Here is a 57,671-nt window from a genome sequence, read left to right as displayed (position 1 = left end):
ACCAGTTTCTCAACGAATTCAGGCCGTTCAGGACGAGGGCCGATGAAAGCCATCTCACCTTTGAAAACATTAAACAGCTGGGGTAATTCATCGACCCGGTACTTACGGATAAAATGACCGATGCGGGTCACACGATCATCATTTTTACTGGCCCATTTTGCACCGTCTTTTTCAGCGTCAGGCCGCATACTTCTGAACTTAATGATCTTAAACAGCTTTCCGTTCAGACCTACACGCTCCTGTTTATAAAATACAGAGGCGCCAGTCCGTCGGCCGTCATCCAACCAAATGATGATGGCGGTGATCAGCATGAATGGCCAGGCGAAGAAGAATACAAATGATGCAAGAAATGCATTAAGAAAGTAATCCATAGCATCACGCAGGTAGTTCTGACTATGAAAACCATTGGAGTAAATAACCCAGCTTGGATACATGAGATTGACTACGATTTGCCCGGTTTCACGTTCCATGAAGTCGAGTAAGTCTGTCACTTCAATACCGCGTAGTCTGCATTCAAATAACACATCTATGGGTAACGTGCCTCGACGCTGGTCACAGGCAATGACAATTTCTTCGATTTCATTGTCGGCAATAAACTGCTGAAAATTCTCATCGACTTTAACGTGAATGATTTTTTCGTTTTTGATGCCGTCTTCCCGGTTGTCACCAGGTATGGGAATAAATCCCAATAGATCAAATCCGATACGGTCAACGTCGCGGCGCATACGCTTTTCTATAATAGATGCACGCTCACCGGCACCCAGCACGACAATGCGCACTTTACCGAGGCCAAGTAGGCCCAAGCGGTTGGTGAAGTAGCGGAATATCACCAGCGTGATAATAATGCTAGATACAGCCGCTGGCAGGAAATAGGAATGCATCGTCAGTTCATCGAACAGCGCGCGACTAACCACTTCCACTAGAAAGTAACTCAGACCCACACTCACGAAGATTCGACGGATAATACCGCGGAATGTTTCTCTGAGCTTGGCTTCGTAAAGCCCCACAGACAGTGAGCAAAGCAGGATACTAACGGTGAGCATGCCTACATTTACCACTAATTTCTCAATACTTACCGGTTCACTAATACCGATCTGAACCAAAATGAACTGCGTAATGTATCCCATGTACGCAACGAGCAGAGCTTCGGTTAGAACAAGAATGTTTGAACGCTTGCTTTGATTGTGCTTATTTATCGCCACCCTTGGCCCCCTGATACTGCAACATCTTTGTACATGATAAAGGTTATTATTGTAATAGACTACATAAGATGATGGCATTATAGTGGTATTTGCCGTAGGGTAAATTACATTAAGGCAAAAAAATTAATTAAACCGAGTGTAGGATGAACTCTCATGTATTGGTCTAAACAAGTTTTAAGTTTGACGGTTGTCGGCGCCATGACAGCCCTTTCTGGATGCACAAGCCACTCTACGTTGCCAACTGCAACAGCACACCCATCAAAGACAACAAATGTTAATGATTATCAATACCTTATCGGTCCTGGTGATTCGTTAACTATCTTTGTTTGGCGAAACCCTGAAATTTCTGGTCAGTTTATCGTTCGTCCGGACGGCAAAGTGACAACTTCATTAGTAGAAGACGTTGATGTTGCAGGAAAAACCCCTTCAACACTAGCCCGAGAGCTTGAAGAAAAGCTGTCTACTTTCATTAATAACCCTCGCGTTACGGTTAGCCTGAATAATTTTTCTGGTCCTCTCAGCGAACAGGTTCGCGTTATTGGTGAAGCCACTAACCCACGTGCTATTAGCTACACCGAAAACATGACCTTACTGGATCTCATGATTGCAGTAGGTGGATTGACCGAGTTCGCTAACGGTAATGACGCCAAACTGGTTCGAGTCGTAAACGGCGAGCAAGCGACCTACGATGTGAATATTGATGATCTGATCCGTGACGGCGATATTTCTAAGAATATTGATATCCTGCCTGGCGATATCGTAATTATTCCAGAAGCCTGGTTCTAGAAGTAAAAAGTAGTTAGGACATTCAATGCAGGATTTACAGCGCGCCCTCGGTCACTTTAGCGACTATGTAAAGGGAATTTGGGTCAAAAAGCGTCTTATCATGGTGTGTACCTGGATACTCTGCCCGATAGGTTTCGCCTACGTGGCGATGCTTCCAGACGTTTACCGATCGCAGGCCGTGGTTTTCGTTGATACCCGCTCCGTGTTACAGCCATTGTTGAAGGGTTTGGCCATACAGACAAACCCTGACCAAGAAATACAGACAATGGCAAAAACACTGCTTAGCCGGTCAAACGTAGAAACCATTGCTCGAGAAAGCGATTTAGACTTAACCACTACCAGCGACAAAGAATTTGATAACCTGGTAAATGGCTTGTCTACCGATATTCAATTAAGAGCTACCGGTCGCGACAACATTTTCACCATTTCCTACGAAAACAGAAGCCCGGCTATGGCGCAAACTGTGGTTCAGGAAACGCTGAATTTATTCGTAGAAGGTGCCCTCGGCAACAACCGTCGAGACACCGATACCGCAAACCGTTTCCTTGATGAGCAGATTGCTGAGTACGAGTCACGACTTTCTGAAGCAGAGCAACGCCTTGCCAACTTCAAACGTCAGTACAATAATATTCTACCGCTTCAAGGTACTTTCTATTCAACATTGCAAACGCTGAATAACGAGCTCGAAGCCACACGCTTGTTGATAAAGCAAACAACGCAGCAGGTAGAATCGTTAACCAATCAGCTTTCACGTTCTAAAGGCACTGGCGATAGCTTTGGTGTGAGTAATCAGTCTGATTCGGTGCTTCGTACTCGCTACGATGAACGAATCAAAACCCTGGAAGAGCGTCTCGACGATCTTCAATTGCGTTTCACTGATCAACACCCCGACGTCATAGAAGCGAAAGCCTTGCTTGCGAATCTGGAAGAAGCCCGTCAGAAAGAAATCGATGATTTTCGAAATGCAGATGAAGGTGATTCTGATGGCGTGCCGATGAGCGATTTAAACCAGGAACTCAAACTGGAAATCAGTCGCCATGAGAGCTCCGTTGCGGCACTCTCCGTTAAAGAACAGGATTTACAACGCCGTATTGCTGCTCTCGAATCTAAGATAGATTTAGTTCCGCAAATCGAGGCCGAGTCAGCTGCGCTTAACCGTGACTACTTTATCACTAAAGACAAGTATGAAGACTTACTGGCTCGACGTGAGTCGGCAGACCTGTCTCGTCGTGCTGATGTTTCAGCAGAAGAGCTGCAGTTCCGAATCATTGAGCCTCCGCTTCAGCCAAACGAGCCTTCCGGCCCTTATCGCATCATCTACTACACAGTTGTGCTGCTTTTAAGCTTCGGTATTGGTATTGGTCTTGCGTTCCTGTTTAGCCAATTGTCTCCACTGTTGGTCAGAGCGTCGCAGCTCAATCAAATTACAGACTATCCAGTCTGGGGCACGGTAACTCACCTGAACATTAATGAAATCAGGAAGACAAACCGGGTGCGCATGGCTGTTTTCCTTGTATCTTCAGGGATCCTAGTGATGGCGTATGGCCTATTAGTTGGAGCAGAATTGCTTAATATCGATCTACTGCAGGGTATCTTGTAATGAGCAGTACAATTGAAAAAGCGCTGCAACGGCAGCGTGAAGCCCAGAAAAAGAAAGCTGAACTTGAAGCTCAACAAGCAGCTTCTGCCTCTTCTGAATCGCCGGCAGTGTCTGAAGAGGAAGTTATTTCCGCTACTCAGCCTGCAGCGAAATCGAAACCTGCACCTTCAGGTAAGTCGTCGACTCTTGAACCGTTTGAACTTGATATTCAACGTTTAGAAGAGAACGGTCATATTTCTATTAATGGTGTACGAAAGCAAATTAACGAAGAGTACCGTGAAATCAAGCGGAAGCTCATCAATAACGCCTTTGGTAAACTGTCTTCAACACTGAAAAACAGTAATATCATTATGGTTACCAGTGGACGCCCGTCAGAGGGTAAAACGTTCACGGCTTGTAACCTGGCAATGAGTATTGCAGCCGAGCAGGACAAAACCGTTCTGTTGGTTGATGCTGACGTGTTAAAGCCTAATGTATTAAATACATTAGGCTTACAACGTCGTGAAGGACTAATGGAATATCTTACAGGTGAAGTGGACGATATATCTGACGTACTCTACCCCACCAACCTTGATAAGTTGAAAATCATTCCTGCTGGTCGTTCTCACCATTTGACCACTGAGCTTCTGGCCAGTGAGAAAATGGCCGAAACAGTGAATGAGTTTGCCAACCGCTATCCAGATCGTATCGTTATTTTTGATACACCTCCCCTTATCGGGATTACAGAAACGGCTATACTGGCAAACTTAGCCGGCCAAGCTGTGGTAGTGGTTGAAGAAGGTAAGTCAAAACTAAATGATGTTCGTCATGCAGTCGAACGTTTAAACCCAGACATGGCAATCGGCTTCGTTGTTAACAAATCGGTGAATAATGATCCGGAAGGAACCGGCTACTATGGATATTACTACGCAGAAAGGGAAAACCCTTAGTATGCGAGCATCTCAGCGTAATAAAAAAAATTGGTTACCTGTGCTGTCGCCGTTAGCTTTAGTGCTAACGGCTCACTTCGCACATGCTGAAGGCCTTAATGTATCAGCTTCGGTAGAAGCTAAATCACTTTTGCAGAATCGCCATTCCGATGTGCGCAATGAAGAACTGTTGACACTTGCCGTTACGCCCGAAGGTCGTATTGGTTATACATCACGCACATTTCGCGGCTATGTAACCGGTAGTGTTACGCAGATGGAGCGGGATTCCGACGATGTTGTCCGTAAAGATACCTACGCGGAATATGGCTACGGAGCGAGTTGGGAAGCAATCGATAATCTGCTGACTCTCGAAACGCGGGGCAGCCAGCGCTTCCTCGACAATACAGGTGCTAACTTTCTAATTTCAGATTACTTTCTCTACGCTGAAGAGTTGGTGAAAGTAGAAACGCAAAGCTATAGCGCCAAGCTCACTTTACCCCAGGGTGATTACATCGCTGGTGGCGGTTCAGTTAACTACTCAACCGGTGACTCAAGCGAGTCAGAATTTCGACCGACGACAACGTTCAACAACGACTCAATGACCTCAGATTTTTATCTGATGAACGGCAATGACGCACAAAATTACTTTTGGACTGCCACAGGCATGTACCGTGATCTTGAGCGCGACGAACAAACCAGCAACGGGGACTACTCAGGTACCTACCTGACCGGTTCACTCGATTCAATGGTTTACGGCCCCATTGGCATTCGTCTTAACGCCAGCTATGACGCCAACGAACTTACCGACCGAACTGATGAGTTCAGTAACAAGCGACAGTTCAGAAGTTATGGTGTGGGGTTAACTTACCGCCAGGATGCTGGCCACTATGTGGCAATTACAGCTAACAAAGTTAATTCAGACGTAGAAAGAGACGATGGCGACATATTTGTTGGTATCGACACCCGTTGGGCGATCACCCCTCGTACCAGCTTCCAGGCTACCTACGGACGACGTTTCTACGGTAAATCAGGCAGTGCAGCACTGACCTATAATTCCCGTAAAATTCGCGGTGCCTTGCGATATAACGAACAAGTTACGTCATATAGCCAGCTTGTTGCCAACCCTCAGTCACTTGGCATCTTTGTCTGCCCTATTGGTCAGTTCACTGCCGCAGACTGTTTCCAGCCACCTTCCCTGAACTACACGCCAGGTGAAGGCGAGCAATTTCTTCAGTTTATTGATTCTGGCATTGAATTATCAAACGCTGTCATACTGAGAAAGTCGGCGGCTGCAGAAATGGGTCTTCAAGGGCGCCGAGCAACAGTGTTGCTGAACTTACAGTATGCCGATGATAACTTCCTCGAGTTTAACCGACAGCGCACTATTTACTCTGCAACAGTCAGTGGGACTTATGAGTTAGGGAGAAACACCACCCTGCTTGGAAGTCTGCGATATGGTACGACTGAGCAAGACAACGGCTCAACTGCGTCAGATAACGAGCAGTGGCTGGTATCAACCGGCCTGCGTCGTAAGTTTGGTAAGAGCCTCAGTGGCGACATTGAGGCGGGCTACATTAAACGATCGGGCACCCTAGCCACTTCGGTTTATGGTCCAAACTACGACGAGCGAAGAATCACGTTGACGGTTCGTTACGAATACGAATAAGTTTAACGTTCAATAAAAAACGCCGCTTTATGCGGCGTTTTTTGTTGGCTGACGGTTATTGAGATTAACCCAATGCCATCATTCCTCGTCTTTCATGCGGACGTACGTCTGATACTTCTTCTTAAGCATTTTATCGATGTATTGCGTGAGCTTAACCTTATGCGCAATCGCATCGTCCAATGCATCCACCAGCTCAGCAAGCATTGCCTTATAGTATTCGGCGTCCTGCACTTCTTTACCTTTTGGCGTAATCAATTTTGAATGAGGGCCTTTTTGCTTCAGGCTCGCCATAACCTCTGACAAATCCATTTCTTCGTCGTCATCGTCTTCATCCATCTCAGCTAACGGTGAGTCAGGTACAAACATCTCGTCTTTGACTTCGCTGATCACCGCATTGACTGCTTCTTCATCCAGGGTTTCCAACTCTTCAAGAAATCCGTACAGAAGGATGCGGTCCATGAGCGTATTAATTTTTCTTGGTACGCCCCGGGTGAATTCGTGAATACGAGAATACGCTTCCTGAGAGAACAACGCGCCACGATTCCAACCTGCATGCTCCATACGATATTCAATGTAGCGAACTACTTCCTCGGCTACCAATGGGGCCAAATGACACGATGCAACGATACGCTGACGGAACTGCTCCATGTTCGGCGCACGCAAAATAGGCTGAAGTTCTTCCTGACCTAACAGAAAGCTCTGCAACAAGGGTTTACCATTCTGCTGGAAGTTAGACAACATTCGCAATTCTTCGATGGTTTCCAGCGGCAGGTTCTGCGCTTCATCTACCAGTAAAAGCGCGCGACGGCCTTGTTGGCTTAAGGCATAAAGGAAAGACTCAAGTTCTTTTAGAATATCGGCTTTAGTCAAACCCGCTGTATTGATCCCGAACTTTGATGCCACCATTTTCACCAGTTCGTCTGGCGTGAGTTTGGGTGTTACGATTTGAGCAGCAACAATATCATCTTCAATTTCAGCCAGCAGGCTGTTAGCGATGGTGGTTTTACCGGTACCGATATCACCGGTGATAACGATAAATCCTTCTGCTTGCGACAGACCATACTGTAAGTATGACATCGCCCGTTTGTGCCACTTACTGGCAAAGAAAAACGCCGGATCCGGGGTCAACTGGAATGGCTTGGAATCGAGTCCATAAAAACTTTCGTACATGAATATACCGCTATGCTTAAACCACGTCTTGTGAAGATTTAAGGGTATCGTAAAGCCGTGAGTATCGCTATGCCTGAAGCCGCTTTATTGACGAATAAAGCGGGATTTCTGCCTACTGCTGTTTACTAACGATTTGGCTGATTATTCCCGTTGTCGACACACCCTCTTCAAAGTGCAACACCCGCACTTCACCGCCATTCTCCATGACTTCCTGGCCGCCGGCGATTTCCTCTACCTTGTAGTCTCCCCCTTTCACCAGAATGTCTGGTAGCAGCCCGGCGATCAAACGTTGCGGCGTGTCTTCGCTGAATGGAACGACCCAATCTACGGCAGCTAAACCTGCCAGCACTGCCATTCTTCGACTGACATTATTGATGGGTCGACCCGGCCCTTTTAGCCGCGATACCGATGCGTCGTCATTCACGGCAACAATCAAGCGGTCACCAAGTTTAGCGGCAGCTTCCAGATAGCTCACGTGACCCGCATGCAGAATATCAAAGCACCCATTGGTCATCACAATGCGTTCGCCACGATGTCGGGCCTGGGCCATAGCAGACAAGAGCTGCTCTTCGGTCATCACGCCACCATCCAGATGGCTGGATTGTTCACCCAACGCAACAGCGAGTTCCGTAGTAGTTACTGTAGAGGTACCTAACTTGCCAACGACAATACTTGCAGCAATGTTTGCCAACACGCAGGCGTCAGGCATGCTCACGCCAGCAGCGATGGCAGATGCCAGCACCGACACGACGGTATCACCGGCACCGGTCACATCGTAAACTTCTTTCGCTTTCGCCGGTAAATGGAACGGGGCTTCATCAGCACAAAACAGCGTCATGCCCTGCTCAGACCGGGTAAGTAAAATTGCGTCCAGTTCAAGTTCATCTCTTAATGACTCTGCTTGGGCAACCAGGGTGGTCTCATCATCGGCAGGGCCTTTCACTAACTCAAGTTCTGCCCGGTTAGGTGTGATGAGTGTAGCACCCGCATAGCGCGAGAAGTCTTGCCCTTTAGGATCGATAACGACAGGTTTACCCGCCGCTTTCGCAGCTTTAATAAACACCTGGGCATCCGACAGACAGCCTTTTGCATAGTCGGAAAGCACCACTAAATCGTGATCTGCCAGCGCTTTTTCGTAAGCAGCGACAAGTGCGCTTTTATCCACATCGGCGAAGCTCTTTTCGAAATCCAGGCGCAACAGTTGCTGATTTCGACTCATAATACGCAATTTGGTAATCGTATCGTGTCCATGACAACGGACTAACTCATGCTGAATATCAAACGATGTGAGCCTTTCTGCAAGAATAGCGGCATTTTCATCGTCACCGCAAAGCCCCAGCAAAGTGACATTTGCACCTAATGATGCAGCATTAATTGCCACGTTGGCAGCGCCACCGGGACGGTCTTCGGTACTGTTCACATTGACCACAGGAACCGGTGCTTCAGGGGAAATTCTGCCGGTGCCGCCGGTCCAGTACCGATCAAGCATCAGGTCGCCGACAATCAGAATACGCGTTGCGCTAAAGTCTGGTAGAATCATCGTTTTATTTACTAGCTTTTAAGTTGCAGCAGAGTATACCAGTCATCGATACAAAAGAGCAGACAACGGCGCCGCAGTGGTATATCTACATCGTTGAAAATCGTCTTGGCCAGCTTTACACCGGCGTGACCACGTCCCCGCAACGTCGCATTCGACAACATCGCGGAGAAATTAAAGGCGGAGCGAGAGCTTTGAAAGGTAAAGGCCCGATAAAGTTCAGATGGATTGCTTCAGTGTCTGGTAAATCTGACGCCATGCGCGCCGAGTATAGTTTGAAACAGTTAAAGCGGCCTCAGAAACTGGCGCTGATTAAAGGCGTACGGCCATTCCCCTTCAAAGCAGAGGTTTGCACCCACCTTTTTCAAGATGACTAAGCGCCCCTCTGCATTGAATTTGTCGTTAAACGCTAACGTCCAGAAAAGCCAGAATACCGTTTACCACCAGTGCGATACCGATGCTCAACGTAAGCTCTAAACACGCTACGCCCACGTTATGTTGTTGATCGACTTCCTGGCGATAATCCAGGCCAATCAAGAGTAGCTTTTTACTGAGCGTCACTAACACCAACAGAGCCAATGACAAGATTGCCCCGGTAATCAGCCAGCCGGTGATGTTGCTCACGTAACCGGAAGGATTATAGGTAAGCAGATGACTGGCTGACGACACAATCATAGCGATCCCCAGCAAATTACCGGCATGTTCCACCGCTAATGCAAGCTGACCTTTTCGCAATGCTCCCTGAAACGAGTCGTTTTGATTGTCTCTGGCATAGCGGATTTCGTAGAGCCGGGTCATCATCATCAATAGCGCCAACACGACGGTAAAGCCAGTGATAATCGCAATTAGCGCGTTCATATCACTGCCATCGACCCACAGCATCATACTACGCAGGATAATTGCGCTGGCGATGAGACTGGATGCATCCACCAATGCCACACTGACGCTGCGATCTTCAATAAGCCCCATGGTATCGAGTCGGTTTAGCACAATTTTGTCGTGGGCGAAGCGGCCGAACTTCACCAGAACGACCCCCACCAGACCAAAGGTAATCATTCCAATTGCGGCTTCCGTGTAGCCTTGTCCTACATGACGCCCGACAACAGATGCCAACACGATACAGAGTGATAACATGCCACCGGCCATGCTAATGCCGAATGCGAAGTTATCCTGAACCCCTAACTCTTCTACTACGGAATGTTTGCGAAAAGCACCAGACAGCCACTTCATCACCATCAAAAGCGCCAGCGCGATAGCAATATCAATCAGCAGGTATATCCATATGTCGTGGGGAACCGGGTTTAACTTAACCAACGCATCCATGAACTATCACTCCGAAAATAAAAGGAAAGTTGTAACTGTTGAACTGGAGACCATCCGCATCTTATGCCAGACTCGGCGCATACCGATATAAATGATCCCGCGTATTATGCCTACGACAAAACTAAAAAACAGGATTATCCAGAAAAAGGGTGAACAAGCCTGGCAAAGCCTTTGCGAACGACATCCGCACCTCAGCGAATTCAGTGAACATGAAGAGACAATTATAGCGGCTCTGGGCTGTAGCGAATTTATTTTCCGTCAATGCCTTGCTCACCCGACTCTACTCTCTGAGTGTCTGTCAAAGAAACCTGTTGTCGATACCGTAGACGCATTTAGCAATGCCCTCTCGCCGTTGCTAGCGGGACAAGATGAAGCTGGCCTGACAAAAGCATTACGGGTTTTTCGCAATCAGCATATGGCCAGAATAACCTGGCTCGACATGCTGAATCAGCAAACCATTGAAACCTCGCTCACCCAGGTTTCAGCACTGGCTGACGCACTAATTCTAGGCGCCTACAACAGCTTGTACCAACAACACTGCCAACGCTACGGCGTTCCCATGGGCGAACACGGCCCGCAACCCATGTTGATTCTGGGCATGGGAAAGCTCGGCGGTAAGGAACTGAATTTTTCATCAGATATCGACCTGATTTTTGTTTATCCAGAAAAAGGGGAGACGGAAGGGGCGAAGAAGCCCATCGAAAACCAACAGTTTTTTATTAAACTCGCGCAGAAACTGACTAACGCACTCAATAAAATAACCACAGATGGTCAGGTTTACCGTGTTGATATGCGTTTGCGTCCGTTTGGCGATAGCGGGCCTCTTGTGATGCACATGGCAGCGTTCGAAGACTACTACCAAGAACAGGGGCGCCACTGGGAACGCTTTGCCATGATCAAGGCCAGGGTGCTGAATCCTCCCTCCCCGTATCGACAGGACGTTGAAAACATACTGCGCCCATTTATTTTCCGACGGTATCTGGATTTCACCACCATTGATGCCCTACGTGAAATGAAAGGCTTGATTGCCTCAGAGCAGCGGCGACGTCAGTTAACCAGTAACATTAAGCTGGGCGCCGGCGGGATCAGAGAAATCGAGTTTTTCGCACAAAGTTTTCAACTTATCCACGGCGGACGCGAACCGGCCTTGCAGGTAAAAGGTTTAAAACAGACGCTACAAGCCATAGCAGGAAAAAACCTGGCTTCAGAAGAAGATATTGGCGCCCTTTACCGTCACTATCTGTTTCTTCGCAAAGCCGAGCACACCCTGCAACAAATGAATGACGAACAAACCCAGCTTCTGCCTGATGACGACATGCGTCGGGCCATTGTTGCTGAAGTGATGGGATTTGAAGACTATGATGCGTTCTTAGAGGGATTGGCTGATGTCTGTGACAGTGTCCACATCATGTTCCGAGGCCTAATTGATAACAGTGAAGATAGCCATGATGCCGACGACAGCGTATTCAAGCGCTGCCAGGATGCCTGGAATCTGTCGCTGAGTCCGGCTGAATTCTCCGCTCTGCTGTGTCCACCTATCCACCCTGATGATGCTGATGCTATTTACACCCGATTTATGGCATTTCGCGACAAACTCAGCCAGTCGAGACTGGGGCAGCGTGGACGTGACACCCTCAATAAACTCATGCCGGAAGTGCTTTACGTACTTATCGAGCAAGCGCCGCAGAAAGCACGAGTCGTATTAGATCGGGCGCTATCGGTGATAAGCGCAATAACCGGCCGAACCACCTATCTCGACTTATTGTTGGAGAACCCGGATGTTCTCAAACAACTCCTTAAACTCTGTGACCGTAGCCAATGGATAGCCGATCAAATCCAGCGCTTCCCCCTATTGCTCGACGAGCTGCTCACGCCGCTCTACCTTCAGCAACAAAAAACGGATTTCAATCAGAGCTTGAGTGTCTATCGTGACGAGTTGCGACAGTCGCTAATGCGCATCGAGCCGGAAGATGTGGAAATGACCATGGATGCATGGCGACAGTTTAAACTTTGCCAGCAACTCCGTATTGCCGCCAGTGACATCAGCGGCTCGTTGCCTATTGCCAGCGTAAGTGACAAATTGACCGCACTGGCAGAGGTCATGCTGGAAAACGTACTTGCCAGCGCGTGGCAACATACCACGGAAAAATATGGCAAACCGGCACACCTTCAGGACGATGAATACGGATTTGCGATAATAGGCTACGGCAAACTCGGCGGCTACGAATTGGGTTACGGCTCTGATCTCGATATGGTATTTATCCATAACGCCCCGCGAGACAGTTACACCAACGGTAAACGCCAACTCGATGCCAATCAGTTTTACATCAAATTGTCGCAACGCATGATGCACTTGCTCAGTACTAAAACCCTGTTTGGACAACTTTACGAAACCGATCTTCGCCTGCGTCCTTCGGGCAATTCGGGATTGCTCAGTTGTCACCTCCAGGGGTTTATTAAATATCAGAAAGAAGATGCCTGGACTTGGGAACATCAAGCATTGGTGCGAGCCCGTGGCATTACGGGTGACAGCAACCTATTGGACGATTTTGAAGCCGCTCGCAAAGACATTCTGTGTCAGCACAGAGACGTAAACAAATTGGCCGCTGAGGTTAGCCAGATGCGTAAGAAAATGCGCGAGCATTTGTTGTCAGATACCGACGCAGGAATCGATTTGAAGCAGTGTAATGGTGGTATCACAGACATTGAGTTTATTGCTCAGTTTCTGGTGCTTGGTCATGCCAGTAACAATGCTGCACTTACCCGCTATCCAGATAATCTTCGTATTATAGATGCAGCAAGAGATGCAAATTTGCTGTCAGATTCGACGTCACAACAGCTGCAAGACGCCTACTTACAACTGCGGGATCGTTATCATCAGCTTACCTTAGCCGACCATCGATTTGCCGATCAAAGCGACCTCAGTGATTTACGCGCAGAGGTGAAGAAAGTGTGGTCAGAAATCTTTAGTGACGCAGAAAGTACCTGACATGTCGGCGGTTAATTCACCGCCGAACAATTCTTTTTCAGAAACGCAGTTTCTTCCTCGGTCACCACCAGCGAACGCTGTTGAGGACAAACGTAAGTACCCACTCCGTCTTCAAAGTTTGCATTCACGGCTTTGGCGATATCAGACAAGGAACCAACAATGGTATTGTTCATCTGAAATTGATACTTGATCACGAAATCCTGATCTAAATCCCAAATCACTTGCATGCCTTCTTGCTCGGCATAACGGGTGATGGCTTCCCTAAGCGTATTTCCAGCTTTGAAACTACGAAACTTATGCTCACCCACCCAACGCTTATTGGCAGGTTTCAAATCACTGGACATGCCAGCAAGTTGAGCATCGAGGCTTTCCTCACTGTTATTTAGTTCGAGTACAAAGTCACTGCTCTCGTCATCAATAACATCGGTGCTCGTCATCCGGTATTCTCGATAGAACTCCGAAAGGCCACTGGAAATCGATTTTTCCTGGCTGGCCGCTTCAGGTGCGGATTCAGCGCCACTACTTCGATAAAAATACACCACGATGCCTGCGACAATCAGCACAGCAATGGCTACGCCAAGGTGTTTTGCCCAAAAAGCGGCATCAGACTGAGGTTGCTTCGCCATAGCTCATCCGTACTACTGTTTATTCGGGCTTGCCCGCAGCGGCGAGCAAGCGAAGGAGAAATATCAAACTATCATAGTTTAATTTTAGGTTGTGCAACACCGATGTAAAGCGGGCGGCACATTTAATTGTAAAGCGAAGGGGTGTCTTCAGTAGGACGGGTTTTAAACCTCTTATGCATCCACAAGTAACTTTCCGGCTGCTCTGAGACAATGGCTTCGATGTGCTCATTCAGCAGGGTGAGCGCTGGAACATCATCGAGTTCACGCAGTGCTTCCAGAGGTGGATAGATTTTTACTTTGTAACCCTTTTTTGTGTATTGAGACGTCACTATCATGGGAACGGCATCTGTACGGCGAATAAACATTAGCGTTGCTGTTGTCGTGGCCGTTTCAGCGACGCCACCGAAAGGGACAAAAATACTTTGTGCGCGACCATAATCTTGATCGGGCAGATACAGACACAATTCCTGTTCCCCCAGTGCCGCAAGTAAGGCTTTGGCGTTACGTTTGTGAATCATGTACTTATTTGAACGGGCGCGACCGTGATATTGCAGGTAATCCATCAGCGGATTATCGTGCTTACGGTAAAATGCGATAGCAGGATGGGTGTACCCCAAACCGCGGCAGGCAATTTCAAGGTTCATGTTATGCAGCGCCATGCCAAACACGCCTTTGCCCCCAGCCAGCGCGGCCTCTACATGTTCATAGCCCTCTACATGGAAATGCTTTTTCACTCGCCATGCTGGCCACCACCAGCCCATGCCCGTTTCGAACAGCGCCATACCTGTGCAACGAATATTCTCTTTTAGCAGGCTTTCACGCTCCGACTCACACATGTGAGGATACGTTAATTCTAGATTACGACGGGCCACTGCAACGCGTTTCGGCACGATACGGGCAATGAGTCGCCCGGCTCCAGCACCAAGAACACGAATAACTGGCAGCGGTAACCAGAGCAAAAGATAAAGTAAACCCGCACCAATCCATACGCCCCAATATTTTGGGCCAAGATAAGCGATTTTAAAAACAGGGGGTTTGATTGCAGCAGCCAAGAACAATATTTCCGAAAAATAAACCGGCGCATATTGTACTCATTTGTCGCCCGCTAGCCTACCGGCGGGCGAAGGAAAGTAGAAAAACTCGGATCAGTGAATGATTGCGAATGAAAAGGCACGCCTGACACTTCTCGTCGGCTAGTATTCCTTGTCGATTTGCTTGAGTTTCTTTTCAAATTGGTCGAAGGCATCCTGGTTGGGATAATCGAAGTGATATTGGTTATGAAAGCCAAACTGCAGTTTGGTTTTGGCGTCTTCCACAAACACATTATAACCTTCAAGGTCGGTAAACGCGGTAATACCGTTGAGCTGGTATTTCTCGCCGTCTTTTTTGCCGTGCTGGCGAATCTTATCGAAAACCTTGAGCAGAAACTTACTGTCTAATTCGTTTTTCATCGTAGTAATCCATCAACTTATGTTACTGGTTTATACGGCGACATAAGCCGATGGATTACTTTGATGAGTCTGAAGCTTTTTTAATAGGGAAATTAGTTGAAGTTGTAACGATATCCAATGCTCAGCACCGTCGCGTCGAAGTCCTCTTCGCCACGAACGTACAACGCTTCCATTCTCAACATGCTATTTAAACCAATATGATAGTCGAAACCCAGGCCGACCATGCCCGCTACAATACCATCATCATAAGCGCACATGCCCACTGGCGCCGTGGCTAAATCAGTGGCAACGCAGTCATTCCCTTCGGCAGACTCGAAACCCTGTACATCGGCATTCATCACACCAAGTTTGTAGTACAGCTCGCCTAATCGACCGCCAGCTTTCCCCAGTACCGCAAGGTATAGGCCCTGCGCTTTCAGCGCATCGGTGCCGCTATCTTCATCGACCAGATTAAGATAGCCACCTTCCACATACCACTTGCTGCTGAATTGGTGACCCAACGCCAGGCTATAAGCCACACCATCGTTACTTGTTACATCGAAATCGGCGTCAGCATAACCTGCTGTTGCCACGCCGTACATGCGCTCTGTGGCATTCACATTTAGGCTTACTGCAGCAGTAAGTAAAACGGCAAGAAGTCCTTTTTTCATGTTGTTTTATTCCAACGTTTAAAAATAATATTCGAGGGCAACCTGTACGTGATCGTCACGACGGAAATAATAGAAGGTGTCGTCGGTTTGATCAGAAGAAAAGAAATACGCATCCACTTTCCAGCGCCAGTTGTCTGTCATCCGGCTTGATGCTTCAACAAAAGCACTGTAGGTGTCGGTATTATCCAGATCCTGGATGTAGCCAGTGAGTACCTCAGTGCCGTCGATGTCATTCCATACCCAGCGTAGACCCGCCATGATATCGTTTTGCGCCACGGCGAAGAAGTTATCTTCTCGCTCGTCGTACTGATATTCCATTAGGAAGCCCAGATCGTAACTGGTATCAAATACGCCTACAAAAGTACGCTCGAAGCCACCCACAGCGGCAAAAAAATCTTCACTTTGACCGGTGCGATAAATACTTTCAAACTTCAGCAACCAGCTGCCCTGCACTTTTAACAGGTCTACCCCATATTGCTGTATTTGCGCGTAATACGGGCGAATAGCAGTAATGTCTTCACCGGCGGTTTCGGCAAGAAGTTCCGGCTCCCGGGTTGTTCCATCGAAATAGCTAAGTCCGATTTCCCAATCTCCCAGCGAGCGCTGCCAACGTAATGCAAAATCAACATGATTCTGCTCATCGTCAGACTCATATAAGGCGTTATCTTCTTCAATAGGCAGTGGTGGTCTTAAACGCCCCTCTTCACCCGGGAAAGTGCGTTCGCGGAAATAAGGCAGAATAAAACCAGAGATGGTGCCGTAATCACCAAATACGTTGAGATTAATCATGGGCTGACCCAACTTATCCTCACCGTCGATGTTTTCTACCGCATCGGTCTGGTTGATGATATCCACCAGATGCACCGATTCGGTTTGCCCCCAAAACACTTTACTTACACCCACGCGGGTTTCCCAATTGTCTGCCGCGTGCAGCCACATCAACTCCCGTAAATCAACGTGAGTACGGTTTGAGTCTTGCTGATCTAAACGAACAAACGGTTTGAACAGAATACTGTCAACGCGGTCATTCCATTCGGTGTACATTTCTGGTTCCAGAAATACCGAGGCTTGAGAGCGCGGCTGCCCGGTGTAAGCCGCGTCTTGAATGTAGTAGCGGTTTTCCACGCCGGCAGAACCACTGATACTGATATCTTTAAAATCAGCCAGCGCACTGCCTGAAAAACCCATCGCCAGTGCGACAAGCGACAATCGCTTCTTCATGTTATCTCGCCCTGCGTAAACTCTTACTGTCAAAGTCCGATTCCTCTAATTCCGTTCCAAATTGCAGGTCGTGTGTAACCAGCTTTGTCGATTTGTTTGTCTGGAGATTGTACATAAAACTCTTCATCGGACGCCAGAACTCATCTTTGAATAAACGGTAATCTCTGAACTCCAGTTCTTTCAGCTCATCACCTTTGCGGTCGAAAAACAAGACTTTGCGGGGGCGGTAATGGGTTTTGTCAATCCACAAGCGTTGCTTGGAATACCCTGAGAATTCATCCACCGGCACTTGCTCAATGACATACACGTCATCGCCTTCAAATTTCTCATCGCCAATATAGTCGTAAGTGTATTTCGGTACTTCAAAAGAGGTCATGTCTTCGAAGGCATATTCGCTGCCTAAGAAAGGGCCAGACTTATTGCTGGTGGAAATACGGCGTACCATTTTAGGACCCGGTAAATAAATCCATTGCTCATCGGCTTCATTAACGTGACTGAAGCTTAAAAACGCCGTGCCGCTAATATCTCTTGGCGAATCAAAAATGGTTAATGCCTTATCGCCATCGGTGGGCACTTCCAGTGTTTTCACCCGCATTTCCCGGGTGGCTTCCTGTCCTTGTGCGTTACGTAAGGTCATAGTAATACTCGCTACAGTATTATCCCAACCACGGTTCACTTCTTTCCTTGCTTGTGCGATGCGAAGTCCTTCTTTTTCCGATGCTTCATCTGCTATTACCGGTACTGACAGCATTGCTGTCACTGCCAGTGCCGCAAAAGAAAGTTTGCGTAACTGTGTCATATTGCCTCCGTCGCCTTGCTTTTTTTATCTTTGTCCAACCACATTAAAAATGACGGTAGGAAGAGTAAATCTATTAATAATGCTGCAATGAAAATGATTGTTGTCATTAGCCCCATGTCTGAGTTCAGTCTGAAATCAGACAACATCAAAACACTAAAGCCTGCTGCCAGTACCACTGTGGTGGTAATCATTGCTCTACCCACAGTATGGAAAGCATAGTTCACTGAGTCTTTCACGCTCATGTTGTCTTTTCGGGCAGCCTGGTATTTCAGTAGAAAATGCACCGAATCATCCACGATGATCCCCATGGTCATACTCAGTTCTACTGACAATGCCATGTTAATTTCACCTGACATCATGCCCCAAATGCCAAAGCCCACACCGGCAGGCATTAAGTTAGCGATCAAACTGACCAGGCCAAGCCGCCAGGAACGCAGTGCAAGTGTAATTAACAATGAGATCACTACCAGCGCTGCTAGCGAGCCCCACACCATACTTTCCATGTTGCGCGCACCGATGTGCGCAAACATGAGTGCTGGACTGGCCGCCTCGAGACGCAAATGAGGTGCCAGTTTATCAAACCAGTCTTTAGTTCTGGTCTCAAATTCGGTGAATTCATCACTTCCTAAGTTTTCAAGCACGGCAATGACACGCACCGCAGACTTATCCAGATCGATCTGATTGTTCAAATCGAGGCCGTATGGCAGTGACATTTCATAGATCAATAGATACTGCGCGGCGAGCTCTTTCGATTCCGGCAATTTGTAATAGTCAGGATCATCGCCATGCATATTCATATTCAGCCGCTTGATGATGTCGGCAAAACTTAGCACGTGCTTCACCTCGGGCTGACTGCGCAACCATTTCACCAGCGCGTCGACCTCAATCATCGCTGCAGGGTCGTTGATGCCGTACACCTCATCGGTGTATACAGCAAAGTCGATATTTGACATGCCGCCCATGTATTTCTTTTGTATTTCAACAGATTGTCTAAACGGCGAAGACATATCGAAATACTCTACCGCCACATCATTCAATCGGTTATTGAAACAAAAGAGCACAGATACGGTGAGAATAATTGCTGAATAAGGCAGGATACGGCGATGATGATTCATCACCCAATGGCCCAATTTATCTACTTTCTCGTTATTCTCATCGACCACAATGCTCTTTGGCACAGGCAGAAGCATAAGCATTGCAGGCAGTACGGTGAGTGAGAGGATACAAGCCAACACAACACCAATGGCGGTTAAGTTACCCAAGTGCGACAAAATGGGCACTTCGGCAAAGTTCAGCATTAAAAAGCCGACAGCAGTGGTAATACTGGTGAGCAATATGGCTTTTAAATTAATCACAAAGCTTTCTGCAAGGGCCTGCTCTTTTGCCAGGCCTTTTTGCAGTTTTTGGCGGTAGGTCACAATAATGTGTAGGCAATCAGCGACAGCCAGCGTAGTTACCATGGTCGGCACGTTTACCGTGGATGGGCTTAAAAACACCCCGTACCAACCGCCAATCCCCATGGTCATAATGATGGTACCGCCAACGATGGCAAACACCACCGCAGAGGCAGCCTTTGAGCGAGTGAGTAAGGCAATCATCACGGCAATAATGACAAACATAAGCGGGATTAACGTGCTTGCGTCGTCCATTGCAGTGAGGGCAAAGGCATCGTTCATGCTTACGATGCCCGAAAGATGTATTTCGTGGTCGGGGAATTCAGCTTCGTATTTTGCTTTTAGTTGCCGTGAGAATTCGCCGATTTTCATGATATTCGGCGTCTGGTCCCCATCGGGTAACTGAATGGTAACGTTAATCACAGCCATCTGATTGTTATCGGATATCAGCCGTCCACGCACGTTTTTCAACGGCTCAATGGATTTTCTAACGTAATCAATATGGGCCTTATCGTACTGGCCTTTTTTAATGAGATCTTCAACCACCAAGCCTTCGTCATCCGCATAGGTGTACTGATAATTCGCTAGCGATTCAACTCTGATAGACAGCGGTATATGCCAGGCATCTTTTGTTAGCTTATAAAGCAATTCGAAAGTTTCAGGCTGATAAACATTTTCGCTTTTAGGAAGAATAAGAAACGTCACGTTCTCGCTTTTGCTGAAAACGTTTTGCATTTCTTCATAGGCGAGTTTCTGCGGATCGTTTTCTTCAAAGAAAACTTTGTAATCGCCACGGAAATACAGGTTAGTTGTACCGAAACCCGTCACAATGCAGGCGAGAAGAAAAAGCACCACCACTGTTTTCGGTTTTTCCATGCACCAACGCGCCCAGGCAGGGAGGTTTTGCATAACGCTTTGTGTCCTTAAAACATGAATCTTGCACAGTGTATCTGCTAAGCATACCAAGTGTAAGTATAGCTACTAATACGGAAGTCACTAGTTAAGATATTTTCCAAACAAAATTTTAATGTTCAAAAAAAAGCCAGCGAATCAATTACTCAGCCAATCTGGTGGTCATTTAAGCGGTTAACGTTAACACAATACTTACATTACGTTTGATCTTGGAAAGCGTTTGTGTAATATTTAGAAAATACAACTGGTCAGATGAGCGGATGAGTAAAAGATGAGTATTCGAAAAAGCCTTAAAAAAGTTCTCCCACCTATTTCTGTAACTGAACAGGAAGCGCTGGACGCCGGCGATATTTGGTTGGAGGCCTCCATTTACCAAGGTAAACCAGACATGCAGGCCCTGCGTGCTATTCCGCAGGCCAAACTGAGTGCCGATGAAGAAGCCTTCATTAATGGTCCTGTGCAGGAGTTGCTGGGTCTGATTGACGATTTTGAACTGGCAAACAGCAAACACATTCCTGATGAGATCCTGGCGTTTCTTAAGAAACACCGTTTCTTCTCAATGATCATTCCGAAGAAATTCGGTGGTCTGGAATTCAGCCCTTACGCCAACTCTACCATTGTTGCCACTATCGCAGCTAAGAGTGGCGCAATTGCAGTAACCGTGATGGTGCCTAACTCATTAGGTCCAGGCGAACTGCTGATGCACTACGGTACAAAAGAGCAACAAGATTACTACCTACCTCGTCTTTCAGAGGGTGTAGACATTCCATGTTTCGCGTTAACCAGCCCAGAGGCCGGTTCTGACGCAGGCGGTATTCCTGACGCAGCCATTGTGACGAAAGGTCAGTGGGAAGGTAAGGAAGTGATTGGCCTGAAAGTTAGCTGGGACAAGCGCTACATTACCCTTGCCCCGATTGCGACTGTGCTTGGTTTAGCATTTAAGGTGTTCGATCCTGAGCAACTTTTAGGTGAAAAGCTGGAGCTGGGTATTACCTGCGCACTGTTGCCAAAAACCCATCCAGGCGTACAGCTTGGTAATCGCCATGATCCAATGGGTCAACGTTTCTACAACGGTACAACCCGTGGTACTGATGTATTCATTCCGATGGATTTCATCATCGGTGGCCAGAAAAACATTGGTCGCGGCTGGCAGATGTTGGTGAGCTGTTTAGGTGCTGGCCGTGGTATTTCACTGCCTGCTATGGGTGTTGCTACCGGTCAGGCAGCATTGAAAGCGTCTGCTGAATACAGTTTCGTTCGTGAGCAGTTTGGTCTGCCAATTGGTCGTTTTGAAGGTGTTCAGGGCAAGTTGGCTGATATCGCCGGTAAAACGTTCCTGCTAGAGTCTATGCGCGTGCTCACCACCGAAGGCTTAGGTATGGGCCTGAAACCTTCCGTTGTTACTGCCATTGCCAAGTATCATATGACTGAATTAGGTCGTGACGTGATGAACTCTGCAATGGATATTCTTGCAGGTAAAGCGATTCAACGTGGTCCGCAGAATACACTGGCAGGTGGCTACAATGCGCTGCCGATTGCGATTACGGTTGAAGGTGCGAACATTCTAACCCGTAACCTGATGATCTTTGGTCAGGGTGCCATGCGCTGTCACCCTTACTTAAAAGAAATGGTCGATCTGATCCACAGCGATGACAATGCGGCAGACCATGACTTTAACCGGGTACTGAAGAAAACCGTATCGTTCAGCGTGAAGAATGCCTTCCGCAGTTTGGGTAAGAGTTACCTGCCCTTCCTGCGTAGCAGTGATTCAGCGCTACCAGAAGTGGCAAAGTATGAAAAGCGTCTGAATGCTATGTCAGCCAAGCTGGCTCCGATGGCTGATTTGTCTTTGGCTGTACTGGGTGGCGATTTGAAAAAAGCTGAGTTACTGTCTGCTCGATTAGGTGATGTAATGAGTTACCTGTATGGTGCCATGGCAGCGATTCGTTTCTATGAGCAGCGAGTTGAAGATCGCAGAGCGGCGCAACCGTATTTTGAATACGCCATGGAATGGACACTGCAACAAGCAGAACAGGCGTTGGTCGATTTCATTGCCAACTTTCCGAACACAGCCACCCGTGGTCTGATGCGTCTGCTTTCTTGCACGTATACCAACTCGGTAAGCGGCATTAGCGATAAGCTTGCCAGCAAGTTAGCGTTAGCTTCTATGCAAGATGACAGCATCAAAGCACAGCTAACCCACCTGGTGCGTATTGTGCCCGGAGACGGCAACGACATTAATGAGCAAGCCTTTAAAGCTAAGCACGCTGTAGCTCACCTGTTAGGTAAAGTACAAAAAGCACTGCGCAAAGAGCCGGTTGTTCCATTCTTGTCTTTTGAAAATGCACTGAACAAATTGCTGGAACGTGGCGTGATTAACGCACAGGAAGCAGAAGCACTTCATGACTACAACGAGAAGCGCAAACTGGCAGTACGTGTAGATGAGTTCGATTTCGACCTTGAGCCATTGGCTGAAACAGGCGAGACCGAAACTGCGGATCGCGATGCGGCTTAATTCATAACTGTCTTAAGTACAACTTATTTAGTAAAAAGGTGACTTCGGTCACCTTTTTTTATTGCGTTATTGGCAATCTGAACTATATCTACTTTAAGCGATGATCGATTTTGCTTTTCAGGGAACTTAGCAATGTCACAACAGGAGTGGATCAAACATCTGACTAAGCGATAGTTTTTAGCCTTTCAGGATGCTGTAGTGCGCACATATTTTAAAACCGCTTACCGCGACGACAATACTCTGCGGGACGTTGTCCACTTGCTCCATTCCAATGCTTTCAACGGCATGATTATCTCTATCGCGGCGATCAGCGCCCTCACCTTCGGCTTTGATTCACCAGAAACTGCCGACACAAAAAAAATGTTTTGGTTCGTGATGGTTTGTCTACTTTTGCTACGCTTTTTCGATGCCGTATTTTGGATGAAAGTGCTTAAAAAGAAAGACAAGTCGCCTTGGCCCGCTTATCTGCGTTTTGGTGCGGGCGTTACCTTCACCGCATTATTCTGGGCGGCCTATAGCGTAAGTTTATTTCGGCAAATGCCCATTCTGGAGCTCGCCACTACCATGGTGGTGCTTTCAGCCCTCGCGGGAGGCGCGGCAACGGTTTTGGGCGCCAGCCGCCTGTTTGTATGGACCTATTGTACCTTGCTGCTCATACCGATTTCAGTGACTGCGATGGTCGATCCCCGAGAGGAGCTGTTTATCCTTGGCGCGCTTGGCATCGCCTTTTATGTCACCATGCTTGGCACCTCACGCAAAACCAATGCGTTTTTCCTCGAAACCATCGAACTGAAAGAACAAAACCAGGCGCTGGTTGGTCTAATGGCAGAAGAGCGCAATGACGTGGTGCGCGTAAACAGAGCGCTAACCAGCAGTAATCAAAAACTAGACGCCTTAAATGCCTCGTTAGAAGTAGAGGTAAAATCACGTACTGACGACATACTGCGGTTATCGAATTTAGATCCGCTGACATCGCTGATGAACCGTTCAGGCTTTTTACGTCATCTGCGACAGGAAATCAGGGAAGCCAGACAGAATCAGTCAAAACTCGCCGTTTTGTTTATTGATCTCGACGGCTTCAAACAAGTAAATGACAGCTTGGGCCATCAGGTGGGTGATCAGGTTTTGGTGGTCGCTGCAGCCCGGCTCGGCCGGTTTGCTTCTTCTGATCGGTTATCCCGATGGGGAGGCGACGAGTTTATCGTACTGGCCACCTTTAGCCAGCAAGACCGGCTACTGAAACTCGCGGCGGATATTCGCAGTAGCATTGCTCAAGGCATGGCAATTGAGAAAAACCAGATAAATCTGGATGCCACCATCGGCATTGCCGTATACCCCGACCACGGTGATGAAGAAAGGCAACTTATCCAACGTGCAGATATCACCATGTACCATGAGAAACGCCGCAAACTCAGCCACGTTGGTATATTCAACGACACCATTTTTGACGCTGTACACAGAGAACTCACCTTACGTGAAGGGCTGCGGAATGCCATCAGTAAAAATCAGCTCTATTTAGTTTACCAGCCGCTCATTTGCTCAGTTACCGGCAAGGTCTGGTCGTTCGAAGCCTTGCTGCGATGGCATTTTGAAGGTGAAGAAGTGTCGCCGGTGGATTTCATCCCAATTGCAGAACGTTCTGGGCGTATTAATGAAATTGGCATGTGGGTACTGTCTACCGCCTGTAACAATGCAGCCAATTGGGTAGATAAATCTGTCGCGATTTCGGTGAATGTGTCGGTGATCCAACTCATGGAAGATAACTTTATAGAGCAACTCGATAAAGTACTGGCCACCAGCGGACTGGCCCCCGAACGCCTACACCTCGAAGTGACCGAATCGGTTTTTGCAGACAATAAACAGAAGCTTTCTGAACAAGTTAACGCGATTAAATCCCGGCAGGTTGCTGTATCTATCGATGATTTCGGTACCGGTTTCTCGTCGCTCAGCCAACTACAGCTACTGCATTTTGATCACATTAAAATTGACCGTTCATTTATTAACAATCTGGATTCCACGGGTGAGCCCATCATACGTGCGACCCTGCTGATTGCCGGTGAATTTGGCTGCAAAACCATTGCTGAAGGCGTGGAAACCGAAAATCAGGCTACAAGGCTCAAAGCGATGGGTGTAGACTGTCTGCAAGGATATTACTACGCCAGGCCCGAGCGGGAAGAGTCCCTTGGTCGCTGGTTCGACACAGAAAAATAATAAATTATGGCCCAGCTTTATTTCTACTACTCCGCCATGAACGCGGGGAAGTCTACTTCACTGCTTCAATCTGCATATAACTACCGCGAACGCGGCATGCACGTGATGATCTTCACTGCAGCAATAGATGATCGCTATGACGTGGGAAAAGTCACATCGCGCATTGGCTTACAAGCCGATGCGGCACTGTACACACCAGAAGACAATTTATTCAAAGCCGTGTTCAAGGCCCACCGCACCCAACCACTGGATTGTGTGTTTATTGATGAAGCCCAGTTTCTGACTAAAACCCAGGTTAAGCAACTGGTTGAAATCGTTGATGAACTGGATATTCCCGTGCTTGCTTACGGCCTGCGTACCGATTTTCTGGGGGAAACCTTTGAAGGCAGCCATTACCTGCTGGCCTGGTCAGATAAATTCACCGAACTGAAAACCGTTTGCCACTGTGGCCGTAAAGCGACGTTTGTGGTGCGAATGGATGAACAAGGACAACCCGTAACCGGCGGAAATCAGGTAGAAATCGGCGGTAACGACAGGTACGAATCTATGTGCCGTAAACATTTCAAGCAACTGGTTTGGGATAAGCCACGAGACTAATCGCCTTCTGCATCACCTCAACCAACATTAAGGAAGATTTCATGCGCACACTGTTACCAATCGGTTTTTCACTGGCTGCCCTGATGTTTGCGCTGCCTGTGCTTGCAGACACTCGGCCAGTAAACCAGCTTCCGCCGCAACTCAGCGACCTGCCAGCCACCATCGATAAATCACTCAAGCAGTTCTACACCCCGGGAATGAGTGTGGGCATTATTCAAGACGGTAAAACCGTGTATCTGGCCGGACATGGTTTGCGGGATGTAAAAAATCAGTTGCCGGTAACACCTGACACCTGGTTTCGCCTTGCCTCCACCAGCAAAGCGTTTACTGCTGCGACTGTGGCGCAGTTAGTTGATGAGGAAAAACTGAACTGGCATACGCCAGTAACCGATGTACTGCCTGAATTTCAGATGCAAGATCCATGGGTAACCCGGGAAATGGACGTGACAGATTTGCTTACCCATCGCAGCGGGCTGGTGTCGGGAGCTGGTGACAGCATGTTGTGGCCTGAGCCTAGTGGATTTAGTCGTGCAGATATCATTCATAACCTACGTTACCTCACGCCGGATTACAGCTTTCGCCGTCACTATTCCTATTCCAATGTAATGTACATCACGGCCGGAGAAATAGTTGGCAAGCTGACTGAGTCAAGCTGGGAAGCACGTTTGCAGGAACGTATTTTTGCTCCCCTCGACATGGAATGTTTCGGTGGCGACGTACCAGAGCACGTACTGGAAAATCGCGCGATTAGCTATGGCCATAACGATGAACGGGGCATTTATCAGATTCCTCGCAATCAAATTGCCCGTCAAGGCATTGTGTCTGCCGCAGCGGGTGGTGTGAGTTGCAATGCCAGTAGCATGCTCAAGTGGTTACAGATGTGGCTAGACGGCGGGAAGCTGCCCTCCGGCGATGCTTTACTGTCTGAGGCTGCTTACAACACGATGCTTACCGCTCAGACCCTACTTCCCATCGACGAAACCGATGAAGCGTGGGACAACACCCATTTCAAAGTCTATGGTTTAGGCTGGCGGTTAATTGATGTATATGGGCATCAGGTGATATCTCACACTGGCACCTTGTCTGGCTATCAGGCTTACGTGGCTTTTGTGCCAGAACTGAAGTTAGGGGTGGTGCTGTTGAACAATGGGTCAAACTACGGCGCCCGAGGCAGTATCATGCAAACAATTCTAAAAGCCTATATGCCAAATACCGGCGACAAACAAGATTGGATTGCCAACTATCAAACCTATCAGGACAAGCAGGAGCAGAAATACCTGGCCCGTCACACCGTGCCCCGGGGCAATGGCGATATGCTACTTGAAGCAGATGCCTATAGTGGTGTGTTCGAAGATGCGTGGTTTGGCACCCTGACTATTTCTGAAAGTCGCCACGGTCTGCGTATTCAGTCTGAAAAGATGCCTACCCTCGCTGGTACCCTTGAACCGTTTGAAGGGCATATCTGGGTGATTCGGTGGGACAACCAGAATGCCGGCAGCGATGCGTTTATACGCTACGAGGTGAATGGCGCTCACCAGGTAATGGGGTTTACGCTACACCCGTTTAGCGAGCGTGAAAGCAACAATCACGAATGGCGTGATATGCACTTTACTAAGTCGCTAAGTGAATGAATTTGAGATTGTGCTTTAAGATCTTTAAAAATCGATTATATCGATTAATAAATGAGATTTTAATTCAGCAATACAATCTAATAATCTGTACTCAACTTAACGAGGAGCAGACAAATGGCTAAAATGATTCAAAAATTGGTGAAGAAGCAACAATCCGATAATGGCGTAGCAGTAACCTGCAATTATCAAAATAATTATTATGGTGATCAGGTCTGTGTGGCTTGTAAACCTACTCCGCTGTCTCAACAAGCTGGCAAATAATTCGGCCTATTATCAGACCAGCATGAGTAAACCCAATTCGCGGTGAGGTGAGTTAAATCGTCTCACCGCTGAGTAACTCAAAGCTCAGTACTTCGGATTTAGCGTCGTCTCCGGCTAGCAATAATCGCGCAGCAACCTGACCCTTTTCAATACTCGACTGGCACACGGTCGAAAGTTGTGGACGGGTACGAGCCGCTTCATCAATACCATCAAAACCAGTGATCTTCAGTTCACCTGGCACATCAATGCCCATGCCCAATGCACATTGCAAAAGCTCGATAGCGATAATGTCACTCATGCAAAGAATCGTGCGCGGTCGGTCTGTGGTACTTAATGCTTCTTTTGCAGCCTGGCGAGCGAAATTGCCCCCACTCTCAGGAAGATGCCATATCCAGTCGTTACTGATTGTTGCATGGCGATCTTGTATTGCCCGCATATACCCGTCGAGTCGGCGATGAGAAATGGCGGTTTCTGCATCAAGTAATGGGCTGTCGTAAATACGGCATGTACTAGGGGAATCGATAAGTTTCAGGCCTAAAATTGCAACGCTGTCACCCTCTTCTATTGCAGACAACGCCATTTGATAGGCAGCTTCTTCATTATCGATATTTACCGAAGGGCAACCTTCTAAGTTAAAGTCTACCGTAACAACAGGTTTACTCTGTTGTTTGAGTTCATCACCTAACTTCGTATTCTGCGGAGCACCGTAACAAATAAATCCATCGACAAAATCCGCCACATCGAGAATAGTCGTAGCATTGCCAGCATAAAGCAGCAAGTGTTTACCCGCTTCCTGTAATACTGACGACACGCCTCGAATGAAGGTGCTTGCCACCGGGTCACTGACCATGTAACCGATGTTATCTGCCAGCACCACTGCGACAATATTAGAGTGACCTTTACGAAGAATTTGTGCCGCTTTGTTTGGACCGCTGTAACCGATTTCCTTACACGCAGTCAAAATCGCATCACGCCGGGCAGCGGATAGCTGATCTGGCCGATTAAACGCATTGGAAATGGTTGCCGTGGAAACACCGAGTTTTTCGGCCACATCTTTCAGAGTGAGTTTTACTTTTTTCATACCGCGACTTCGCTCACAACAGGCAGCCAAACAGAGTTACTTCAGGGAATGCTTCCCAATAGCAGCGATCCGGATGGGCAAACTTAAACGATTAACATTTTTTTAAAATATTAGCACAGACATTGCGAGCGTGACGATCTTATTTTGTCATCCACACCGTATTTGCTCGTACTTATGAACTGGGAAAAGTTTAAGAGAAGGCTAAAATTTTCAGAAGCCGGCTCCCGTTTCCTGAATCCGGCTTACAAACAAATCTTATATAGATTACAGTAGAATGGCTTAGCGCGTGCCGAAAATTTTGTCGCCGGCATCGCCTAGCCCCGGCAAAATATAACCTTGTTCGTTCAACCGCTCGTCAATGGAAGCCGTGAATATTTCCACATCAGGGTGCGCGTTTTGTACCGCCTCGATGCCTTCCGGTGCGGCCACCAGAAATAGCCCCATAATTTGCTCACAGCCTTTTTGTTTTAACAAATCGATAGTCGCAATGAGCGTGCCGCCGGTGGCCAGCATCGGGTCGACAATCAGTGCGGTACGGATATCGATATCCTTCACCACTTTGTCAAAATAGGGTACCGGCTCTAGGGTTTCTTCGTCGCGATACAACCCTACTACACTGATTTTGGCATTAGGGATAAGTTGCAATACACCATCCAGCATACCCAGCCCGGCACGTAAAATAGGTACAACGGTAATTTTCTTGCCTTTTATTTGCTGCACTGACAGCGTATCACCGCTCCAGCCTTTAATTTCAGCCGTCTCAGTAGGCAGTTCCCGGGTGGCTTCATAGGTAAGCAAGTTCCCCACTTCTGATGCCAGTTCACGGAAATCTTTGCTGGAAATGCTAGATTCCCGCATCAGACCGATTTTGTGTTGAATAAGCGGATGTTTAATTTCATGGACAGCCACGATGAATTCCTCTGTAACTTGCCTATTCGCCTGCTATTTAGCTGGCTGGCTTTTGAATAATGAAAATAACATCGTTGTAGCGCCAAGCCAATTTCCCCATCGATAACGTACTGAGTATTCTGGCGAAGAAGCCGACAACTTTGTCTTTCTTTGAGCGCTTTCGAAGATAATTATTTTTCCCCATTTCCATACTTAGCTGCAGGCCGTTTGCATCACAAAACGCTTTAATACCACCGCGCGATAATTGGGGATCGTACACAATGGGATACGGAGCATGACCAGGTTCACCAGCCTGGGTTTTCCCTTTGATAAACCGGTAATAGCTTACATGTAACCAATGCGGGGTCATGCGCGCCAGGAAACCATACACGGTATAACGATCAGGCACTTTGATGACGATCAGGCCTCCGGGTTTCAGCCATAACGTAAAATTCATCAGTACTTTATTGATGTTCTCAATATGTTCAAGCACATATGACGTGTATATCACATCGAAGTGTTCAGCGGGTAAGTCCAGCGCGCGCAAATCGCCAATCACAATTTCATGCAAATCATTGTGTTTAGCTTTTCGTAGTGCCAACGCCGCTTCGTCGATGTCTACACCGGTGATGAACCGGTCTATCCCTTCCAGCTTAAGCGGCCATTTCTGTCCGCATCCCGCTTCGAGAATAATAAGTTTACCGTTGGCTTGTTCTGCAACATTGCGGATGTGTTGCTCAATAAGCCGGGTTTCCTGTTTGGTATTTTCTAACAGCGTGAGGCGTTCCATTGCATTCCTGTAGAGGTAAAAGACGAGAAAACAGTCAGCTATTGATACGCCTTCAAAGTTTACACAGTTCAGTTACAGATGAAATAGCGAAAAACTTATAAGACCACCGTTTCATCTGGTATTTTGATTCCCACTCCCTGGGTGTACTGGAATTACTTTACCGCCGCCTTTAGCCGGTACGTCGTTAAACCTTTGCTTTCAATTACCACTCTTCGTTAACTTAGTATTTAGTAATGCGCAGATAACACTGCGTAGCACATGAATAAATCATGCGGGCCAGGTAGCGCACGCTAATAACAAAAACGACAACAATAATTACAGAGGAAACAACATGACATTTCGTCGTACTTTCACTGCCCTGACATTGGCACTGAGCGTCGCAGGAAGCCTCGCTATACCATCGGCTCTCGCCGCCGATACCCCAGTTGTAAAACGCAGTATTCCTGTGGAATCCGCGGTTACCACGACACATAAAACCACTATCAAAGGTGAGAAAATCAGTTATACCGCAACGGCGGGAATGCAGCCATTGTGGGATGAAGAAGGCAATCCAACAGCCACATTGCAATATACCTACTACAAGCGGGAAGGCGTAAAAGACAGCGCATCTCGCCCACTGGTTATTAGCTTTAACGGAGGACCGGGCTCCGCTTCGGTTTGGATGCACATTGCCTACACCGGCCCGAAAGTGCTGAACATCGATGAAGAAGGCTATCCGCTGCAACCTTATGGAACCAAAACTAACCCGTACTCCATTTTAGATGTTGCCGACATTGTTTACGTTAACCCGGTGAATACCGGCTACAGCCGCGCCCTTCCTGATAAAGACGGAAAAATGCCGTCGAAAGATAAAATCGCAAAAATGTTTTTTGGTGTGAATGTTGACGTGCAATACCTGGCGGAATGGATTAACACGTTCGTCACCCGCAACAATCGCTGGCGTTCACCGAAATACCTGATTGGCGAAAGCTACGGTACAACCCGGGTTTCTGGCTTGGCGCTGGCATTACAAGAACGTCAATGGATGTATTTAAACGGCGTTATTCTGGTGTCGCCTACTGAGCTTGGCATTAAGCGTGAAGGCCCGGTAGAAGCAGCCAACCGCCTGCCCTACTTCGCAGCTGCCGCCTGGTATCACAACAAGCTGGCAGCCCAGTATCAGAACATGGACCTGGAAGCTTTTCTACCTCAGGTTGAACAATTCACCCTCAATAAGCTGTTACCGGCTCTTGCTAAAGGTGCTTGGATCAGTGATGAAGAAAAGCAGTCTGTGATCAACCAGTTTGCGGCCTACTCAGGTTTAACGGCTAAAGAAGTTGAGCAGAGTAACCTGGACGTTAGCACCTGGTTTTTCTGGAAAGCGCTGCTGCGTGATGAAGGCAAAACCATTGGTCGTCTGGATAGCCGTTACTTAGGTATCGATAAGCAGGAAACCGGTGATCGCCCCGATTACAATGCAGAGCTAACATCCTGGCTGCATTCGTTCACGCCAGCAATCAACGATTATCTGCGTAACGACCTGAAATTTGAAACCGACACCAAGTACAACATGTTCGGTATGGTGTATCCATGGGATCGCGACAACGATCACACCGGCGACAATTTGCGTCAGGCGATGGCTACCAACCCTTACCTGAATGTGATGGTGCAGTCTGGTTATTACGATGGTGCTACCAACTATTTTGATGCCAAGTACACCATGACCCAACTCGACCCCAGCGGCAAAATGAAAGACCGCCTGCGCTTCAAAGGTTATCGCAGTGGTCATATGATGTATTTGCGCTATGAAGACTTAAAAGCCGCAAACGAAGACATCCGTACCTTTATCAGCGAGAGTCTGCCAGCGAAAGACGAAGCGGCCAAATACGACCGATAGTACTGAGCAGAGCTTCCGATTACCGCAGTAATGAGCAAAAGCCTGGTTAGCGCAAGCTTGGCTAGCGAAAACCAAACCGTAAGACGTAAAAATGCCAGCACCTGATGCTGGCATTTTTGTTACACTCACACCATGAATTATCTCGCCCACCTCTTTCTGGCTCAGCCAACCGCAGATTCCTGCTACGGCAATCTATTAGGCGATTTCCAGAAAGGTATTGATGTCACTCAGCTTCCTCAAGCGGTTAAAAATGGCCTTGAGAATCATAAGCTGGTTGATAAATTTACCGATTCTCATCCTTGGGTAACAGGGCTCAGACAAACATTCAGCCCTCAGCGACGTCGCTTTGCCGGCATCACGTTAGATGTGCTCTTCGACCACTTTCTCATTCAACATTGGCAACAATTCAGCCACCAGCCTTTTCAGACATTCTGCGATAACCGCTATGCACTACTGGCAAAACGCCACAATGACATGCCGCCATGCATGCATCAGGTAGTGGGAAGCATGCTTGAGAACCGCTGGTTAGATGTCTATGAGAATGTGGAAGGTGTGGCAATGGCGCTAGACAGAACCGCATCACGCATTCGGTTTCGTCATCGGTTTGAAGGCAGCATTGAAGAAATTCTGCCAGCTTATACGCAAATAAATAAGGAATTTCCTGCGTTTTTCAGTGAGCTTGAAGCGCACATAAAAGAAAAGGGGCTCGAGGCCCCTTCTGCGTAATGCGTCCGTGCCTGTAAGACACAGCGCTCTTATTTTTCCGGTAACGTGATATTCAGTTCCAGTACGCTGCAGTCTTCACTGTTTTCTAGCTGCACTGACACGTCGTCATCGGCAATATGCACGTATTTGCGGATCACTTCGAGGATTTCTTGTTGCATCATCGGCAGATAATCCGGTTGCGAACGTTTACGACGCTCATGGGCAACGATGATCTGCAGGCGCTCCTTGGCGACAGCCGCAGTATTTGGTTTCCCTTTTTTCAGCAGATAATCGAAAATGCCCATTACTTACCTCCCAGCAGTCGCTTGAAGAAACCCTTTTTCTCAACATCCAGGAAGCGATGAGGCACTTCTTCACCCAACAGGCGTTTCACCGCGTCGGAATAAGCTTTACCCGCATTCGACTCGGTATCCAGAATAACCGGCGCACCTTGGTTCGATGCTTTTAATACGGCTTCTGACTCTGGGATGACTCCCAGCAGTGGCACAGCAAGAATTTCTTCTACATCGGCAACACTCAGCATTTCTGCGGTGGCCACACGCTCAGGATTGTAGCGGGTTAATAGCAAATGCTCTTTTACAGACTGACCTTTCTCTGCGCGCATGGATTTGCTTTGCAAAATGCCTAGAATGCGGTCTGAGTCACGCACGGAAGACACTTCCGGGTTTGTAACCACAATGGCTTCATCGGCGAAGTACAGCGCCATCTGTGCGCCCTGCTCTATACCGGCAGGAGAATCGCAAATGATGAAGTCGTAGTCTTTCGACAGATCATCAAGTACTTTCTGAACGCCTTCCATGGTCAGTGCGTCTTTATCCCGGGTTTGAGAAGCCGGCAGGATATACAGATTGTTGGTGCGCTTATCTTTAATCAGCGCCTGATTCAGCGTCGCTTCCTTGTTGATCACGTTTACAAAGTCGTAAACCACACGACGTTCGCAGCCCATGATTAGATCCAGGTTTCGCAGACCCACATCAAAATCAATCACCACGGTTTTATGTCCGGCCAACGCCAGACCTGTAGCAATGGCAGCACTTGACGTGGTTTTGCCTACGCCGCCCTTTCCTGAAGTTACTACAATTATTTTAGCCATTTACTATTCCCCAATAGCATTTGCACCGCGTTAGGATAATGCTTCAATAAGAAGTGCATCTGCGTCTAAATATGCCTGTGCTGGTTTTTTCCAACACTTATTTTGTATGTTTTCCTGCATCACGAAGCGCCCGGCAATAGAAACCAATTCAGCTTCCATGTTCTGACAAAAAATTCGTGCCTGCTCATTGCCCTTAACGCCGGCCAGCGCCCGTCCACGTAGTGTTCCGTAAACGTGAATATTACCATCAGCGAGAATTTCAGCCCCTTCACTTACGGCGCCCAGAATCACCAGATCACTGCCTTCCGCATAAACCTGCTGACCAGAACGCACAGGTCTGGCAACAATCTTAGCAGGTTTCACCACTTCTACTGTATGCGTAACGGTTTCTACTTGTGCTGGCGCTTCTGCGGGTGCTTGCTGACTTTGTGAAACCGATGCTTCAACAGGTTTATTTTCAGCAAGTGGCTTTTCGCTGATTTTGCTCTGACTAATATCAGCCATACCCAAATCGTTGATGGTAGATTTTAATCCTTCAGTAACACCCTTTATCGCCATAGGTTGTAAATCATGGCGACGACATAACGCCACCAACAGTTCAAACTCGGTAGCAGACAGCGGCGCATTAAGATGAAGGATCAGTGAAGAGCGGGTGAAAAAGAGCGGCGCACTGGCAATTTTTTCCGCCAGTTGCGATTCAAATTCATCCGGTTCAAAGGAGACAACTTCCAGTACAATACTGGTAAGCGTGGTGCCTTTCATTCGAAAGCACGGTTGAGACATGTAGCGCATCCTGAATTATAATTATAATCCCGCTACAAGCTAGAAATGACAAGGCGGGAACTGATGACACAACTCTATCAAATTCCCGGCTTACAGCAACATAAACGCCCGGATTTACCCCTTGAGCGTTGAAAAATCATACAATATTGTTATTCGCGACCTGCCAGGCCAAGCATTAACACCGAAAAACCGTCAATTAGACGGTTTCTCTGTCTTCGGGAAACAAGAACAAGCAAAGTCGATTTGCACATTCCGACGCGCTGGCAAGCACGTCAAAGCGCCCCTGGGGTGACAATTCGTCAATCCAGTTACCAATTCGCTGTACACTCGTTTGGCAAGGTTTTCTGTCTAGCCCAAAGCGCACCGACAAACTGGCCGCAGCCACTTCCGTTACCAGCGTAGTGTAAGCATCGAACTGCACGGGGTCACGTAAATGTGCGCCTACATTCAAACGCTTCTTATGCCCAGCCCAACGGATTAACAGAGGTAAGATTGCCTGATAGTAGGCCGCCGTTACATGCTTCGCATACAAGCCGGTATCCGGTGGCATTTCAATGTAGTCTTCGTTCGGGTGCCATTTCGGCTCATTGCCTTCCCGTACATCTACCTGCAAACGTTCCAGCCTGGCGCGCAACGTAGTCAGCGGCTCAACAAAACCTTCTTCATAAGGCATACCGTTGTAGTCGAGCAATTCACTGGCGTTGTATACAAGCGAAACCCGTCGTCCTTTTTGCGGCGCGCCTTCATCCCCTTCACCTAGCGACAGCTCTGCTGAAGGCATAGAGAAGTAATGAAAAACCGGGGCCGGACGGGCATCCTTGCGTAGTTTGAAACCCTGCTTTTTCCACTGGATTTTGGTTGCCCACAGGTTACTGGTGTAACCATAGGTGCGTGAAATCAGTGACAGAATAACCCACGTTAACATTGAGTTATAAGGGACTTTCGAGCGCACATTAAAATGGGCAACAGGTTCTGGCTGCTCTATCCAGCGCAAAATACAGTCGTCATCTTTGGCGACAAGATCCTGCAAAATTGTCTGATAACCAGATTCGTCCAGGTCCCAGCTGTCATTATTGAGTAAAACCACATCGGCCAAACTCTGACATCCCGCTACCGGATGACGGCGCAAGAAATAATGTAAACTAAGCGCAGACTCTGCATCTTTACGCATGATGTCCAGATCGTTGATGTACACCACCCAGTAATGCAGCTCTTTCAGCAAAGCTTGAAGTTCGCCGCGGGTGACGCCTTCCCATTGACCCGGTGCCTGCAAGTCAAAAATTTTGCTCACCGATGTTGTGCTATAAGACCCACTGATTTTTTGCAGAATATCCTGGTAGGACAACCCCAGCCATTCTTCAATATCAGCAATTTGTTTACTGATTTCACTTAAGTTTCTGACACTGGCATCCAAACTGCGATCATGGCCAAGAAAATGAATCGGCCTACTGCTGCTCGCGGTTTGTTCAACAAAATGCCAGAAAGGATCTCGACCGTTAAATTTCGCAGACAGTCGCAGCAGCGTTTTGGGGCTGCTTCCTGTTGCAAGGGAACACTCCAGTTGCAACGGGTAACTGTTTCGAAATTGGGACAATGTCAACATTAGCTAATCCTTCTTAGGCTATTCAGGTCTATAAGCGCAAATACGCCCGGCAGAAATCGACCGGTATCCTGATTAGTTTGGAGTGTAGCTAAGGTATGAAATGTGTTCGATATACGAATTGATAATCAGATGTCGATACTGATAAGTACCGATACCTGCGCTAAGGTATAGATAAAACAACGCATTGAGAGGAAAGCCTGTTTTTTTTGCACAAAAAAAGGCCAAAAACGCACTTTGACCTTTAGTGACATTTGCGACATCGCTTTGACGTTATTATCCGTCAGTCGACTGTGCTGTTATCCAGGCTTCAACGTCTTGTCTCACCATGGCCATAGGACGGGCGCCCGGTAGCAAGATAACGTCATGAAATTGTTTGATATCGAACTTAACGCCCAGCGCTTGTCGCGCTTGCTTTTCCAATGCAACAAATTCGAGCATACCCAGTTTGTAACCCAGTGCTTGCCCAGGCATGGCCATATAGCGTTCAACTTCTGGCACAACATCAGATAACGGCGTGCCCGTCGTATCGTGGAAATACGCTATTGCTTGCTCTCTGGTCCAGTGCTTAAAGTGCATTCCCGTGTCTACCACTAAGCGCACTGCCCGGTAAAGTTCAGCTTGAAGGCGACCTAAATTACCCAATGGGTCGTCGTCATACATGCCCATATACTCCGCAGCCACATATTCAGAGTACAATGCCCATCCCTCGACAAACGCATTGTAAGGTGCATTTTGTCGCATCAGACCGATATCAGTTTGCGCCATGTTCAATGCGATTTGAAAATGATGCCCTGGTACAGCTTCATGGTAAGTGAGCGTTTTTAAACTGAACTTAGGTACTGCTTTCATATCGCGCAGATTGATCCAGTAGATGCCGGGGCGACTGCCGTCCAGAGACGGCTGGGAATAATAGCCTCCCGCCTCACCCGCTTCCGACACCGGCGGAATCCGGTCGACCTCTACCGGCTGTGTGGGCACAGTGCCATAGAATTCAGGCGCCCGAGCCATCACCGTTTTCACTTCATCGTTCAGATAATCGAGGAGTGCCTGGCGCCCCTCTTCCGTGGCTTCAAAAAGCTGTCCGGGAACGTCAGCCAGCGCAAGCATGCGCTCACCAACCGTTCCTTTTGAATAACCGTTTTCCCGCAGAATCGTATCCATCTGCGCAGAAATCCGCTCAACTTCAGATAAACCTAACTGGTGAATTTCTTCCGGTGACAATGTCGAATCGGCCAGGAATTTAATTTCATGTAGATAAAATGCCTCACCGCCAGGCTGCGCCCATATGCCGTCGCTGTTACCCGCCTTTTGCTCGCTTTCAAGTACCGCATCTCTGGCACGATTAAATGCCGGATAGACCACCGTTGAAACCAATTCACCGGCAAGCTTCACCATGTCGCTTTTGGTTGTCGCATCCAGTTCACTGACCTTTTCAAGCTTGCTCGCAAAAGCAGTTACCAATCCGTGATCTTCGGGCTCGGCGGCCAAAAAGCCATTCAGGTAAGCCAAGGTTTTCGGGCGCAGTTTTTTCGGCAGTACAATACCTTTCGCCTCGTCGGCCTTAAATTTGGCCACCACGCCATCTACAAATGCGCCCATTTTTTCCAGCCGGGTGAGATAGTCCTCGGCATCTTTTTTTGTCGCCACGGACTGCTGTACCTGCATTATCTTGGGTATATCAATCAACGGGCCCATGATCTGATTAATAATATAAGGCAGGTGCGCACTCCAGGTATCAATATATCCCCCAGGAAAGGTGCGTTCACCGGTATAAAAGTCGAATATGTTAATGAGGATTTGTTGATGCATGCGGTCTTTGTCAGAAAGCAATGTACCATCAATCTCTTTCAGTGCTGCTGCGGCCTGCGCCATACTGCTCTGGAATTGTTCCATACCGGCGACAGAATAGTCTGGGAACCTATCGTTATACCTGCCCCCAGCCTGCTGAACCGGCATAGCTAACGTGGTTGACAGCGTCGGATATTGATCAAAGAAAACCCGGGTGTACGTATCGGCGGTTTCAGTAAGCGCAATGTCCGCGGCTTCTTGCTGCGCGGGCGTCACCTTTGTTTCCTGTTTGGCGGTTTGACTGGCATCGTTACAGCCTGTCATCAAACCGGCTGTAATAAGCGCAATAAACAAGTTGGAGAACTTCATACCTATTCCTTCTTCTTCGTTGTTGTCCCATTCTGTCTGAATCTGCTGCACAGCACAGCGTCACTGAACGCAATTCAGGCAGATTTAACCGAATCCCGATAGCGAATAAGAATAAGCGGCTAGGTGGTTTATCGACGTCTTCCATGATGCAAATCAATAATTTACCAGTTTTTTCTGTAATCCAGGTTACCGTAGTTACATAACCTTCCGGGCTAGGCTATGGTTGCACTCTGACTCGCAGATTCTGTAATTGTATGTTCTGGACGCTCTATTCCACCATTGAGAAAACCTTCTTCAATACGTTAACGAAAAAGATTGCGGGCAACATTGGCTTTCTTTTTCTCTGCCAGGTAGCCACCCTGTATCTTTTCTACCTTTATGCACATGCGGATGAAGCAACCCGTGAAACCGCTTTTCTATGGTTAGCCACTATGTTGGTATTGAACGCGGTTGGTTTTCTATTCACCCTCTTTTACTTACGCTATTTAATCGTGCGGCCCGTAAGCGCACTCGTTCGCACCCTTGATGAAATCAATCACACCGAGGGCGACTTAAGAACCCGGTTGCCTGCGTTTACCCAAGACGAATTCCGCGCCTTGTCAAAGGCCTACAATCTGTTTGCTAACAATTTGAACAAATTACTGAGTCGCATCCATGCAGATGCGCAGCTTACAGCATCTAGCAATGCTGCCATGTCGTCGCAAATTCATACCGCCAGTGACCAAGCCAGCCAGCAAAAGCACCTGACCCAGGAGGTGGTTGCCGGCACTACCACTGTAACCCAAGGCATAAATGACATTGTGCAGGCGAGTAACGGCATGGCACAGAGCAACTATTCAAATCTACAATCGGCATCGCTGGCAAACACCACACTATCTGAATCGCAAACGCAATTGGGCGATATCTCAACGCTGTTATCTTCGTTTTCCCACACTGTGGGTGGTTTGCAGGAAAATGCTGCCAATGTGAAAAGCATTCTGCGCATGGTGGAATCTTTCGCTGACCAAACCAACCTGCTCGCGCTAAACGCGGCCATTGAAGCCGCCCGTGCCGGCGAGGCGGGCAGAGGATTCGCGGTGGTCGCTGACGAAGTGCGCGCATTGTCAGTAAAAGTGACAGACGCCACCCGGCAAATTAACGCGTTCCTTAACGACATGGATTTGTTGGTTAATGAAACCCAACGTGAATCAGATTCCCTACTAGATGCGTCTTCGAAAATGAAAAGTAGTCTGGATAGTACGATGAAAACTTTCAGCGATATGATGACTGACTTTCAGAAAAACAGTGATGAGTTTGACTATATTGCCCGGTCGGTTACGCAATTAAATCGGCATTCTCAACAAACCTTAACTTCAGTCACTACAATAACGGCGTTGGCGGAGGGCATGCAGGAAAAGTTAGTGACGGTAGATACTGAGGCCAGACAAGCACAAACACTGGCCTCTGCAACAACTACACAACTTGCCCGCTTTGTTAGCCAGGCGTGAAGAGAGGATTAAGCGAGGCGTAGCTTTGCTTTCGACTTAACCGGTTGAGGGAAGGGATAACTTGAGTCAAGAATTAGACGACTGCCATCATTAAACTCATAAGAAGTAAGGGTTTCTGATAACACTTCACATTTATTGCACGTTCGGAAACAGTGTAGCCAAATATGGGATTGCTCTACACTTAATGCTTTGTCGGCCTGGGTTAGACGCATTACAGTCATGGTTGATCTCCGGGTAAGAATCACATTCTTTCGTCGAACTGCATGCGAAAGATCACATTTTTCTAAAGTAACTATTCCTTTAAGAACTCGCTCTTACACTTACTAAAAAAAGACTGATAAGTCCGTCGCAGACTCTACTTTAGTCTACACCCACATTTTTGTTCTATTACAGGAAAGATTACAAGGTTAAGAATAGATCTAAATCAAAATAGTTCGATATCGTTATCGCACATTGTCATGTTAAGAAGTTATATAGTTTTAATTGACAGCTGGATGTGTTTTTCGCATGTCTAGGGCGGCAGAAATTGCGCTGGCAGAATTAAACCGCGCGACTATATTTAACGTAGCTAATTTTGTCTGTGAAGATTGTCTGGAAGCCGGACTCGGGTAGGCGAGCTTTAACCAGGTAGATATTCTTAGAAGGGTATAGCATTGTTGTCGGGCTAGCATGAGTTGCTAACTTGACGATCCGATGCCTCACTCCCAAAGAAGTAGAAAGTTCGTCAGAAGTCCTCCCAAAGTAGGATTTTTTTCCGAAATCCGCTTTCTTATAATGTGATTGAATGTTAAAACATCGTTAATAAACATAGGAGTCGCACCATGTGGACCAAGCCTCAATATACTGAAATGCGTTTAGGTTTTGAAGTTACTCTGTACATCAAAAACCGCTAATAGCCCATACGAGGCAGGCTGTCGTTAAGCCAGCACGCTTCTTCTATGGCACTACAATTAGGTAGTCTAACTGCCCGATTGGTATGAAAAGAGGTTGCCTTTGGCAGCCTTTTTTATTCCGGCTCTTCTGCTCATGCTTTCAGGCAACGACGTTGACAGGTGAACTATGCAAATTCTCGTTTTAGGTTCAGGCGCAGGTGGGGGTTTTCCTCAGTGGAACTGTCACTGCAAAAACTGTAAAGGGCTGCGCGAAGGCAGCATTAACGCCCAGGCCCGAACCCAATCCAGTATTGCCGTTTCGGCCAATGGTGAAGACTGGATACTCATTAACGCTTCGCCGGACTTACGCCAGCAAATTAATCAAACGCCACAATTATGGCCTACCGATCCCAACCAGCAGCGGGGCACTTCGATTCGTTCCATCGTACTCACCGACAGCCAGATAGACCATACCACCGGTTTGCTTACCCTACGTGAAGGCTTGCCCTTACCGGTCTACTGTACTGATGTAGTGTACGAGGATCTCACTGAAGCGTTCCCGCTGTTCCCTATGCTTAAACACTGGCACGGTGGCCTTCAGCGCCACGGCATTGATACCGAATATGATTCTGCATTCACACCGATAGGCGCAGATGGCCTGTCGTTCCGACCCGTTGTACTGGCGTCCAATGCACCACCCTATTCTTCATACCGCGACAACATTGTGCCGGGCAACAATATTGGCCTGCATATTAAAGATGAGCGCTCTGGTAAGTCAGTGTTTTATGCGCCAGGCTGCGTGCAAGCCAATCCACTGGTTGAAAATATGCTTGATCAGGCCGATTGCGTGCTGTTCGACGGTACCTTGTGGCTCGACGATGAAATGATCAAGAATGGATTTAGTAATCGCTTGGGTACACAAATGGGACACATGCCGGTGAACGGCGATGATGGCGCGGTAGCCTTGCTTAATCGCTTCGATATTTCCCGCAAGGTGCTTATCCATATAAACAATACCAACCCGGTGTTAAATGAAGACTCCGATGCCCATCAGTATCTTGAAGACAATAAAATAGAGCTCGCCTACGACGGCATGCATATTACGCTTTAAATCCGAGGATTTTTTATGTCAGACAAGCCATGGTCTAAACAAGAATTCGAACAAAAACTTCGCGCAAAAGGCGAGTATTACCATATCTATCACCCGTTCCACATTGCCATGAATAAAGGTGAATGCAGCAAAGAGCAAATCCAGGGGTGGGTCGCGAACCGTTTTTATTATCAGGTCTGTATTCCCGTAAAAGATGCCGCGGTACTGGCAAATTGCCCAGACATGGCTACCCGCCGCAAGTGGATCCAACGTATTCTTGACCACGACGGAGAAGAAGGCGATCCGCGTATGGGCGGTATCGAAGCCTGGTTAAGACTGGGCGAAGCCGTGGGTCTCGACCGCAACGATATGCTGGAAGAAAAGTTTCTGCTGCCCGGCGTGAAATTTGCGGTAGGTGCATATGTGAATTTCGCCCGCCGTGCATCTTGGGAAGAAGCCGCCTGTTCATCGCTAACAGAAATGTTTGCGCCTGAAATTCACCAAAGCCGCCTTGATACCTGGCCAGGGCATTACCCGTGGATCGATGAAGCGGGTTTTAGTTATTTCCAGATGCGTCTGAGTCAGGCTCGTCGCGATGTAGAGCACGGTCTGCAAATTACACTTGACCATTTTGTGACCCGCGCCCAACAGGAAAAAGCCTTGAACATTCTGCAATTTAAGCTGGATGTCTTGTGGTCGATGGCTGATGCTATCAGTCTGGCCTACGAATTTGATCGTAAGCCTTTCACCGGCATTGCCGATCAGTCAATCTGTCACAAGGGGCTGTTATGAGCCAGGTACCTAAACGCAACCGACTTTACAAATTACAATTTGAAAAAGCACAGGACAGCTATGTTCTGCTTTATCCGGAAGGCATGGTGAAGCTAAATCCCAGTGCCGCAGAAATTCTGTTGCAGGTAGATGGTGAACAGTCTGTGGACGACATCATTATTGCCCTGAAAACCAAATTCCCGGAAGCGCCAGATGACATCGGCGATGATATTACCGCGTTCCTGAGTGATGCCGAAAGCAAAGACTGGATTCACTATGTCTGAGATTAACAACGGTCAAAGCGAAACACGGGTTATCGAAGCGGGTCCGCCACTCTGGCTTTTAGCAGAAATTACCTACGCTTGCCCGCTGCACTGCGCCTATTGTTCTAACCCTTTGAATCTCACCGACAAGAAAGACGAGATCGGCACGGAAGAATGGCTTCGCGTATTATCAGAAGCCCGAGACATGGGAGCAGTACAACTGGGGTTCTCCGGCGGTGAGCCTTTACTGCGCAAAGATTTAGAACAAATGGTCGCCCATGCCAGTGAGTTAGGCTTCTATACCAACCTGATCACCTCCGGCATTGGCATGACCGAAAAACGTATCGCGGCGTTAAAAGACGCCGGCCTTGATCACATTCAGCTAAGTTTTCAGGCTGCCAATGCAGAAGCCAACGATTTGATCGGTAATCGTCGTCATTCCTTCGCGCAGAAGCTGGAAGTTGCCAAGCTGATTAAGCAATACGAATACCCGATGGTGCTGAATTTCTGTTTAACGGCGCAAAACATCGATCAGATTGATGATGTGTTGGCCCTTGCCACCGAGTTAGACGCCGATTTTGTTGAACTGGCCACCGTGCAGTATTACGGCTGGGCTTACGTAAACCGTGATCAATTGCTACCGTCGAAAGCCACCCTTGAAGCAGCGGAAGCCAAGGTCAATGCCTTCCGCGACAAGCAGAATGGTAAGGGACCTAAGTTTATTTTTGTTTCACCGGATTATTACGAAGATCGTCCAAAAGCCTGTATGAATGGCTGGGGCTCTACGTTTCTCACCGTTACGCCAGATGGGTCAGCCCTTCCCTGTCATAGCGCGAAAATTTTGCCTATGACGTTCCCGAACGTGAAAGACAAATCGCTGCAGGACATTTGGTATCAGGATTTCTCATTCAATAAATTTCGCGGTTACGACTGGATGCCATCGCCTTGTCGTGATTGCGATGAAAAAGAGAAAGACTTTGGTGGCTGTCGCTGCCAGGCTTACATGCTAACCGGCGACATGTATCAGGCCGATCCGGTGTGCAGTAAGTCACCGCATCACCACACCATAGAAGCGGCCATTGAAAGCGCAGCAAAACAACATGATAAAAGCGTGATTCTGCGGGACCCAAAAAATAAGATAGATATCGTGACGGTATAATCAATGACCCAAGAAGCCCGGACGTCAGCAAACACCAGGATCCTGCTATGCCACACTGACTCGCCGGAGTTCAGTGCGGTATTTGCCGTTGCCACACCTATTCCTGATGCCTCGGGCATTGCCCACGTGGTCGAGCATCTGGTGTTTCGTTCATCTACCCGCTACCCAGAAGCACATAACCTGTTTGCCGCGTTAGCCCTGCTTCCGGTAAAAATCAACGCCACCACGCTGGCTGGCATTACCTACTATTTTGTAGAAACCGAACATGAGCGCTTGTTTTACCAGGCATTGGAATTTGTATACGCCGGGCTCATTCACTGCACCTATCGCAGCGATGACATAAAGCGAGAGAAAGACGGCGTTATCTTTCAGGAATTAACATTTCGTGAGCGCCAGCCTGGCTATGAGGCACATATTACTGATTTAATGGCAGAAGGCAGACACACGGAAGCCGTGGCCGGTGGCTTTAGCGGTGGACTCGCACAACTCAACGAGTCGGCGATAAATACATATAAAGCGACCTGCTACTCCCCGCAAAACATCACCCTTCTGATGAATAACGGTGATATTCATAACGTTACCACGCTACTTGATATTGCCGCCGCACAGGAAAGCATTCGGCCATACACTAATTACAAAACCGGGGATGGTAACTTCGGGGATAATAATTGCGCGAGTGAAAGCGCCGGGCAAAAGCAGCGCCCAACAAACACCAATGACAGCAACACCACATCCAAAGTACAACCCCGCCCTGAACAAAGCAAAATGCTCTCTGAAGGTATTGCTGCGCTTATTGAATATTTCATTAATGAAGGAATGCAGACAGATTCTGCGGACAGCTCAAACTATGAAAACACAGTAATCAGTGTGCCATTTGAATATCTCAATAGCAGCAGAGTCGCCTTGTTCCCACCAATCATGACGAACAACCAGGCTTCGTTTGTGCGTGAAGCCAAAAGCAGCGGACAGTTTCCCTTCAATACGTTACCCTCGTTACCCAAGTACGTGCTAAATAACTGGGAGAGATTTCACCCTTTTCTTCAGGTAAAAAATGCGCACAACGACTGGTACTACGCGTTTCCAATGGCCGACAAAATTCTCCCCCGCTTAGAAGCACTGCTGATGCGAGAGAAATTTTGGTCACCTCGCATTAGTGGAGATTGTTATGCGCAGGGCATTGGGCTGCACGAACAAAATGTGGTGGTATACGCAATCAATGATGCGGCCGCCGCGAACAGAAAAGCCTTTTGTGAACAGTTGCGTGCACAACTTTTTGATGTTTGAATTTTCACCTGTTTTTTTGCATCGACAAACGTGAAACCATTGCCAGGTCAACCACCTGCAGACATAATGCGCTTCAAAGCAGGCGCTTCCTAACAGCGCTCTGTCTGCGCCAAATTGCTACCGCAACGATTCATATAACCACTTTTTAAAGGACGATTGCTTCAATGACCAGCTATTTCCTGCAGGCATTTATTTACCTTGTTGCTGCTGTAATTACTGTACCCATAGCGCGTCGCCTGGGTCTCGGTTCTGTGCTGGGCTACCTGGTTGCAGGCGTGGTTATTGGTCCGGTTTTACATTTAGTCGGCGATGAAACAGAAGCTATTCAACATTTTGCTGAATTTGGCGTGGTAATGATGCTGTTTTTAGTGGGGCTTGAACTGGAGCCAAAGTCATTATGGGCAATGAAAGCAAAATTGTTTGGTCTTGGCGGTATTCAACTTCTACTTACTACCATTGCCATTACCTTTATCGCGCTTGAGCTAGGGCAGCCTTTCTCGGTATCGCTCACTATTGGACTCATTTTCTCACTTTCATCAACGGCCATCGTACTACAAAGCTTTCAGGAAAAAGGGCTTGAACAAACGGAAGGCGGTAAAAACGCCTTTTCAGTATTGTTGTTCCAGGATATTGCCGTTATTCCTATGTTAGCGTTAATTCCGCTATTGGCGCTCCCCGAACTTATGGCTGCGGGAAATACGGCCGATGCCTCTGCACACAATTACAGTTTGGTAGATGGTTTGCCGGCCTGGCTCTATGCCATTGTGATCATGGGCTCAGTCGCCGTGGTAACCGTTGGCGGTCACTTTCTCAGCCGTCCGTTATTTAAGTATGTGGCATCGTCAGGATTGCGGGAAATTTTTACGGCGACATCCCTCATGCTAATGGTGGGTATTGCGGCACTGATGAGCCTGGTTGGACTATCGCCGGCGCTAGGCGCTTTTCTGGCTGGGGTAATGCTGGCAAACAGTGAATTTCGTCATGAATTAAAGTCGAACATTGAACCATTTAAAGGTTTACTGTTGGGGCTCTTTTTCATCACCGTGGGCGCGGGTATCGATATGCAACTGCTCACGGAAAAGCCAATGATCATTCTGGCACTGACAGTGGGCGTTATGCTGATTAAAGCTGTCATTTTGTCTATTGTTACTTTGTTATTTCGTATTCAGGGGCAGAACCGCTGGCTTTTCTCACTTAGCCTCGCGCAAGCCGGTGAGTTCGGTTTTGTGCTACTGAACTTTTCGTCGCAAAATTCCGTGTTGCCTCCTGAGCTCGTTGAGATCTTGTCCCTCGTCGTCGCTTTTTCCATGTTCCTCACTCCGGCGTTGTTCATTCTATTCAGTCATGTGATTCTCCCTGCCTATACCAATAAAAGTAATCGACGTCAGCCCGATAGCATTGATGACTACGGCACGGTCATCATTGCTGGGATTGGCCGCTTCGGTCAAATTGTTAACCGGTTGCTGCTGGCCAACAACATTAAAACCGTGGTGCTGGATGTACGTGCTGAGCAAATAGACAACATGCGTCGCATTGGTACTCAAGCTTATTTTGGCGACGCTGCCCGACCAAGCATGCTGCACACCGCTGGCATAGACAAAGCTTCCATGCTGGTTATTGCCATTAATGATAAAGAAGCTGCCATTGAAATAGTGAAGTACGTTAAACACGCATTTCCCCGGGTGAAAGTGCTTTCACGGGCATTTGACCGTGGACATGGGTATCGTTTACGCCAGTCTGGAGCAAACTTCATTGTATCTGAAACTTACCACTCAGCCCTCGCCATGGGTGCCGAAGCATTACGCTCGTTAGGCATTCACGCCGTGCAAGCAGAAAGGCAGGTTGCAGCCTATAAACATATCGAAGACAAGCAAAGTGATACGCTATACGAAGCTTGGCTAGACGATGCCAGCGGCGAGCGCATCGACAACAACTACATCAAGCTGTTTATTCAACTGGAAGAGTTAATTCAGCAAGCCCTAAAAGAAGCTGAACAAGAAGCGAATTCCGTGTTGCATGCCAAAGAGCAAGATCCGCAGGCTCGCGTCATGGACAAAGAACAGTAGTCAGGCCGTATTGCTAGCGTTTGTCACGACGGCCAAATTGTTGTTTTGGTCGAATCTTTGGTGACAATACGCCTTGTAGCAAATACTATCACCGGCCTTCTACAAAATGGATAGTTCTGTGTCGCTGATAAACCTCATTCTCATAGCCTTCGCCATGTCTACCGACGCCTTTGCTGCTGCTATTGGTAAAGGTAGTCGATTATCGGCACCTCGGCTTTTCAACGCGCTGAAACTGGGCCTTTTGTTCGGCGTAATCGAAGGCGTTACCCCGGTTATTGGGTGGGCCATCGGTTCGGCTGGACAAAGTTACATTGAGCAAATCGATCATTGGGTCGCATTCGGACTGTTATTTATGCTGGGTGCACATATGATTTACGCTTCACTTAACGGAGATGATGATGAGAGTGAAGATACTGGTCCGGTTAAATCTTCCGTTTTAGGCACCGCGCTTACCGCAGTTGGAACCAGCATCGATGCTATGGCCGTTGGTGTAAGCTTCGCGTTTCTCGACGTAAATATCGCCGTTGCAGCCTTACTCATTGGGTTGGCAACCTTCATCATGGTGACCATAGGTGCTCTTCTTGGTCAGCGTCTTGGCAATCTTGTCGGTGAACGAGCTGAAGCCATTGGTGGTGTCGTGCTCATCACTGTTGGTAGTTTTATTCTGTACTCTCATTTGTCAGCGGCATAGTCTGTAGTAAGAAATCACCAACAAGGATTGCAATCGTGGAGATAAGCCAGGAAAAGGTAGTAAGTCGCGATATCATTGCCCTACTCGAAGAGCACCTTGCAGATATGCACGCCACTTCACCACCGGAAAGCGTACATGCACTTGATGTAAATGCGTTGCAGGCAAAGGATATCTGTTTTTTCACCGCTCGGGAAAATGGCGTGTTGCTCGGATGTGTGGCGGTAAAGCAACTGTCAGCTAGCGACGCCGAACTCAAATCTATGCGTACAAGTCATGCAGCAAGGAATCGCGGTGTGGGTGCGGCACTGCTAAACGCCGCGCTAGCGTTTTGCAAACAACAAAAATACTCGTCATTAAGCCTGGAAACTGGCACACAGGATTACTTCAGCGCTGCCCACCGGCTCTATCATCGTCATGGATTCAGCGACTGCGGGCCCTTCGGGAATTACCATGACGATCCTCACAGTCGTTTTATGACTATTGCCATAGCCTGAACTTGCAAAAAAGCCGCTAGTGATAGATAGGGGCGTTTTTATTCCTGCTCAGCAAATGCTTCTGCTTTTCTGATCCGCGATTGAATGGCCGGATGACTGGAAAACCAGTTATCCATGGTTTCGCTGGCGGAGGGGCGCAATTCACTTATCTTTTTCATCGCATCAGCAAACGCCATAGGATCTTTACCGGCGTTACGTAACTGACGTAAAGCAAATTCATCAGCGTCTGCTTCGTGGGCTTGCGTAAATTTGTTATTTACCACCGTGGAACCAATGCCGAAAAACGCCTCCAGCGATCCGCTAATATCACCAAAGAAATAGCTCACGGCCAGTGTGGCAAACAACGATTCTGCAACCAGTTGCATCGAATGATTGTTTTCTACATGACCGACTTCATGAAGAAAAATAGCATTTAATAACGCTTGGTCACCATCGACCAGCGCTATCATTTCATCAGTAAAAATTATCGTCCCATCAGGTAACGCAAAGGCGTTAGGGCCAATTTGCGGCGCATGGCGAAACTGAACACTAAAAACCTTGTGATTCGTACTGATGCTATCTTTCACATCGTAGAACCCTGTACGTATTTTTTCCTGCTCAGTCAAATCCAACTCTGACGGATTAAGCAAAGTCGCATCTAAAGCGGATAAGGATTGCTGCGAGGCAATGACTTTGGCCTTGTCTGGCACCAGGTTAGCGAAGTGCACCGCAGCCCAGGGCATTAACCAGCCAAACACAAAGTAAAGTAACGCTGGCACCAGCACCACACTGCCGAAAATCCACCGCCGGTTCGTTTCTAATTTAGCTACCCCACCTTGTTCACCGTCCAGCCAATGATTTAATAACTCAGATTGATCACAGACAAGCTGCTCCCGTGTGGGTAAGCGAATTTCCCTGGGTAATCGCCCCAATTTAGGCGCGGTATTCAGAGAGTCGAGGGTGAACACCCGGGCTTCACCGACATTATCGGTAATCACCATGTTTTGGGCTTCAAGCTTAACCGAGACGGTTGAAGACTCTGCACTTTGTTCAGAATAGAGATGACCAGTGATCACGTTGTCTACCCAAGTGCTATATCGACATCGAACAGATTTGCCGCTTCTTCCCCAACCGCTTCAGCACTGTTGCCACTCGCCGCCATTACCATATCAGGTTCGGCCAACACATCGACATTTGATACGTTAGCGTATAATTGCGCTTTGCGGATTTTGGCCCAGGGAATAGCAAACCCTAGGCTAAAAATAATGGCCAGGGTATTAGTGACTCTAAGCTTGATCAGTTCCCACATTGCTAACGACGATTTAAAACCTGCTACGCCATCAAGTTCAGTGGCGCTAAATATATGATTACGGATCCGAGATGTATAAAAACTGCCGGCAATGATAAAGGTAAGAAAGTACAACGCTACGATGCCGAAGCCCAGCACGTTAGTCACACTTTCAGTATCTGAAGCAGTCATCACACTGGTAACACCGATAACGATACCGCCAACCATCATGATAGCCATGCCAATTGCAGCAGCGGCGATACCCGTTCCGAAGTATTCACCGGTGTTGAGACGCGGCTTAAACTGGCGGTCGCCATACCAGGACCCCTCCAGCAAATATTCATCCATCTTTTTCAAGTTGATAGGAAGGAGCAGGTACAGAGTGCACAAACTGATAATAGGCCAGACTAAAAAGACCATATAGGCCCGACCGATTCGACCTCGAAAACTAAAGCGCACATTGCGGTAGGCCGTCATATGTAACCGGAAACGATAGCTAAGCACAATCAGTACGGGGGCAAGCAAAGCCAATAGGCCCGCCACGATTAGACCGGCGGCTGGGCTAATATAGCCGGCAAGAAAATAGCTGGCGAACAGCACCACGGCAATAATTCTGCCTTTTAATATTTGCAGCGGTTCTGCCAGGTAAGAGAAACGATGACCGTCTATTTCTGTGTTGCCGTAAAAGTAGCGGTTAGTCCGCACCTTCGCCCAGGCAGAATAGATCCCCAGGGTAACAATGGTCAGCAGTAAGTTAACTATCCAGATTGAAAAAAACTCCGACGTGATACCGAGAAATTTAACGGGGACCGTTCGCAACACGGGTTTGGCGGGTCGAGTTACACCGGCTGCTGTAACCACGTCGGTTTCAGGCGTTGATGCTGCAAGTGGTTCTTCTGCGGCCTGCGGCGCGGCACTTTCCCTTGCTGAAATAACTTGTTCAAGTTGTTCTATTTGCTGTTGCTGGGTTGTCGAAGGCGTGTTGGCTTGTTCAGAAACAAGTTGATGATGTAATTCTTTGATTTCGGCCAGCGTATAGCCGGAATAGTCGCTAGGCTTATCCATAGTTTTATTCTCTACTGCTTATTCATTCCATTGAGCGGGCTACCCCGCCCCCTAACATTACGCTTAACCGGTAAAACCGACAAGTTTTTTCCCTGTTCGGCAGCCTGGGTTGAGGTATAGTGAACGTATTATACCAGCTCATGGTTACTGCTGGCTGACGCTACTTAAGGAATAATCAATGAAACAATCCATTGCTACAACACTGTCATCATTCATGCTTCTTGCACTCCCCGCTTTTATGGCTGTAGCAACCGGTGAGGATAACGCTTCAGTACAAGCCACTACCATGGAAGTGCATAAAAGCCCGACATGCGGTTGCTGCAAAAACTGGATTGCTCATATGCAGGAAGCGGGCTTTGCCGTTTCTCCTGTGGATCATGCCAACCTGTTCTCATTGAAGATGGAAGCGGGCGTACGCGAGCAATACCAGTCTTGTCACACCGGCACTATCGATGGCTACGTATTTGAGGGCCATGTACCGGCCAAGTTTGTTCAGCAATTTCTGCAATCACCGGCAGCAGACGCCATCGGCCTTTCTGTGCCAGCAATGCCTGTGGGTACACCTGGAATGGAAATGGGCGGCCGCTTTAGCCCCTATGATATCCTGCTTCTCAAAAAGGATGGAAGCGCAGAGGTGTACGCCAGTATTGCCAGTTACGATGAGCAATTTTGAAATAAAAAAACGATACCCGTATATTCGATGGTGCTGTCGTCAGGCGTGAAACAGCACTAATCGAGGCGCGCTTTCACTTTGAATTTGATGATAAATTCAACGCCTTTGTTTTCCTCGCTGTTACAGGTAATCGAGCCACCAAGGGCATTGGTAATAATATTATAAGTAATATTCAGCCCGAGCCCGGTGCCGCCATGACTGCGGTTCGTTGTAAAAAACGGGTCAAAAATCCGGCTTAAGTTTTCTTTATTGATTCCCCTGCCATCGTCGCGATATTGCATCATGAACATATTATTTTCGTGTTCACTAATCCCAATGTAGATATTGCCGGAGTCGCGATCTTTAAAACCATGATTGACGGAGTTCATAATAAGATTAGTGACCACTTGGGAAAGCAGGCCTGGGTTGGTCACCACATTGATATCGTTGCGACACTCCGTTGCAACAACCACTTTCGCTTTGCGTAACACAGAACTTAAACTGTAGAAGATTTCATCGAGATACTGATTAAGATTTACCTCCCGGTCTTCTTCACTGGTCTGATCCACCGCCACCTGCTTAAAGCTGCGCACTAACTGCGCTGTTCTATCAATGTTTTTCTTAATCATGCCAGCCAGTTCACTGGCGCTATTAAGATAATCCTCGAAGTCATTTTCCGTTAGATTTCCCTGTTCGTATCGGGTTTGGATATCGCGACATTCTTCCATTAATTGGGTAATACCGGTGAGTCCTATGCCCACCGGCGTATTAATCTCATGAGCAACACCCGCCACCAGCGAGCCCAAGCTGGCCATTTTCTCTGACTCGACCAATTTACTCTGTGCCAGCTTCAGACTTTCAATGGTTTCAGACAAGCTGCGGTTAGTCTCCTTTAGCGCTTCGTTCCTGCTTATTATTTTTTCTTGCAGCGCTTTCTTTTCTGAAATATCACGGGTAATAGCATAGATGGCGGGGCCACCATTTAGCTTTATCTCTATCACAATAATTTCAGTCCAGAACAGCGAACCATCAGCCCGTTGATGCTGCCACTCCAGCATCTTGTTTCCATAGCCAGCTACCTGTTTTGCATTGTCAGCCACCACATCTACAGAGCGACGACCGTCCGCTTGATACTCTGGTGATAGATCCATTGGCGTGAGGCCGAGGATTTCCTCTTTGCTGGAATAGCCGAACATATCTAACAGGGCTTTATTGCAATCGATGAACTTGTGATCAATGAGCAGGCTCAGCCCATCTTGAGATTCATTAAATAAGGTCTCAAAGGTATTTTTCTGCTCTTTGAGCGCCAGCTCAATGGCTTTACTTTCAGAGATATCACGCCAGCTCGCATAAATGACCTCCTCACCGTCCATAGTCATTTTGGTGAGAATAATTTCTACCCAAAGTGCATCGCCATTAAAACGTTTGATGATCCATTCAAAACGCACGCTGCCTTCCTGATGGCAACGGGCCACCAAGGCGAGCCCTTTAGTTACCGATAGGGTGCCGTCGTGTTGTCGCGCTGGGGAAAAGTCGAATGGGGTTTTACCAATAAAATCATCTCTATTGTCAACGCCGACCAGCGTTAGCATAGACGCATTACAGTCGATAAACACTTCATCTTTAAAAATTGCCAGACCATCTTTCGAATTTCTGAAAACAGCTTCGAATCCGTTCTCACAATTGTTTACATCATTCATCAAGGCAAACCTGCAAAAAGTCAGTGGCGGCATCAAAAAGACGCCCCTTAACAGCAAAAAATAGATCGTACTTAGCGGCTAAGATTCTTGTTTAAAATTAGCAAAGACCAGCGAGTTTGCCACCTTCCACAATGGGTTATTCTTCTAATCGATTGGACTGGGCGGCATTTCCTAACATTGAACGCTGTTTAGCAGTAAAGAATTATCTAATACGTTAGGTTTTTATATCTTTTTAGCAAAACGTAAAAATAGTTTAAAAAGTGCATGAACCTTAATGTAAAGCGGGCGTAGAGAATGTAACCCTCTTGGCCTGCTTTTTTAAGGATGATGCATGAAAAGGTCTTTCTCCCTTATTGCACTTAGTTTATCGATTACTGCCTGTGGTGGCGGTGGTGGTTCTGACAGCACCCCGACAACACCGGTAACACCTACACCCACGCCGACAACCTATACGGTTACCGTTACCACCAGCGATGGCGGTTCATCTTCAGTCACCAGTGAAGCGGTGAACGAGAACAGCACGCTGGCAATCACACTTACGCCAGACTCGGGCTATGAACTCACCCTTGCTGAAGGCTGTGACGGCACACTGAACGGAACCACTTACACCACAGGGGCAATTACTGCTGCCTGTACGGTTTCAGCCACATTTTCTGAAATCGACACCACGGTAAATGTTACCAGCGCTGCACTAAGCGGCGGTGTGCTGTACCCCAGTTCTGTGACGACGCAGCAAGGTGAGCGTGTATCGATGACACTGGTACCCGATGTAACTAACATGATAGATGCGGTAAGCGGCTGTAACGGGTCATTGAAAGGTAACGTGTATAGCTTTACCGCCAGCGAAAGTTGTGAGGTTAGCGCAACCTTTACTCCCCAGTCTGATACTACAACCCGTAGCAACACTGGCGGTCAGAAAACGCTGGTATTGCCAGTGTCATTCGCAGGGCGCGATAGCCTTGAAGACTTTGGCACAGATGATCTGACAGCCCTGTTCATTACTGATGAAGATGCAATTAATCAGTATGTGGTGAATGCGTCGGAAGGCGCTGCGTGGTTAGAGCCTCACGTGATGTCGAACTACACCCTTACTGCCACCGACACTACCAGCAGTGGCGAAACGTATGGCTTTTCCTTTATTGGTAACGAGGTAATGTTAGGCGATGCGCAGTTGCAGGAAATTTACGCCTGGATTGCTGAAAACGTGGCCGACTACACCAGCTACGACCGCCTTATTACTGTTATTAACGACAGTCCGAATACGCCTTATGTCTGTTATGCTTCGCTTAACCACAGCAATGCCCTGGAAAGCTGGGACCATTACGCAGCGTACACGGCAAGTGAATGTGTTAGCAAAGCCACGCTTTTGCATAACTTAGGTCATACCTTTGGCATGCGTCACGCGAATGCCAGTCGTTGTGAAACTCTGCCAGCCGCAAGTTTTGCCTACCGCAGTACAGAGGACTGCGCAGAAGATGGCGATGAAAGCCCCTTCCCCATGGGTGACATCGACGATCATGAAGCTGCATTTACTGCCCCCATGCGTAATTTAGCCGGTTGGCTTACCACCGATAACGTAATGATTGCCACAGCAGCAAGCGACGTGGATTTAGCGCAATCATCGTCACCCGCAGGTGGCGTGCAACTCTTGCGCGTACCCTATGCCCGAGACACCAATGGTGATGCGGTTTACATAAATTTTGAAGTGAAAGCCCCCATTGGTCCTGACGCTTCACTGTTTGAGGAAATCGACTCAGACGCTGCATATCAACTGCTGGTTTCTATTCCTCAAACCCGATATACCACCGGCACCAATAGCCCGTTAGATGCGCTTTACCTTATGCCGGAAGATGAAACGACATTAGGCATTACAGAAGATTACGTTGATACCTATCGCGGTATTACAGTGAATGTGAACGGCACCCAGGGCACCGGTGAAGCACTGACTGTCAGTTTGTCGGTAACACCACCCGCACTCATTCCCCAACCGGCATTATCTACCCTACCCGGGGCGGCTGCGAATGAAACCGTTACCGTTACGCTCACCAATGAATCTGACAGCACGGTTAGCGGACTTAGCGAAACCCTGGACGGATTAAATGCGGCCTATTTCACTATTCAGTCGTCTACCTGTGCTGGCGCAACATTGGCACCAGATGCAAGCTGCAACGTTGTGGTTGCCCGAACGTCGAACAATCCAGCATTGGCGGCAGTACGCTTTAGTTCAGATAGCGGCGCCGTGCAGCAAGCAGAAGTTGAAGCCATTGCGATAAATCAAACCTACGACAGTGCAGCCACACTGGAATGGATGATACTGAGTGACTACCCGCGAATGTCACTGTTTGAAGCTGTCGCCTTCTGCGAACGTCGGGAAGATGGCGGCAATACGGATTGGCGCGTGCCGATGCAGGAAGAACTCAACGCAGCTTTCGTGGAAAGTGCGACGCCACCTCTGGATTTAGGCTCTGCTACCTATGACCGCTATTTCTGGTCGGTGTCTATTGCAGCGGATCTTTCGATGAATACGTTAGCAGTTACGTCTGAAGGAAACAGTATGGCAGATTCACCGCGCAGCTCTATTCGTCACGTGGTGTGTACCCGCACACTCTAATCTGTTGGGAATATAGATAGCAAGAACAGGCGTGCAGTAAAAGCTGCACGCCTTTTTTATAGCCGGTATAGCTGACACACCATAATATCGAGCTATAAACTCACACCAACTGGTTTGTCCAGTTGACCTATTCCAAGCAAGCTGGCATGCTTAACTAACAATTCATTAACTTGATACCTTATGGCCGACAGCCCACTTCCGTCGCAAGAGTCGCTTTTCATTACTGACAAACACCATCAGCTTCACTTAAGGCACATTCATCAAAATGACAACGGTGCGCCAGTGCTGATGATTCACGGCGCTATTGAGAACGGTAAAATTTTCTACACTGAGTCGGGGAAAGGTCTCGGCTGCTATCTCGCAGAACAAGGGTTTGATGTTTTTGTCGCAGACATGCGTGGTCGAGGGAAAAGTACACCACCGATCAGAGACGATCAGGCACACGACCAAACCGACCAAATCACCCGCGATATACCGTTGATGATTGAGTTTATCTGGCAGCGCACGGGGCAACCCGTCCATATTATTTGTCATTCCTGGGGCGGCATTCTGGTGGCTTCTGCTCTCGCCCGCTTTCCAAAGCTGGTTGAGAAAGTGCGCAGCCAGGTGTGTTTTGGCAGTAAACGCAGTGTGTACGCCAGAAATCCCGAAAAGCTGATAAAAGTCGACTTGATCTGGAAATGGCTGTCCCCCCTCATTGCCAGACACAAAGGCTACCTTCCGGCCAGGCAATATAAAATTGGCTCCGACGACGAAACCCGAGAGTCGTTAAGACAAAGCGTACATTGGGTTAAACACACCCCGTGGCGAGATACCAGGGACAGTTTTGATTATGCGGCGGCAGCGCAATCTACCACCTGGCCACCAACCTGGCACATTGCAGCCGTGGCCGATCATGCGTTGGGACACCCTGAAGATATCCGCCGATTTATCCGTGAGACGGGAAATACTGACAGCTTTTTCACTTTATTGAGTAAAGCCAATGGCAATGCGCTGGATTACGATCATATCAATATGCTTACCCATCCTGCCGCCAGAGAAGACCACTTTCCAGACTTAGTGGCGTGGTTAAAAAAGCGCTAAGCAAACTGCGGTGACCAGTGAGAAAGAAACCGCCGTGAGCCAACGAGAAACAAACGGCTAGCAGGGCTGACGATTTACAGCCCCGCCCGCCTATTCACATTGTCTCGCTATCATTCACCAGGACTAGCGGGACAAATTCACCACTACACGTCCGCGCACTTTCCCTTCCAGCAGTTGTTTACCGGTTTCAATAACCTCACCAAGCCCAATTTCATGTGAAATCTCGGCCAGCAAATCATCATCAACCAGTTCTGCCAGTTTCGACCATGCAACTTCCCGATCTTCCAGCGGACGCATCACACTGTCGATACCGGCTAATGTCACACCGCGTAAAATAAATGGCATCACAGTGGCAGGTAAATCATACCCCTGTGCCAGACCACATGCGGCGACGATACCGCCGTAACCCGTCGATGCGCAAACGTTTGCCAGGGTATGGCTGCCTACTGAATCAATAGCAGCAGCCCAACGCTCTTTTGCCAATGGACGGCCTGGTTCAGACAAGGTATCGCGGTGGATGATCTCCGTGGCCCCCAGCTTTTTCAGGTAATCAGCTTCTTCCATGCGCCCGGTAGAAGCCACTACGGTATAGCCAAGCTTCGCCAGCAGTGCCACGGCAAAGCTGCCAACCCCACCGTTAGCGCCGGTAACCAATACTTCGCCGCTGCCC

49 protein-coding genes (2 of these 49 cut by a window edge) are annotated in these 57,671 nt (G+C 47.9%); 26 read left to right on the top strand and 23 right to left on the bottom strand.

The genetic code is table 11. The features are described from left to right. Positions 1-1,202 carry the 5' portion of a TIGR03013 family XrtA/PEP-CTERM system glycosyltransferase gene (locus BFC18_RS11360; RefSeq protein WP_070125668.1) on the bottom strand. The gene continues 211 nt to the left of window position 1, outside the view, so the window shows 1,202 of its 1,413 coding nt (coding positions 1-1,202); it begins with the start codon at positions 1,200-1,202; the stop codon falls past the left edge of the window. 198 nt (positions 1,203-1,400) lie between these two features. Between BFC18_RS11360 and BFC18_RS11355 the strand changes: the two genes are divergently transcribed. Genes BFC18_RS11355 through BFC18_RS11340 form a run of 4 tightly spaced genes read left to right on the top strand, consistent with a single transcriptional unit; the run spans position 1,401 to position 6,162 of the window. Beyond that, complete coding sequence (locus BFC18_RS11355; RefSeq protein ID WP_425388382.1) at positions 1,401-1,988, top strand: XrtA/PEP-CTERM system exopolysaccharide export protein; 588 nt, start codon at positions 1,401-1,403, stop codon at positions 1,986-1,988. Positions 1,989-2,013: 25 nt separating this feature from the next. Next, positions 2,014-3,588 carry an XrtA system polysaccharide chain length determinant gene (locus tag BFC18_RS11350; protein ID WP_070125666.1) on the top strand — a complete coding sequence of 525 codons (1,575 nt, stop codon included), beginning with the start codon at positions 2,014-2,016 and terminating at the stop codon, positions 3,586-3,588. Continuing rightward, a complete protein-coding gene (locus BFC18_RS11345; RefSeq protein WP_070125665.1) occupies positions 3,588-4,517 on the top strand; it encodes an XrtA-associated tyrosine autokinase in 930 nt (309 codons plus the stop codon). The genes BFC18_RS11350 and BFC18_RS11345 overlap by 1 nt, the downstream gene beginning before the upstream one ends. After that, on the top strand, positions 4,483-6,162 hold the full coding sequence (locus BFC18_RS11340; RefSeq protein ID WP_070125664.1) for a TIGR03016 family PEP-CTERM system-associated outer membrane protein: 1,680 nt from the start codon (positions 4,483-4,485) through the stop codon (positions 6,160-6,162). Before BFC18_RS11345 ends, BFC18_RS11340 begins: the two co-directional genes overlap by 35 nt. 78 nt (positions 6,163-6,240) lie before the next feature. On the opposite strand, the gene BFC18_RS11335 is transcribed toward BFC18_RS11340, so the two are convergent. Together BFC18_RS11335 and hldE are read right to left on the bottom strand one after the other, a co-directional pair. Next, complete coding sequence (locus BFC18_RS11335) at positions 6,241-7,332, bottom strand: XrtA/PEP-CTERM system-associated ATPase (RefSeq protein WP_070125663.1); 1,092 nt, start codon at positions 7,330-7,332, stop codon at positions 6,241-6,243. A 112-nt stretch (positions 7,333-7,444) separates the two neighbouring features. Next, entirely contained in the window at positions 7,445-8,872 is a 1,428-nt protein-coding gene (gene hldE / locus BFC18_RS11330) for a bifunctional D-glycero-beta-D-manno-heptose-7-phosphate kinase/D-glycero-beta-D-manno-heptose 1-phosphate adenylyltransferase HldE (protein WP_070125662.1), read from the bottom strand. Between the two features lie 23 nt (positions 8,873-8,895). Between hldE and BFC18_RS11325 the strand changes: the two genes are divergently transcribed. Next, on the top strand, positions 8,896-9,246 hold the full coding sequence (locus BFC18_RS11325) for a GIY-YIG nuclease family protein (protein WP_070125661.1): 351 nt from the start codon (positions 8,896-8,898) through the stop codon (positions 9,244-9,246). A gap of 25 nt (positions 9,247-9,271) precedes the next feature. Here BFC18_RS11325 and BFC18_RS11320 read toward each other — a convergent pair whose 3' ends face one another. Continuing rightward, entirely contained in the window at positions 9,272-10,192 is a 921-nt protein-coding gene (locus tag BFC18_RS11320) for a DUF350 domain-containing protein (RefSeq protein ID WP_070125660.1), read from the bottom strand. A 106-nt stretch (positions 10,193-10,298) separates the two neighbouring features. Here BFC18_RS11320 and glnE point away from each other — a divergent pair, with 106 nt between their 5' ends. Beyond that, complete coding sequence (gene glnE, locus BFC18_RS11315) at positions 10,299-13,181, top strand: bifunctional [glutamate--ammonia ligase]-adenylyl-L-tyrosine phosphorylase/[glutamate--ammonia-ligase] adenylyltransferase (protein WP_070125731.1); 2,883 nt, start codon at positions 10,299-10,301, stop codon at positions 13,179-13,181. 11 nt (positions 13,182-13,192) lie between these two features. Here glnE and BFC18_RS11310 read toward each other — a convergent pair whose 3' ends face one another. The 7 genes from BFC18_RS11310 to BFC18_RS11280 all read right to left on the bottom strand — a co-directional run bounded on the left by BFC18_RS11310 (position 13,193) and on the right by BFC18_RS11280 (position 20,231). Next, positions 13,193-13,807 (bottom strand): TcpQ domain-containing protein, encoded by a 615-nt coding sequence (locus tag BFC18_RS11310; protein ID WP_070125659.1) that lies wholly within the window; start codon positions 13,805-13,807, stop codon positions 13,193-13,195. 122 nt (positions 13,808-13,929) lie between these two features. Continuing rightward, a complete protein-coding gene (lpxL, locus tag BFC18_RS11305) occupies positions 13,930-14,859 on the bottom strand; it encodes an LpxL/LpxP family Kdo(2)-lipid IV(A) lauroyl/palmitoleoyl acyltransferase (RefSeq protein WP_070125658.1) in 930 nt (309 codons plus the stop codon). Between the two features lie 141 nt (positions 14,860-15,000). Beyond that, positions 15,001-15,258 (bottom strand): DUF3081 family protein, encoded by a 258-nt coding sequence (locus tag BFC18_RS11300; RefSeq protein ID WP_070125657.1) that lies wholly within the window; start codon positions 15,256-15,258, stop codon positions 15,001-15,003. Between the two features lie 92 nt (positions 15,259-15,350). After that, the gene (locus tag BFC18_RS11295) at positions 15,351-15,908 is read right to left on the bottom strand and encodes an outer membrane beta-barrel protein (RefSeq protein ID WP_070125656.1); all 558 of its coding nucleotides are present in this window, start codon (positions 15,906-15,908) and stop codon (positions 15,351-15,353) included. A gap of 18 nt (positions 15,909-15,926) precedes the next feature. Beyond that, entirely contained in the window at positions 15,927-17,162 is a 1,236-nt protein-coding gene (locus BFC18_RS11290) for a hypothetical protein (protein WP_342670042.1), read from the bottom strand. Next, the gene (locus tag BFC18_RS11285) at positions 17,131-17,928 is read right to left on the bottom strand and encodes an outer membrane lipoprotein-sorting protein (RefSeq protein WP_070125654.1); all 798 of its coding nucleotides are present in this window, start codon (positions 17,926-17,928) and stop codon (positions 17,131-17,133) included. The genes BFC18_RS11290 and BFC18_RS11285 overlap by 32 nt, the downstream gene beginning before the upstream one ends. Next, positions 17,925-20,231: an efflux RND transporter permease subunit gene (locus BFC18_RS11280; RefSeq protein ID WP_070125653.1), complete on the bottom strand. Its 2,307-nt coding sequence runs from the start codon at positions 20,229-20,231 to the stop codon at positions 17,925-17,927. The genes BFC18_RS11285 and BFC18_RS11280 overlap by 4 nt, the downstream gene beginning before the upstream one ends. Positions 20,232-20,505: 274 nt before the next feature. Between BFC18_RS11280 and BFC18_RS11275 the strand changes: the two genes are divergently transcribed. From BFC18_RS11275 to BFC18_RS21720, 5 genes are all read left to right on the top strand, one after another. After that, positions 20,506-22,749, top strand: a complete 2,244-nt coding sequence (locus BFC18_RS11275; protein ID WP_070125652.1) for an acyl-CoA dehydrogenase — start codon at positions 20,506-20,508, stop codon at positions 22,747-22,749. A gap of 198 nt (positions 22,750-22,947) precedes the next feature. Then, positions 22,948-24,960 carry a putative bifunctional diguanylate cyclase/phosphodiesterase gene (locus BFC18_RS11270; RefSeq protein ID WP_070125651.1) on the top strand — a complete coding sequence of 671 codons (2,013 nt, stop codon included), beginning with the start codon at positions 22,948-22,950 and terminating at the stop codon, positions 24,958-24,960. Positions 24,961-24,966: 6 nt separating this feature from the next. Beyond that, positions 24,967-25,557, top strand: coding sequence for a thymidine kinase (locus BFC18_RS11265; protein WP_070125650.1), 591 nt, complete (start codon positions 24,967-24,969; stop codon positions 25,555-25,557). Between the two features lie 41 nt (positions 25,558-25,598). Further along, positions 25,599-27,188, top strand: a complete 1,590-nt coding sequence (locus tag BFC18_RS11260) for a serine hydrolase (RefSeq protein WP_070125649.1) — start codon at positions 25,599-25,601, stop codon at positions 27,186-27,188. A gap of 114 nt (positions 27,189-27,302) precedes the next feature. After that, complete coding sequence (locus BFC18_RS21720; RefSeq protein ID WP_170826596.1) at positions 27,303-27,449, top strand: hypothetical protein; 147 nt, start codon at positions 27,303-27,305, stop codon at positions 27,447-27,449. Positions 27,450-27,501: 52 nt separating this feature from the next. On the opposite strand, the gene BFC18_RS11255 is transcribed toward BFC18_RS21720, so the two are convergent. The 3 genes from BFC18_RS11255 to BFC18_RS11245 all read right to left on the bottom strand — a co-directional run bounded on the left by BFC18_RS11255 (position 27,502) and on the right by BFC18_RS11245 (position 30,208). After that, positions 27,502-28,530 carry a LacI family DNA-binding transcriptional regulator gene (locus BFC18_RS11255; protein WP_070125648.1) on the bottom strand — a complete coding sequence of 343 codons (1,029 nt, stop codon included), beginning with the start codon at positions 28,528-28,530 and terminating at the stop codon, positions 27,502-27,504. A 279-nt stretch (positions 28,531-28,809) separates the two neighbouring features. Next, on the bottom strand, positions 28,810-29,439 hold the full coding sequence (gene upp, locus BFC18_RS11250; RefSeq protein WP_070125647.1) for a uracil phosphoribosyltransferase: 630 nt from the start codon (positions 29,437-29,439) through the stop codon (positions 28,810-28,812). A gap of 37 nt (positions 29,440-29,476) precedes the next feature. After that, positions 29,477-30,208: a class I SAM-dependent methyltransferase gene (locus BFC18_RS11245; RefSeq protein ID WP_070125646.1), complete on the bottom strand. Its 732-nt coding sequence runs from the start codon at positions 30,206-30,208 to the stop codon at positions 29,477-29,479. Positions 30,209-30,539: 331 nt separating this feature from the next. On the opposite strand from BFC18_RS11245, the gene BFC18_RS11240 reads away from it, so the two are divergent. Both BFC18_RS11240 and BFC18_RS11235 read left to right on the top strand, forming a co-directional pair. Then, entirely contained in the window at positions 30,540-32,084 is a 1,545-nt protein-coding gene (locus BFC18_RS11240) for a S10 family peptidase (protein ID WP_070125645.1), read from the top strand. A 132-nt stretch (positions 32,085-32,216) separates the two neighbouring features. Beyond that, entirely contained in the window at positions 32,217-32,810 is a 594-nt protein-coding gene (locus tag BFC18_RS11235) for an acyl carrier protein phosphodiesterase (RefSeq protein ID WP_070125644.1), read from the top strand. Between the two features lie 29 nt (positions 32,811-32,839). Here the strand turns inward: BFC18_RS11235 and minE are convergent, their stop codons facing one another. The 5 genes from minE to BFC18_RS11210 form a co-directional block, all read right to left on the bottom strand. After that, a complete protein-coding gene (gene minE / locus BFC18_RS11230; protein WP_070125643.1) occupies positions 32,840-33,094 on the bottom strand; it encodes a cell division topological specificity factor MinE in 255 nt (84 codons plus the stop codon). Next, complete coding sequence (gene minD, locus BFC18_RS11225; RefSeq protein WP_070125642.1) at positions 33,094-33,903, bottom strand: septum site-determining protein MinD; 810 nt, start codon at positions 33,901-33,903, stop codon at positions 33,094-33,096. The genes minE and minD overlap by 1 nt, the downstream gene beginning before the upstream one ends. A 30-nt stretch (positions 33,904-33,933) precedes the next feature. Then, a complete protein-coding gene (gene minC / locus BFC18_RS11220) occupies positions 33,934-34,686 on the bottom strand; it encodes a septum site-determining protein MinC (protein WP_070125641.1) in 753 nt (250 codons plus the stop codon). Between the two features lie 196 nt (positions 34,687-34,882). Then, positions 34,883-36,289: a zincin-like metallopeptidase domain-containing protein gene (locus tag BFC18_RS11215; protein WP_070125640.1), complete on the bottom strand. Its 1,407-nt coding sequence runs from the start codon at positions 36,287-36,289 to the stop codon at positions 34,883-34,885. 273 nt (positions 36,290-36,562) lie between these two features. Next, a complete protein-coding gene (locus tag BFC18_RS11210) occupies positions 36,563-38,446 on the bottom strand; it encodes a DUF885 domain-containing protein (RefSeq protein ID WP_139139000.1) in 1,884 nt (627 codons plus the stop codon). A 254-nt stretch (positions 38,447-38,700) separates the two neighbouring features. On the opposite strand from BFC18_RS11210, the gene BFC18_RS11205 reads away from it, so the two are divergent. The 10 genes from BFC18_RS11205 (at position 38,701) to BFC18_RS11165 (ending at position 48,623) form a co-directional block, all read left to right on the top strand. Further along, the gene (locus tag BFC18_RS11205; protein ID WP_070125639.1) at positions 38,701-39,933 is read left to right on the top strand and encodes a methyl-accepting chemotaxis protein; all 1,233 of its coding nucleotides are present in this window, start codon (positions 38,701-38,703) and stop codon (positions 39,931-39,933) included. An 821-nt stretch (positions 39,934-40,754) separates the two neighbouring features. Then, positions 40,755-40,826, top strand: coding sequence for a pyrroloquinoline quinone precursor peptide PqqA (gene pqqA / locus BFC18_RS22040; protein ID WP_083273040.1), 72 nt, complete (start codon positions 40,755-40,757; stop codon positions 40,824-40,826). Between the two features lie 166 nt (positions 40,827-40,992). Next, positions 40,993-41,916, top strand: a complete 924-nt coding sequence (pqqB, locus tag BFC18_RS11200) for a pyrroloquinoline quinone biosynthesis protein PqqB (protein WP_070125638.1) — start codon at positions 40,993-40,995, stop codon at positions 41,914-41,916. Positions 41,917-41,931: 15 nt separating this feature from the next. Continuing rightward, entirely contained in the window at positions 41,932-42,687 is a 756-nt protein-coding gene (gene pqqC / locus BFC18_RS11195; RefSeq protein WP_070125637.1) for a pyrroloquinoline-quinone synthase PqqC, read from the top strand. Continuing rightward, the gene (pqqD, locus tag BFC18_RS11190; RefSeq protein ID WP_070125636.1) at positions 42,684-42,950 is read left to right on the top strand and encodes a pyrroloquinoline quinone biosynthesis peptide chaperone PqqD; all 267 of its coding nucleotides are present in this window, start codon (positions 42,684-42,686) and stop codon (positions 42,948-42,950) included. The genes pqqC and pqqD overlap by 4 nt, the downstream gene beginning before the upstream one ends. Beyond that, the gene (pqqE, locus tag BFC18_RS11185) at positions 42,943-44,088 is read left to right on the top strand and encodes a pyrroloquinoline quinone biosynthesis protein PqqE (protein WP_070125635.1); all 1,146 of its coding nucleotides are present in this window, start codon (positions 42,943-42,945) and stop codon (positions 44,086-44,088) included. The genes pqqD and pqqE overlap by 8 nt, the downstream gene beginning before the upstream one ends. A gap of 3 nt (positions 44,089-44,091) precedes the next feature. Next, positions 44,092-45,372, top strand: coding sequence for an insulinase family protein (locus tag BFC18_RS11180; RefSeq protein WP_070125634.1), 1,281 nt, complete (start codon positions 44,092-44,094; stop codon positions 45,370-45,372). 164 nt (positions 45,373-45,536) lie between these two features. Then, a complete protein-coding gene (locus BFC18_RS11175; RefSeq protein ID WP_070125633.1) occupies positions 45,537-47,438 on the top strand; it encodes a monovalent cation:proton antiporter-2 (CPA2) family protein in 1,902 nt (633 codons plus the stop codon). A gap of 118 nt (positions 47,439-47,556) precedes the next feature. Next, positions 47,557-48,129, top strand: coding sequence for a manganese efflux pump MntP (locus BFC18_RS11170; RefSeq protein ID WP_070125729.1), 573 nt, complete (start codon positions 47,557-47,559; stop codon positions 48,127-48,129). 35 nt (positions 48,130-48,164) lie between these two features. After that, positions 48,165-48,623, top strand: a complete 459-nt coding sequence (locus tag BFC18_RS11165) for a GNAT family N-acetyltransferase (protein WP_070125632.1) — start codon at positions 48,165-48,167, stop codon at positions 48,621-48,623. A gap of 38 nt (positions 48,624-48,661) precedes the next feature. Here BFC18_RS11165 and BFC18_RS11160 read toward each other — a convergent pair whose 3' ends face one another. Next, entirely contained in the window at positions 48,662-49,678 is a 1,017-nt protein-coding gene (locus BFC18_RS11160) for a M48 family metallopeptidase (RefSeq protein WP_070125631.1), read from the bottom strand. 5 nt (positions 49,679-49,683) lie between these two features. Beyond that, positions 49,684-50,955, bottom strand: a complete 1,272-nt coding sequence (locus BFC18_RS11155; protein ID WP_083273033.1) for a YjgN family protein — start codon at positions 50,953-50,955, stop codon at positions 49,684-49,686. Positions 50,956-51,133: 178 nt separating this feature from the next. On the opposite strand from BFC18_RS11155, the gene BFC18_RS11150 reads away from it, so the two are divergent. Next, positions 51,134-51,628, top strand: a complete 495-nt coding sequence (locus tag BFC18_RS11150) for a DUF411 domain-containing protein (protein ID WP_070125630.1) — start codon at positions 51,134-51,136, stop codon at positions 51,626-51,628. A gap of 56 nt (positions 51,629-51,684) precedes the next feature. On the opposite strand, the gene BFC18_RS11145 is transcribed toward BFC18_RS11150, so the two are convergent. Continuing rightward, positions 51,685-53,307, bottom strand: coding sequence for a PAS domain-containing sensor histidine kinase (locus BFC18_RS11145; RefSeq protein ID WP_070125629.1), 1,623 nt, complete (start codon positions 53,305-53,307; stop codon positions 51,685-51,687). 331 nt (positions 53,308-53,638) lie between these two features. Here BFC18_RS11145 and BFC18_RS11140 point away from each other — a divergent pair, with 331 nt between their 5' ends. Continuing rightward, the gene (locus BFC18_RS11140; RefSeq protein ID WP_070125628.1) at positions 53,639-55,918 is read left to right on the top strand and encodes an InlB B-repeat-containing protein; all 2,280 of its coding nucleotides are present in this window, start codon (positions 53,639-53,641) and stop codon (positions 55,916-55,918) included. Between the two features lie 180 nt (positions 55,919-56,098). Next, positions 56,099-57,001, top strand: a complete 903-nt coding sequence (locus tag BFC18_RS11135) for an alpha/beta hydrolase family protein (protein WP_070125627.1) — start codon at positions 56,099-56,101, stop codon at positions 56,999-57,001. Between the two features lie 123 nt (positions 57,002-57,124). On the opposite strand, the gene acuI is transcribed toward BFC18_RS11135, so the two are convergent. Further along, positions 57,125-57,671, bottom strand: the 3' portion of a protein-coding gene (gene acuI, locus BFC18_RS11130; protein WP_070125626.1) for an acrylyl-CoA reductase (NADPH). It continues 437 nt past the right edge of the window; only the last 547 of its 984 coding nucleotides appear in the window; the start codon falls outside the window, past its right edge; the stop codon is at positions 57,125-57,127.

The sequence above is a fragment of the Alteromonas confluentis genome, assembly GCF_001757105.1.
In the GTDB taxonomy this organism is placed as follows: Bacteria; Pseudomonadota; Gammaproteobacteria; order Enterobacterales; family Alteromonadaceae; genus Alteromonas; species Alteromonas confluentis.
The sequence above is the reverse complement of the archived record's forward strand: the minus strand, read 5'-3'. Positions and strand labels throughout refer to the sequence as shown.

Coding starts and splice junctions, on each gene's coding strand:
- BFC18_RS11355 (WP_425388382.1), top strand. CDS start 1,401: ATGACAGCCCTTTCTGGATGCACAAGCCACTCTACGTTGCCAACTGCA.
- BFC18_RS11350 (WP_070125666.1), top strand. CDS start 2,014: ATGCAGGATTTACAGCGCGCCCTCGGTCACTTTAGCGACTATGTAAAG.
- BFC18_RS11345 (WP_070125665.1), top strand. CDS start 3,588: ATGAGCAGTACAATTGAAAAAGCGCTGCAACGGCAGCGTGAAGCCCAG.
- BFC18_RS11340 (WP_070125664.1), top strand. CDS start 4,483: ATGGATATTACTACGCAGAAAGGGAAAACCCTTAGTATGCGAGCATCT.
- BFC18_RS11335 (WP_070125663.1), bottom strand. CDS start 7,332: ATGTACGAAAGTTTTTATGGACTCGATTCCAAGCCATTCCAGTTGACC.
- hldE (WP_070125662.1), bottom strand. CDS start 8,872: ATGATTCTACCAGACTTTAGCGCAACGCGTATTCTGATTGTCGGCGAC.
- BFC18_RS11320 (WP_070125660.1), bottom strand. CDS start 10,192: ATGGATGCGTTGGTTAAGTTAAACCCGGTTCCCCACGACATATGGATA.
- glnE (WP_070125731.1), top strand. CDS start 10,299: ATGCCTACGACAAAACTAAAAAACAGGATTATCCAGAAAAAGGGTGAA.
- BFC18_RS11310 (WP_070125659.1), bottom strand. CDS start 13,807: ATGGCGAAGCAACCTCAGTCTGATGCCGCTTTTTGGGCAAAACACCTT.
- BFC18_RS11300 (WP_070125657.1), bottom strand. CDS start 15,258: ATGAAAAACGAATTAGACAGTAAGTTTCTGCTCAAGGTTTTCGATAAG.
- BFC18_RS11295 (WP_070125656.1), bottom strand. CDS start 15,908: ATGAAAAAAGGACTTCTTGCCGTTTTACTTACTGCTGCAGTAAGCCTA.
- BFC18_RS11285 (WP_070125654.1), bottom strand. CDS start 17,928: ATGACACAGTTACGCAAACTTTCTTTTGCGGCACTGGCAGTGACAGCA.
- BFC18_RS11280 (WP_070125653.1), bottom strand. CDS start 20,231: ATGCAAAACCTCCCTGCCTGGGCGCGTTGGTGCATGGAAAAACCGAAA.
- BFC18_RS11275 (WP_070125652.1), top strand. CDS start 20,506: ATGAGTATTCGAAAAAGCCTTAAAAAAGTTCTCCCACCTATTTCTGTA.
- BFC18_RS11265 (WP_070125650.1), top strand. CDS start 24,967: ATGGCCCAGCTTTATTTCTACTACTCCGCCATGAACGCGGGGAAGTCT.
- BFC18_RS11260 (WP_070125649.1), top strand. CDS start 25,599: ATGCGCACACTGTTACCAATCGGTTTTTCACTGGCTGCCCTGATGTTT.
- BFC18_RS21720 (WP_170826596.1), top strand. CDS start 27,303: ATGGCTAAAATGATTCAAAAATTGGTGAAGAAGCAACAATCCGATAAT.
- BFC18_RS11255 (WP_070125648.1), bottom strand. CDS start 28,530: ATGAAAAAAGTAAAACTCACTCTGAAAGATGTGGCCGAAAAACTCGGT.
- BFC18_RS11245 (WP_070125646.1), bottom strand. CDS start 30,208: ATGGAACGCCTCACGCTGTTAGAAAATACCAAACAGGAAACCCGGCTT.
- BFC18_RS11240 (WP_070125645.1), top strand. CDS start 30,540: ATGACATTTCGTCGTACTTTCACTGCCCTGACATTGGCACTGAGCGTC.
- BFC18_RS11235 (WP_070125644.1), top strand. CDS start 32,217: ATGAATTATCTCGCCCACCTCTTTCTGGCTCAGCCAACCGCAGATTCC.
- minE (WP_070125643.1), bottom strand. CDS start 33,094: ATGGGCATTTTCGATTATCTGCTGAAAAAAGGGAAACCAAATACTGCG.
- minD (WP_070125642.1), bottom strand. CDS start 33,903: ATGGCTAAAATAATTGTAGTAACTTCAGGAAAGGGCGGCGTAGGCAAA.
- minC (WP_070125641.1), bottom strand. CDS start 34,686: ATGTCTCAACCGTGCTTTCGAATGAAAGGCACCACGCTTACCAGTATT.
- BFC18_RS11215 (WP_070125640.1), bottom strand. CDS start 36,289: ATGTTGACATTGTCCCAATTTCGAAACAGTTACCCGTTGCAACTGGAG.
- BFC18_RS11210 (WP_139139000.1), bottom strand. CDS start 38,446: ATGAAGTTCTCCAACTTGTTTATTGCGCTTATTACAGCCGGTTTGATG.
- BFC18_RS11205 (WP_070125639.1), top strand. CDS start 38,701: ATGTTCTGGACGCTCTATTCCACCATTGAGAAAACCTTCTTCAATACG.
- pqqB (WP_070125638.1), top strand. CDS start 40,993: ATGCAAATTCTCGTTTTAGGTTCAGGCGCAGGTGGGGGTTTTCCTCAG.
- pqqC (WP_070125637.1), top strand. CDS start 41,932: ATGTCAGACAAGCCATGGTCTAAACAAGAATTCGAACAAAAACTTCGC.
- pqqD (WP_070125636.1), top strand. CDS start 42,684: ATGAGCCAGGTACCTAAACGCAACCGACTTTACAAATTACAATTTGAA.
- pqqE (WP_070125635.1), top strand. CDS start 42,943: ATGTCTGAGATTAACAACGGTCAAAGCGAAACACGGGTTATCGAAGCG.
- BFC18_RS11180 (WP_070125634.1), top strand. CDS start 44,092: ATGACCCAAGAAGCCCGGACGTCAGCAAACACCAGGATCCTGCTATGC.
- BFC18_RS11175 (WP_070125633.1), top strand. CDS start 45,537: ATGACCAGCTATTTCCTGCAGGCATTTATTTACCTTGTTGCTGCTGTA.
- BFC18_RS11155 (WP_083273033.1), bottom strand. CDS start 50,955: ATGGATAAGCCTAGCGACTATTCCGGCTATACGCTGGCCGAAATCAAA.
- BFC18_RS11150 (WP_070125630.1), top strand. CDS start 51,134: ATGAAACAATCCATTGCTACAACACTGTCATCATTCATGCTTCTTGCA.
- BFC18_RS11145 (WP_070125629.1), bottom strand. CDS start 53,307: ATGAATGATGTAAACAATTGTGAGAACGGATTCGAAGCTGTTTTCAGA.
- BFC18_RS11140 (WP_070125628.1), top strand. CDS start 53,639: ATGAAAAGGTCTTTCTCCCTTATTGCACTTAGTTTATCGATTACTGCC.
- BFC18_RS11135 (WP_070125627.1), top strand. CDS start 56,099: ATGGCCGACAGCCCACTTCCGTCGCAAGAGTCGCTTTTCATTACTGAC.